General features: G+C 42.3%; 59 protein-coding genes (2 of these 59 only partly in view). 35 read left to right on the forward strand and 24 right to left on the reverse strand.

Going from position 1 to position 57,671, the window contains the following annotated elements; genetic code table 11:
- From PR683_RS12545 to PR683_RS12610, 14 genes are all read right to left on the reverse strand, one after another.
- On the reverse strand, nt 1-895 hold the 5' portion of the coding sequence (locus tag PR683_RS12545; RefSeq protein ID WP_272581806.1) for an aldehyde dehydrogenase. It extends 575 nt beyond the left edge of the window; 895 of the gene's 1,470 nt are visible here — the first part of the coding sequence; the start codon lies at nt 893-895; its stop codon lies off the left edge, out of view.
- 13 nt (nt 896-908) lie between these two features.
- The gene (locus tag PR683_RS12550; protein ID WP_004908411.1) at nt 909-1,700 is read right to left on the reverse strand and encodes an aspartate dehydrogenase; all 792 of its coding nucleotides are present in this window, start codon (nt 1,698-1,700) and stop codon (nt 909-911) included.
- 11 nt (nt 1,701-1,711) lie between these two features.
- Nucleotides 1,712-2,506 carry an SDR family oxidoreductase gene (locus tag PR683_RS12555; protein ID WP_004908414.1) on the reverse strand — a complete coding sequence of 265 codons (795 nt, stop codon included), beginning with the start codon at nt 2,504-2,506 and terminating at the stop codon, nt 1,712-1,714.
- Between the two features lie 10 nt (nt 2,507-2,516).
- On the reverse strand, nt 2,517-3,356 hold the full coding sequence (locus tag PR683_RS12560) for an alpha/beta fold hydrolase (protein ID WP_004908415.1): 840 nt from the start codon (nt 3,354-3,356) through the stop codon (nt 2,517-2,519).
- A gap of 15 nt (nt 3,357-3,371) precedes the next feature.
- Complete coding sequence (locus PR683_RS12565; RefSeq protein WP_004908416.1) at nt 3,372-3,884, reverse strand: cupin domain-containing protein; 513 nt, start codon at nt 3,882-3,884, stop codon at nt 3,372-3,374.
- Between the two features lie 25 nt (nt 3,885-3,909).
- Nucleotides 3,910-5,190 carry an MFS transporter gene (locus tag PR683_RS12570; protein WP_196719670.1) on the reverse strand — a complete coding sequence of 427 codons (1,281 nt, stop codon included), beginning with the start codon at nt 5,188-5,190 and terminating at the stop codon, nt 3,910-3,912.
- A gap of 20 nt (nt 5,191-5,210) precedes the next feature.
- The gene (locus PR683_RS12575) at nt 5,211-6,428 is read right to left on the reverse strand and encodes an NAD(P)/FAD-dependent oxidoreductase (protein WP_109911736.1); all 1,218 of its coding nucleotides are present in this window, start codon (nt 6,426-6,428) and stop codon (nt 5,211-5,213) included.
- Nucleotides 6,429-6,432: 4 nt separating this feature from the next.
- On the reverse strand, nt 6,433-7,350 hold the full coding sequence (locus PR683_RS12580) for a VOC family protein (RefSeq protein WP_109911737.1): 918 nt from the start codon (nt 7,348-7,350) through the stop codon (nt 6,433-6,435).
- Nucleotides 7,351-7,459: 109 nt separating this feature from the next.
- On the reverse strand, nt 7,460-8,236 hold the full coding sequence (locus tag PR683_RS12585; RefSeq protein WP_004908423.1) for an IclR family transcriptional regulator: 777 nt from the start codon (nt 8,234-8,236) through the stop codon (nt 7,460-7,462).
- A gap of 33 nt (nt 8,237-8,269) precedes the next feature.
- Nucleotides 8,270-9,025 (reverse strand): SDR family oxidoreductase, encoded by a 756-nt coding sequence (locus tag PR683_RS12590; RefSeq protein WP_272578766.1) that lies wholly within the window; start codon nt 9,023-9,025, stop codon nt 8,270-8,272.
- A complete protein-coding gene (locus PR683_RS12595; protein ID WP_004908426.1) occupies nt 9,018-10,058 on the reverse strand; it encodes an aromatic ring-hydroxylating oxygenase subunit alpha in 1,041 nt (346 codons plus the stop codon). The genes PR683_RS12590 and PR683_RS12595 overlap by 8 nt, the downstream gene beginning before the upstream one ends.
- A 57-nt stretch (nt 10,059-10,115) precedes the next feature.
- Nucleotides 10,116-10,424, reverse strand: a complete 309-nt coding sequence (locus PR683_RS12600) for a recombinase-like helix-turn-helix domain-containing protein (RefSeq protein WP_004908428.1) — start codon at nt 10,422-10,424, stop codon at nt 10,116-10,118.
- Between the two features lie 2 nt (nt 10,425-10,426).
- A complete protein-coding gene (gene nirD, locus PR683_RS12605; RefSeq protein ID WP_004908430.1) occupies nt 10,427-10,741 on the reverse strand; it encodes a nitrite reductase small subunit NirD in 315 nt (104 codons plus the stop codon).
- 354 nt (nt 10,742-11,095) lie between these two features.
- Entirely contained in the window at nt 11,096-12,025 is a 930-nt protein-coding gene (locus tag PR683_RS12610) for an MBL fold metallo-hydrolase (protein ID WP_164529127.1), read from the reverse strand.
- A gap of 485 nt (nt 12,026-12,510) precedes the next feature.
- Here PR683_RS12610 and hypF point away from each other — a divergent pair, with 485 nt between their 5' ends.
- From hypF to hypE, 12 genes are all read left to right on the forward strand, one after another.
- On the forward strand, nt 12,511-14,805 hold the full coding sequence (gene hypF / locus PR683_RS12615; protein WP_228367221.1) for a carbamoyltransferase HypF: 2,295 nt from the start codon (nt 12,511-12,513) through the stop codon (nt 14,803-14,805).
- A gap of 592 nt (nt 14,806-15,397) precedes the next feature.
- Nucleotides 15,398-16,516, forward strand: a complete 1,119-nt coding sequence (gene hybO / locus PR683_RS12620; RefSeq protein ID WP_004908437.1) for a hydrogenase 2 small subunit — start codon at nt 15,398-15,400, stop codon at nt 16,514-16,516.
- 2 nt (nt 16,517-16,518) lie between these two features.
- Nucleotides 16,519-17,505 (forward strand): hydrogenase 2 operon protein HybA, encoded by a 987-nt coding sequence (gene hybA / locus PR683_RS12625; protein WP_110731714.1) that lies wholly within the window; start codon nt 16,519-16,521, stop codon nt 17,503-17,505.
- The gene (gene hybB / locus PR683_RS12630) at nt 17,489-18,676 is read left to right on the forward strand and encodes a Ni/Fe-hydrogenase cytochrome b subunit (protein WP_109911742.1); all 1,188 of its coding nucleotides are present in this window, start codon (nt 17,489-17,491) and stop codon (nt 18,674-18,676) included. Before hybA ends, hybB begins: the two co-directional genes overlap by 17 nt.
- Nucleotides 18,673-20,376: a hydrogenase 2 large subunit gene (gene hybC, locus PR683_RS12635; RefSeq protein ID WP_109911743.1), complete on the forward strand. Its 1,704-nt coding sequence runs from the start codon at nt 18,673-18,675 to the stop codon at nt 20,374-20,376. The genes hybB and hybC overlap by 4 nt, the downstream gene beginning before the upstream one ends.
- Complete coding sequence (locus PR683_RS12640) at nt 20,376-20,873, forward strand: HyaD/HybD family hydrogenase maturation endopeptidase (protein WP_004908450.1); 498 nt, start codon at nt 20,376-20,378, stop codon at nt 20,871-20,873. Before hybC ends, PR683_RS12640 begins: the two co-directional genes overlap by 1 nt.
- Entirely contained in the window at nt 20,863-21,354 is a 492-nt protein-coding gene (gene hybE / locus PR683_RS12645) for a hydrogenase-2 assembly chaperone (RefSeq protein ID WP_004908451.1), read from the forward strand. The genes PR683_RS12640 and hybE overlap by 11 nt, the downstream gene beginning before the upstream one ends.
- Nucleotides 21,347-21,688 carry a hydrogenase maturation nickel metallochaperone HypA gene (gene hypA / locus PR683_RS12650; RefSeq protein WP_004908455.1) on the forward strand — a complete coding sequence of 114 codons (342 nt, stop codon included), beginning with the start codon at nt 21,347-21,349 and terminating at the stop codon, nt 21,686-21,688. Before hybE ends, hypA begins: the two co-directional genes overlap by 8 nt.
- A 90-nt stretch (nt 21,689-21,778) precedes the next feature.
- Nucleotides 21,779-22,819 carry a hydrogenase nickel incorporation protein HypB gene (hypB, locus tag PR683_RS12655; protein ID WP_272581807.1) on the forward strand — a complete coding sequence of 347 codons (1,041 nt, stop codon included), beginning with the start codon at nt 21,779-21,781 and terminating at the stop codon, nt 22,817-22,819.
- Entirely contained in the window at nt 22,810-23,106 is a 297-nt protein-coding gene (gene hybG, locus PR683_RS12660) for a hydrogenase maturation factor HybG (RefSeq protein WP_004908461.1), read from the forward strand. The genes hypB and hybG overlap by 10 nt, the downstream gene beginning before the upstream one ends.
- Nucleotides 23,090-24,202, forward strand: coding sequence for a hydrogenase formation protein HypD (hypD, locus tag PR683_RS12665; RefSeq protein WP_004908463.1), 1,113 nt, complete (start codon nt 23,090-23,092; stop codon nt 24,200-24,202). Before hybG ends, hypD begins: the two co-directional genes overlap by 17 nt.
- On the forward strand, nt 24,203-25,228 hold the full coding sequence (gene hypE, locus PR683_RS12670) for a hydrogenase expression/formation protein HypE (protein WP_071524532.1): 1,026 nt from the start codon (nt 24,203-24,205) through the stop codon (nt 25,226-25,228).
- Between the two features lie 44 nt (nt 25,229-25,272).
- Here hypE and ureG read toward each other — a convergent pair whose 3' ends face one another.
- The 7 genes from ureG to PR683_RS12705 are packed head-to-tail and all read right to left on the reverse strand — an operon-like array spanning nt 25,273 to nt 30,285.
- On the reverse strand, nt 25,273-25,890 hold the full coding sequence (gene ureG, locus PR683_RS12675) for an urease accessory protein UreG (RefSeq protein WP_004908472.1): 618 nt from the start codon (nt 25,888-25,890) through the stop codon (nt 25,273-25,275).
- 10 nt (nt 25,891-25,900) lie between these two features.
- A complete protein-coding gene (locus PR683_RS12680) occupies nt 25,901-26,566 on the reverse strand; it encodes an urease accessory protein UreF (protein WP_109911747.1) in 666 nt (221 codons plus the stop codon).
- A gap of 21 nt (nt 26,567-26,587) precedes the next feature.
- Nucleotides 26,588-27,064: an urease accessory protein UreE gene (gene ureE, locus PR683_RS12685; protein WP_109911748.1), complete on the reverse strand. Its 477-nt coding sequence runs from the start codon at nt 27,062-27,064 to the stop codon at nt 26,588-26,590.
- 23 nt (nt 27,065-27,087) lie between these two features.
- On the reverse strand, nt 27,088-28,791 hold the full coding sequence (ureC, locus tag PR683_RS12690; RefSeq protein WP_117162539.1) for an urease subunit alpha: 1,704 nt from the start codon (nt 28,789-28,791) through the stop codon (nt 27,088-27,090).
- A gap of 2 nt (nt 28,792-28,793) precedes the next feature.
- Nucleotides 28,794-29,117 carry an urease subunit beta gene (locus PR683_RS12695; protein ID WP_004908481.1) on the reverse strand — a complete coding sequence of 108 codons (324 nt, stop codon included), beginning with the start codon at nt 29,115-29,117 and terminating at the stop codon, nt 28,794-28,796.
- 8 nt (nt 29,118-29,125) lie between these two features.
- Entirely contained in the window at nt 29,126-29,428 is a 303-nt protein-coding gene (locus PR683_RS12700; RefSeq protein ID WP_004908484.1) for an urease subunit gamma, read from the reverse strand.
- Between the two features lie 20 nt (nt 29,429-29,448).
- Complete coding sequence (locus PR683_RS12705) at nt 29,449-30,285, reverse strand: urease accessory protein UreD (protein WP_117162538.1); 837 nt, start codon at nt 30,283-30,285, stop codon at nt 29,449-29,451.
- A 447-nt stretch (nt 30,286-30,732) separates the two neighbouring features.
- On the opposite strand from PR683_RS12705, the gene PR683_RS12710 reads away from it, so the two are divergent.
- The 6 genes from PR683_RS12710 (at nt 30,733) to PR683_RS12735 (ending at nt 36,539) form a co-directional block, all read left to right on the forward strand.
- Nucleotides 30,733-31,590, forward strand: a complete 858-nt coding sequence (locus PR683_RS12710; protein WP_004908486.1) for an AraC family transcriptional regulator — start codon at nt 30,733-30,735, stop codon at nt 31,588-31,590.
- Between the two features lie 240 nt (nt 31,591-31,830).
- Nucleotides 31,831-33,384, forward strand: coding sequence for an ABC transporter substrate-binding protein (locus PR683_RS12715; RefSeq protein WP_272581818.1), 1,554 nt, complete (start codon nt 31,831-31,833; stop codon nt 33,382-33,384).
- Nucleotides 33,384-34,352 (forward strand): ABC transporter permease, encoded by a 969-nt coding sequence (locus PR683_RS12720; protein WP_123382280.1) that lies wholly within the window; start codon nt 33,384-33,386, stop codon nt 34,350-34,352. The genes PR683_RS12715 and PR683_RS12720 overlap by 1 nt, the downstream gene beginning before the upstream one ends.
- Nucleotides 34,349-35,161 (forward strand): ABC transporter permease, encoded by an 813-nt coding sequence (locus tag PR683_RS12725; RefSeq protein WP_210850331.1) that lies wholly within the window; start codon nt 34,349-34,351, stop codon nt 35,159-35,161. The genes PR683_RS12720 and PR683_RS12725 overlap by 4 nt, the downstream gene beginning before the upstream one ends.
- Nucleotides 35,155-35,931, forward strand: a complete 777-nt coding sequence (locus PR683_RS12730) for an ATP-binding cassette domain-containing protein (protein ID WP_004908500.1) — start codon at nt 35,155-35,157, stop codon at nt 35,929-35,931. Before PR683_RS12725 ends, PR683_RS12730 begins: the two co-directional genes overlap by 7 nt.
- Nucleotides 35,932-35,945: 14 nt before the next feature.
- A complete protein-coding gene (locus tag PR683_RS12735; protein ID WP_272520417.1) occupies nt 35,946-36,539 on the forward strand; it encodes an ATP-binding cassette domain-containing protein in 594 nt (197 codons plus the stop codon).
- A 46-nt stretch (nt 36,540-36,585) separates the two neighbouring features.
- Here PR683_RS12735 and PR683_RS12740 read toward each other — a convergent pair whose 3' ends face one another.
- Nucleotides 36,586-38,130 carry a S8 family serine peptidase gene (locus PR683_RS12740; protein WP_272571405.1) on the reverse strand — a complete coding sequence of 515 codons (1,545 nt, stop codon included), beginning with the start codon at nt 38,128-38,130 and terminating at the stop codon, nt 36,586-36,588.
- Nucleotides 38,131-38,388: 258 nt separating this feature from the next.
- Between PR683_RS12740 and PR683_RS12745 the strand changes: the two genes are divergently transcribed.
- Nucleotides 38,389-40,446, forward strand: a complete 2,058-nt coding sequence (locus PR683_RS12745) for a TonB-dependent receptor family protein (RefSeq protein WP_109911755.1) — start codon at nt 38,389-38,391, stop codon at nt 40,444-40,446.
- A gap of 39 nt (nt 40,447-40,485) precedes the next feature.
- On the opposite strand, the gene PR683_RS12750 is transcribed toward PR683_RS12745, so the two are convergent.
- Nucleotides 40,486-41,202, reverse strand: coding sequence for a Crp/Fnr family transcriptional regulator (locus PR683_RS12750; protein WP_109911756.1), 717 nt, complete (start codon nt 41,200-41,202; stop codon nt 40,486-40,488).
- A 95-nt stretch (nt 41,203-41,297) separates the two neighbouring features.
- Here PR683_RS12750 and PR683_RS12755 point away from each other — a divergent pair, with 95 nt between their 5' ends.
- The 13 genes from PR683_RS12755 (at nt 41,298) to PR683_RS12815 (ending at nt 54,500) form a co-directional block, all read left to right on the forward strand.
- On the forward strand, nt 41,298-42,386 hold the full coding sequence (locus tag PR683_RS12755; RefSeq protein ID WP_109911757.1) for an ABC transporter substrate-binding protein: 1,089 nt from the start codon (nt 41,298-41,300) through the stop codon (nt 42,384-42,386).
- Entirely contained in the window at nt 42,379-43,398 is a 1,020-nt protein-coding gene (locus PR683_RS12760; RefSeq protein WP_109911758.1) for a FecCD family ABC transporter permease, read from the forward strand. The genes PR683_RS12755 and PR683_RS12760 overlap by 8 nt, the downstream gene beginning before the upstream one ends.
- On the forward strand, nt 43,395-44,135 hold the full coding sequence (locus PR683_RS12765) for an ABC transporter ATP-binding protein (protein ID WP_109911759.1): 741 nt from the start codon (nt 43,395-43,397) through the stop codon (nt 44,133-44,135). The genes PR683_RS12760 and PR683_RS12765 overlap by 4 nt, the downstream gene beginning before the upstream one ends.
- A 35-nt stretch (nt 44,136-44,170) precedes the next feature.
- The gene (locus PR683_RS12770) at nt 44,171-44,521 is read left to right on the forward strand and encodes a cupin domain-containing protein (protein WP_004908515.1); all 351 of its coding nucleotides are present in this window, start codon (nt 44,171-44,173) and stop codon (nt 44,519-44,521) included.
- Nucleotides 44,522-44,534: 13 nt separating this feature from the next.
- Complete coding sequence (locus tag PR683_RS12775; protein WP_109911760.1) at nt 44,535-45,305, forward strand: class I SAM-dependent methyltransferase; 771 nt, start codon at nt 44,535-44,537, stop codon at nt 45,303-45,305.
- A gap of 222 nt (nt 45,306-45,527) precedes the next feature.
- The gene (locus PR683_RS12780; protein WP_109911761.1) at nt 45,528-47,729 is read left to right on the forward strand and encodes a TonB-dependent siderophore receptor; all 2,202 of its coding nucleotides are present in this window, start codon (nt 45,528-45,530) and stop codon (nt 47,727-47,729) included.
- A 78-nt stretch (nt 47,730-47,807) separates the two neighbouring features.
- Nucleotides 47,808-48,908 (forward strand): ABC transporter substrate-binding protein, encoded by a 1,101-nt coding sequence (locus PR683_RS12785; protein WP_004908526.1) that lies wholly within the window; start codon nt 47,808-47,810, stop codon nt 48,906-48,908.
- A 284-nt stretch (nt 48,909-49,192) separates the two neighbouring features.
- Nucleotides 49,193-49,852: a helix-turn-helix transcriptional regulator gene (locus PR683_RS12790; protein ID WP_164529114.1), complete on the forward strand. Its 660-nt coding sequence runs from the start codon at nt 49,193-49,195 to the stop codon at nt 49,850-49,852.
- Nucleotides 49,853-49,863: 11 nt separating this feature from the next.
- Nucleotides 49,864-50,931, forward strand: a complete 1,068-nt coding sequence (locus tag PR683_RS12795; protein ID WP_117162533.1) for an alanine racemase — start codon at nt 49,864-49,866, stop codon at nt 50,929-50,931.
- A 15-nt stretch (nt 50,932-50,946) separates the two neighbouring features.
- Nucleotides 50,947-52,107: a M20 family metallopeptidase gene (locus tag PR683_RS12800; protein WP_272513208.1), complete on the forward strand. Its 1,161-nt coding sequence runs from the start codon at nt 50,947-50,949 to the stop codon at nt 52,105-52,107.
- A gap of 9 nt (nt 52,108-52,116) precedes the next feature.
- Nucleotides 52,117-52,578 carry a RidA family protein gene (locus tag PR683_RS12805; protein WP_110731723.1) on the forward strand — a complete coding sequence of 154 codons (462 nt, stop codon included), beginning with the start codon at nt 52,117-52,119 and terminating at the stop codon, nt 52,576-52,578.
- A gap of 93 nt (nt 52,579-52,671) precedes the next feature.
- The gene (locus PR683_RS12810) at nt 52,672-53,967 is read left to right on the forward strand and encodes an MFS transporter (protein ID WP_004908541.1); all 1,296 of its coding nucleotides are present in this window, start codon (nt 52,672-52,674) and stop codon (nt 53,965-53,967) included.
- A gap of 233 nt (nt 53,968-54,200) precedes the next feature.
- Nucleotides 54,201-54,500, forward strand: a complete 300-nt coding sequence (locus tag PR683_RS12815) for an HdeA/HdeB family chaperone (RefSeq protein ID WP_004908543.1) — start codon at nt 54,201-54,203, stop codon at nt 54,498-54,500.
- Nucleotides 54,501-54,612: 112 nt separating this feature from the next.
- Here PR683_RS12815 and PR683_RS12820 read toward each other — a convergent pair whose 3' ends face one another.
- Nucleotides 54,613-55,512, reverse strand: a complete 900-nt coding sequence (locus tag PR683_RS12820; RefSeq protein WP_004908546.1) for a LysR family transcriptional regulator — start codon at nt 55,510-55,512, stop codon at nt 54,613-54,615.
- A gap of 99 nt (nt 55,513-55,611) precedes the next feature.
- On the opposite strand from PR683_RS12820, the gene PR683_RS12825 reads away from it, so the two are divergent.
- The 3 genes from PR683_RS12825 to PR683_RS12835 form a co-directional block, all read left to right on the forward strand.
- Entirely contained in the window at nt 55,612-56,943 is a 1,332-nt protein-coding gene (locus PR683_RS12825) for an MFS transporter (protein WP_164529112.1), read from the forward strand.
- Nucleotides 56,944-57,351, forward strand: a complete 408-nt coding sequence (locus tag PR683_RS12830; RefSeq protein WP_109911767.1) for a hypothetical protein — start codon at nt 56,944-56,946, stop codon at nt 57,349-57,351.
- Nucleotides 57,352-57,491: 140 nt separating this feature from the next.
- Nucleotides 57,492-57,671 carry the 5' end (the start) of an MFS transporter gene (locus tag PR683_RS12835; protein WP_109911768.1) on the forward strand. Its footprint extends 1,281 nt past the window's final position, so 180 of the gene's 1,461 nt are visible here — the first part of the coding sequence; it begins with the start codon at nt 57,492-57,494; the stop codon falls past the right edge of the window.

A 57,671-nucleotide genomic window follows, 5' to 3' on the forward strand; every position in this document is an offset into this window, starting at 1 on the left:
AGGATGAGTAGATATCTTTAGCCACAAATAGGCGCGAACCGGCGATGCATGCTTGCCCCATCGAACTAAAGATACCGTAACAAACACCATGTGCAGCGATATCAAGGTCAGCGTCTGACAACACGATAGTTGTGGATTTTCCCCCAAGTTCAAGTGACGTGGTGATAAGTTTATCCGCTGCAATATGAGCCAGTTGTCGTCCGGTATTGGTGCCACCTGTAAAGGAGATTTTTTTCACCAGAGGGTGGCGAACCAGTGCATCACCGACAATCGAACCTTTACCCGGTAGCACACTCAACAGGCCGCTGGGTAAACCTGCTTGCTCAAATAACTCAGCCAATTTTAATGAAATTAGAGGTGTGGCTTCCGCGGGTTTTAAGATGACCGCGTTACCGGCCGCAATCGCTGGGGCAATTTTTTGCATATCACTGGCAATCGGGGAGTTCCATGGCGTGATTGCAGCGATCACGCCAATAGGTTGGTAGGTACTTATGGTCATCAGCTCTGGCTGGCGACGAGGAGGAAGTTCACCACCTGAAACTTCACAAACCGCCGCAAAGTAGCGAGCGGTTGCTGCTGCGCTCATCACTAAGCCACGTGCTTCTGCCCAAGGCTTGCCGTTATCCAAAGTTTGTAATTGAGTTAATGTTTCGCAGTTTTCATCAATTAAGCGACTCACGTTGTACAAGATAGTTGCCCGCTGGTGAGCGGGAAGATTACGCCAAGAAGGCGATCTCCATGCCTTATCTGCCGTAATTACGGCATCTTCGACATCTTCCAAACTTGCACTGTTAAGGATTGCAATCACCTGGTTATCCCCCGGAAAACGCGATTGCATTTCAGGCCCGCGACCTAGCTGCCATTTACCGCCAACAAAAATATCCATTTTGTTCATAATAGGGCTCCTATTAAATAGCTCGGTGTTCAGCGACTCGACGACAAATTTCAACAGCACTTAAAGCAGCTAACATCGATGTTTTCGGATTTGAAGGTAGTGGATTTCCATTGAGTTCAATGCAGAAATGGCCAAAATCGCCCGTAACATCAATGCGGTGTGAGTTTTGTGTGGTAGTCGGGTCAACAACCAATTGTACTTGGGTGGCATCCATCCCTATGCCATACAGTGCAACAGTGGCAGCCACATTGGCATTCGCTGGAAAATTCAGTGCCGCTTCACGGGCACTGCCACTAAAGAACACCGTGGGCTGTGTCACTTGTGATAAATCGACATAACGCTCAGCCGCGCCATTGCGCCAACTTGCAGGGCTTTTACGTGACAGGTAGGTCACATGGGTGATATTCGCCTCTTTTGCGGCACGTAGGCCATCAAGACCAGCAACAGCGCCAGTCAGTGGAATTAACTGGCTGTGGTGGCGTTGGGTTAAGGCGACCAAGTGTTGTTCAAAGTCCGTGTCAGCAAGGGCTCCCGTTGAGATAATGGCCAGTGTCCAGCCTCTTTCTAGTACCGTTGGTGCATATTGTTTAACGGCTTGGTGACCCGCACATTCCAACACTAAATCCGGTGGAATGATATTATTGTCAAGGTTATCGATGGGGGTGACTGCCCCTTTAAAGCGTTCCAAAATGGCTTGATGGTGATGGGGCCGGGCAACAATGTAACGCAGGGCTATCTCATTAGGTAAGCGAGTAATCACTTCTTGAGCCATTGCACCATAACCAATCAACATGAGTGTTTTCATCGTTAAATCCTTTAAATATGGTGGCTAAAGCCACCAGAAACATCTAAAGCGGCACCCGAGGTAAACGACGCCATGGGGGAGGCTAAAAAGACTAAGGCACGTGCGGGCTCTTCGGGTTTTCCTAAACGTTGCATTGGAATGCCGCGTTTTTTAGCGATATCACCAATCCATTGTTCCCAATCGAGATTTTTATCACTGCGATTGTCGAAGCGGCGTCGCCATTGGTCGGACTCCACCATGCCAAGTAAAATAGAGTTCACACGGATCCCTTTGGGTAACAGTGTTTTCGACAAGTTTAGCGTCATGTTTAATAATGCTGCCCGAGCCGCCGAGGTGGCGACCATATGTGGTTCAGGCTGTAAGGCCAGCAGTGAATTGACACAGGTGATAGAAGCAATATTTGATTGCTCTAAGAGTGGCAAGAAAGCATTCACCGGGTTAATTACACCAAATAGTTTTAATTGGGCTTCGTGTAACCATGCTTCTTCGGGGGTATCGCTATAGCTTGCGACATAGCCTTGTCCTGCGTTGTTTATCAATATATCGACGTGTCCATATTGTTGATGAACCTGTTTTGCGAAAGCTTCGGTTTGTGTTTTATCAAGAACATCACAAGGTTGTGCGATAAAATGCCCTTGAGGGTAATGTTCTCGTAATGTTGTAAGCGCTTGCTGGAGTTTGTCTTGATCACGACCGCAGAATGCCACTTTACAGCCTTCATCCAGTAAGAGTTTGACGGTTGCAAAGCCGATGCCGGAGCTTCCTCCTGTCACAACAGCAACACGGTTATTTAACTGTAAATTCATGAGTCTTCCTTTATTCTGCTTGGCAATAGAGCGTCTCTAAAAATTGTTGTAAATGGTTGTTAAAGGCATCTGGCGCATCTAAATAACTGGCGTGCCCCGCTTGGTTTATCAGGAAATAGGGGCAGTTTTTTTGGCGTGCGAGTTGCTCTACTTGTGCTGGTGGCGTAATGGTATCTTCTGTGCCAACCAGTATTTCCAATGGGCCATCATAGCGATTTAAATATTGGCTGATATCGTCATGGGCTAGCATCCACGCCGCGGCTAAGAAGCCTTTAGGGTTGAGCTTCTTCATGTTCTGTTGAACCCAATTGACTTTCTCAGTGGTTGCGTTGGCGGATAACAAAGCAGCAGCACGATTTTGCGCATATACCTCAATACCAGAACTCAAAACAATATCTTGCCGCTGTTGGTAAACTTGTTTTTGTTGGTCAGGGCTTTTTGTTGCATAACCTTGCGCGGGGTTCGCTAAGATTAAGCCTTTAACTTTATTGGGATATTGCGAGGCAAAAGCACTTGCCATTATGGCGCCAAGAGAGTGTCCCACTAACACGATGTTTGATAAGGCTAATTTGTCAATAAAAGCATTCAATGCATTTGCGTAATCAATAGCGGTAGGCGTTGTCGTCTCTAGCTCACGGCTTTCTAAATAGCCGGGCGCATCCCAGCTATAGAGATGATAGTGTTTTGTCAGTGATGGACTGGTCAGTTGGCTTACCCATGAAGCAGATCCAGAGCTGATACCATGCAACAATACCACTGGGTGCCCTTGGCCTGCTTCTCGCCAATTGAGACGATATTGGCCAAAGTCTGCTATCAGTGGTTCCGGGAGTTTTTTATTGAGCAAATTCATCACTGACGACTCCTGTTAGTTACGTTTAACTTTTGATAAAGGGTGATCTTCGGGATATGTTGGGATCGCAGGTTTTGGTGTCCCGATCATGACGCACATTAAGGCTTCTTCTTCCCCATGGTTAAATAAACCACGATAAATGCCCGCAGGGACTGAAATTAGGTCACGCTCTTTCAGTACGGTTTCATACTCTTCATCGCCATCTTTTACAAACAACGTGATGGTGCCTTTCAACATAAAGAACACTTCTTCAACATCGGGGTGGAGGTGTAATGGCCCTTCACACTTGGCAGGGAGAACCATGGTGGAGAAGGTAAAGTTCTCTGCGGGAACGGTGTTGACATCATTAGCAACGCCAGTCGCACCCGTGCCGATATAGCGCATTTGTGCGCGGCGATATTTAGGGTCGTAATCCGCTTGGAATTTCAGGGCATTCCAGTCATATTTACGCCCTTCAAGGCGAGCAATGCGCGACTCAATCCATTGTGCCATTGGAATATCTTGTGGTTTGATTTGCGGTTGTGACATGGTGTTATCTCCAATAAAAAATGAATTAATATTTTTTCAGTAAAGGCACTAGTAACAAGCTGCCGAATAAACCTATGACGACGATAAATAACAGCCCGCTATCCATAGTGTGAGTGACGGTAATAAGAACTCCCATTGCCAGCGGTGCAGCGGCGCCAGCAAGGTTTCCTAACCCATTGAAAATACCGCCTGCTAATGCACTGACTTGCTTTTGTGTGGCTTTTGCGAGTAGAGCAAAGATATTTGGTGCGCCCGCTCCCCACATGAACATGCTAAATGCCATCATAAGAATGATGCTGTAGGTGCCAGTGAGAAATAACACACCAGCAAGGCCTAACACGGCACCAAGTAGTGAAATAAAACAAACGAGTGCGCGGCGATCGTAGCGATCTGATAACCACGCTCCGATGGCTTCACCAAATAACATGGCGATAAAGGGAAGGGATGACAGAATTCCCGCATGTTCTAAGTGAATGGATTTACCTTTAATTAAATAGCTGGGTAACCAACCATTCATTCCCCAAAGGTAGACAAGAAAAGCGATATTAAACATGCAGATAATCCAAAAATGGCTATTTTGGAATAAGCGTTTTTTATGGGCTCGCATCACAGCCAATTGCTCCGCTGGAAGTGTTTCACCTGCTGTGTTTTTAGTCTGAGCTTGACGATTGACTAAGTTGGGATGGCGAATACCAATCACCACAAGCCACCAAACAGGAACAGTAAAGGCGGCCATGACAAAAAATGTACTTTGCCAACCATAGTTATTTAGTAAATACAATGAGATAGGAAAGCCTAATGCTGCGCCTAACGGTGTACCTAATAACCACATCATGGTGGCACGAGCTTGCATTTTTGGCGGAAAGGTACGGCGTACAATGGCGTAAGCGATTGCCAGCAAAGGCCCTTCGGCAATTCCTAGCAATACACGCAGAAAAACCATCGTGCCATAGTGGTGTGTGAATCCCATAAAAATCATGAGAAAACACCAGCTACTGATCATAAATAGCAGCATTTTGGTGGGATGAAATTTATCGCCAATACCGCTTAGTAGCATGGAAGAAACACCATAAGCGAATAAAAATGCGCTCATCAGTAACCCCAAACGGGTTGGGTCAAAATCAATTCCCAGAGCTTGCTGAAATTTTTCGTCAGAAAATAGAGCTGCAATACTGATTTTATCGAAGAAAGCCAGTAGTACACAGGAAAACAGCCCGATAGGGATCAACCAATTGATCTTTTCAGGAACATCTTGCTCGACTTGATCATGCTCTGAATTTTGTAAGGTTATAGTCTGATTAGCCATGAGATTTCTCCTGCTGGGCACTATTTCAGTGACATTAATGAAAATGTGGGATCAGCAAGTTGTGAAGGGTCCAATTTGCGGTGGCCTTGTATCCAACGTTTACCTAGCTTGATGGCTCGTGCATCATTAAATGCAATCATTTGCACCAATTCATTGCTTTCATTTAAAGCAAAATGAACCTCTGAATTAGGGGTATACCGTTGAATATGTTTTAATTTTTGTGAGGTTGGGACACCTAAAATTTGGATGTTGTCTTGGTATTGATCTGACCATAACCAAGCGAGTTCATTGAACCCTTCAGACTGCGGGTTTAGCATGGCTTTTGCTGTGGTGATGGCTTGGTTTTGCGCATAAGCCCATGACTGTAAACATAAGGACAGTGTTGGATGGCAAGCGACGTCGCCCGCAGCGTAAATATTTGGGTGAGAAGTCTGCCCATGGTGATTAATCACAATACCGTGGGTAACATCAAGACCCGCTTCTTTGGCAAGTTCGAGATTTAATTCAACACCAATCCCCATAACAGCGAGATCGAAATTTTGCGAAGGCTGTTTTTGGCAACTAATTTGTAATCCACTTGTTGTCGGCTCGCCAAGTTCGATATCTCCACAATCGGTTATGACATGAACACCTGCTTGTGTGTGGCGTAATGCAAGAGCCTCTGAAACATTCTGCGGTACACTTCGTTCGCATAAGCGGCTTTGCCGCTCAAAAATCGTGACATCAATCCCCATTTTTCGAGCGGAAGCGGCAACTTCTAAGCCAATCCAACCACCACCAATAATGGCAATTTTTTGTGCAGAGAGCAGCGCACTACGTAATTTCTGCGCGTCATCCCATGAACGTAAGGCAAATACTTGTGGATGTTGCTGCCAACGATTCGACAGGTAGCGAGGCCGACCGCCTGTCGCGAGCAGTAATTTGTCAAACGTAATGGCACGACCATCACTTAAATAAATACATTGGGTTTGGCTATCAATTTTGGTGGCACGTAGTGGGCGAAACCACTGTAAATTTAAGGCATTAGTTTCTTGTTCGCTGAATAAGCGCGATAATGAAAAACTCTCCTGTGTCAATGCGGCTTTAGACAGCGGTGGGCGCTCATAAAAATCATGGTTTTCATCGCTGATCACCGAAATAATACCTTGATAACCTTCATCGCGTAGGGTTTTTGCTGCCCAACCACCTGCCTGACCCCCACCGATAATGACAATACCGCCTTGGATTAATGAGCTCATGGCGTTACTCCTTAACTTGGCGGCGAGTTTCATAATCGAGACCACCTTCCACAGCCCATTCCGTAAATGAAACTAAGGAATGTTCCAGTTCGCGTGGCTGCCATTTATCGGTTAGGTAATCGTCATTGGTGTAATATTCGAAAGCCCCACCTGTTGGGCTGTTGACATACCAAAAGTAAGCGGATGAGATAGGGTGCCGGCCTGGACCAATAAAGGTGCTCCATTGATGGCGGTTCATTGCCAGACCGCCGCCAATCACTTCATGGATATCACGAACCGTAAAAGCGACATGGTTGAGGCCGCTGCCACGATGAGGAAGCTTCAGCAAAAACAGGTTATGGTGGCAACCGTTTATTTGTGTCCGTAAAAAGACGGCACGGTCGATATAACGGTCTGAAACTTGAAAACCCAGTTTTTGGCAATAGAACGCTTCTGTAGAAGGTAAGTCATCAACAAAAAATACTACGTGACCGACGTTAATTGGCGTGGCTTTTTCGTAAACTGGGCTGGGTTTATCAATGCGGCGAATATCTCCCCATTGGTTGATAGCGGTGACCTCTAATTCAACCGTTTTTTGTTTACTAATAGTGAAAGCGACCGTCATGCCATTTGGGTCACGGCACTGTGCGCCATTTGACGTCAGTTGAAAACCATCACAAGGCCTAATTTTCTCAATGATCTCCTTGAGTTTATCTGGGCTTTCAACTCCCCACGTAATGCGACGCAGTGTTGAACCTGCTTCAAAAGGTACGGGTAAATTTGGATCTTGGTAGGAAAATAACTGTATTTCAGCACCCGATAACGTGGTGAATAACGAGGCGTTATCAGAGGCTGCTTGAAGGCCAAAATCATGTAAAAATTTCTGGCAGCTAGGGATATCTTCAACACCAAATTCTAATTTTTCTATTCCAATCACTGACATTGTAAAGTCCTCTATCGATTGGTGTTATTGCCAAAGGTTTTTTTGGGCAAAAAGAACCTGAGGCTTATGGCAATAAACCTAAAAATGTGTGGATGATATTCGGTTAACGCTAAACGGCTTTTGCTTGGCTCATGCCACCTATAAATTCAGTGAGTTTTTGGGCTGCATAGCTCACTTCATTTTGTAATCGCCGGCACTCTTGTGCAGGGATGCTATTCATTGGCACCATGATGCTAATCACCGCTTCTACGCCATTCGCTTGGTTATAAACAGGGTAAACAATGGATGAAATTCCTCGACGATAAAATGATTCACCAATCACATAGCCTCGCAGTTTGTCAGCTTGGATCATTTGCCAAAATTCCTGCTTGCTGCCTGCGTTGTCGGGTAGCTCATCGTCTGGGTAAAGTGCATCGAATTCAGCGCGAGTTAACCCACTGAGTAGCATACGACCGAGTGAGGTTCGATGGGCTAATAAACGCGTGCCTACGCTAACATGGTTAATTTTTGATTCTGCGCCACTGACTCTGGCGATGTAAATAATGTCTCGGCCATCTCGAATGACTAAATGGCTGTTACATTGGCTTCGGTCTCTGAGTTGCTCGATAATGGGCTGGCCTAACTGGGTTAAATCGAGCGATGCAATATAGCCAAGACCAAGGCTGAGTACTTTGCGGCCTAATGAAAATGCCCCAGTACGCGGGTGTTGGACGAGGAAATCCAAGTGCACTAAGGTTTGGATCGCACGGTAAGCCGTTGCTTTGGGCATATCGACTAAGCGAAGGATCTCGGCAAATGTGAGCTCACGGTGCTGTTCTGCAAGTAGCAAAAGAAGCTGTAGCCCTTTTTCCAAACCGGGTACCAGATATTTACATGTTGAATTCATGGTCCTCACCTCTTTACCGACAAAATGGCGAAATTAGTTAAAAATAAAGCCACCATTAACTGGGATTAGCTGTCCTGTAACAAAATCAGCCATAGGCGAAAGCAAGTACAAAGCGGTTCCTGTAACGTCTTCGGGCATCTGCTCCCCTTGTAATGCTCTGCCATTTTCATATAGCTGGTGGCGCTCGGCTGGGACGTATTGGGTCGCTTCGACTTTTGTGAGTCCCGGAGCAATCGCGTTGACGCAAATACGGTGAACTCCGAGTTCACGTGCCATTGAGCGTGTCATACTGATGATAGCCCCTTTACTGGCGACATAGGCCATCAGCTTGGGAGCTCCCCAAAGTGCGGTGTCAGAAGCAATATTGATAATTTTCCCGCGGGAGCTCTGCTTTAAAAAAGGAAGAGCAGCTTTGGTGACTAGCCACGTTCCTCTGATATTGACGGACATAACCTTATCCCATAGCGCCAAGTCATATTCATCGAGCAGTTTTCCACCCACTCCTGTTGCCAGAGCCGCATTATTAATCAGCCCATCAATTGCACCTTGTTGGCCAATACTGTCGAATGCATGAGTGATTGAGTCAGGATCTGCTAAGTCGAGAGAAACACCTTGGGCTTCAAAACCTTGTTGTTGTAAGGACTCGACACTTTCTTGTAATCGCTGTTCGAGGATGTCACACAAGATAACTTGAGCGCCTTGCTCTGCAGCGGCTTGTGCAAAGCTAAAGCCAAGCCCTCTTGCAGCGCCTGTGATTACGATGCGTTTTCCTGACAAGACATCATGCATTTTCAGTTTCCTTATTGTTTATTAAGTCAAACTGTTTCTTCGCTTCACGTTGCATAATGCGGCGTAGGCGAGATAACCCCACATCGTGTTGATAAAGAAACTCTTTATCCCGTGCATTTGGTGTGAGGTTTTCCAAAATAATGCGATCTTGTTCTAGGACATCCCAATGTAGCCCTTCTAGGCGGTTGCGGTACATAAAGCGCCATAAATCACGTTGCCAGTCTTTCACTTTGCGAATACGCCAAAAGAAAACTCGAGTGTGATGACGGTCTTCAGGTACGACCATGCCGATAATCCAAAAGTGCCCGCCAGGGCCGAAGCGTTTTTGATATGGGATAGATAAACGTAGCCAATTTGCTCCTGTACTCGCAAATTCCACCCAGTCGAAGTTGACACCAATTTGGTCATTTTTACGGAAAATAAACCCATTTTTTGTTGCTTCTAGGATCATTTCTGATTGTTTATCACCTTCTGCCATTGAGTGTGATGATGAATGGAGATAGGTGCCATGCATTGGGTCCATCACGTTTTCTAATGCATATTGGTAATTGCATTTCCACGATGCAGTGCAGAGGAAATTGCTATGGTTTTCGTCATCAGCTAACTCTTCAGGAAACTCAAGGGCTGGAGGTGTTTCACCGTCAACTACCGCAAAATAGAGGAAGATAGCGCCATGAATTTCTTGAACGGGATAGGTTTTTAAACATTTTTGACCTTCAAGAGGGCATTGACTGACCGCTGGAACATCTTTAACGACGCCATCACCACCGACTTCGACGCCGTGGTACCAACAGGCAATACGTTCACCTAGGTTCCAACCCATTGATAAACGGGCTCCGCGGTGTGGGCATCTGTCTTCTAGTGCGTGAATTTGGCCTTTATCATCACGCCAAAGGACAATTTGTTCTTCTAAACGGGTAATACCGATGGGGTCGCTGCTCACTTCCCAACTGGATAATACGGGGTACCATTGCCCTCGTAATCCGACATCGAGGTAATCTTGATAGTTTTGAAGTTGTGTATTCGTTGTCATCATTTGCTTCCGTTTATCAAAAGTGTTTTTGTTTTATTTTCTTTTTATGACAATGTATTAGTAACCATTGACAAGAAGAAATTCGCGGAAACTGCTGGTAGACCAAGGGTGCCCTTGTCGGTCATATAATTGTTGTTGATTTAATGCGCTAACTAATTCTTCAAGTGATTCAGTGCCTGCGGCGAATAGCGTTTCCAGTGCAAAAATAAGTTTATTTTCATATTCATCTGGGAGACGTGAACGTGTTTGCCAAACGATATTCGGTGCACTTCCTGGTGCCTGAATACTGCCTTTACCGCCTTCTCGCGCTGGGATGATTTGGTTATTCGCCGGCAAATACGGGTTAAAATTTTGAATGGGTTCCATTTCTACTCCTCAATCAAACTGATTTCGATTTGGTTGTCGTGAACGCGTGTTTGGTAGGTTTTGAGATCTCGCCCACCGGGTTCGCGTAAACATTTACCTGTTTTAATATCAAAAACGGCTTCATGTAATGGGCATTCCACTTTGCCATCTTCAACAAAACCTTGGCTTAACAGAGCGTAGGCATGTGGGCAAACATCTTCTAAGGCATAATATTGGTCTTCAACTAAGAAGATCCCAATTTCGGCATTATCAACTTTGGCGGAAAAAGGAAATTCTTCTTGAACTTGTGAGATATCGCAGACTGCAACCCAGCTCATGGTTTTCTCCTTTTGAATGTGCTGTAACATTTTGTTTCATAGGTGAAACATTGTTTTTTATTTAAAACCAGATTAATTGTATGGATGATTATTAGTCAATCAAATGTTGGCTATATGTAAAATATTCGTTTCAAAATGTGGGGCGTGTCGAGGTTATGATGGAGTTTGGTTTCATATGAGAAACTTGTGAAAGATTTATTCAAATAGGACTACTCATTTACGGTGTTTGGGGGGATGAGTTATGGAGAAAAGTGAAAAATAAGCTATAGGATAATAGGCTCAGTATATAAGTTAATATCAATAGGATATTAAGAGATTACATGCAATATCCTATTGATGATATATTCAAATAAACTATTTCACCTCAAAACGTTGTAAGTCCTTACTGACCGTTACTGGACCTGAGTATTGTTTTCTCACTTCATTAATCCACACATCGTCGGTAATGGATGGGTCATCTGCAGGAACTAAGTGGGTAAGTACAAGGTGTTTTACATTGGCTTGTTGGGCTATTTTGCCGACATCTTCTGCGGTCGTATGGTGGGAAATAATCGCTTTTGCCAGCGTTGAACCGTTGCCGATACGATTTGCTAAATTTTCCACCCCAGAAACTAAGACGACTTCACTGATTAAATAGTCAGCATCTTTAGCAAATTCAATGATTTGGCTATTATCAATCATATCACCAGTAATAACGATAGTTTTTCCGCCAGATTGTATTTTATAAGCGAGGGCTTCGTCTGAGTTAAAAGGTGGGTGTGGAACAAATAAGGCACTAATTTCGACATCATCATTCTTGAGTACAGACCCTTCTTGAATATCTTTTGCTGTAACCATTTGGCGCAAATCAGGTTTACCTTCATCTTTAACGCGTAAATCAATATCGCGACTAAATGTATCCCAAACACCTTTTGTCATACTTTCCGTTCCAACAGGGCCATAAACAGCGATATTATGGTTTAAACCACTGTTCCAGGCATTTAACAGTAGGGCTGGGTAATCGGCAACATGGTCACTGTGAAGGTGGGTAATAAAGATAGAATCAAGGTTTTTTAATGGGGCTTTTGATTGAACTAATCGCAAACTTGCTCCGTATCCCGCATCAAATAGGTATATTTTATCGTTCTTGATAAATGCTGTAGATTGCGGCAAACGTTTTTCATTTAATAAGGAAGGACCGCCTTTTGTTCCAAGCGTAATAATTTCATCTGCACTAGCTAGATGGCTAGCACCAAATAGCGCAGCACCGATAGAAAGAGAAACGAAAAGTTGTTTTAATTTCAAAGTATCACCTCTTTATATTATTAATAGATTGAGTTTTTTTATGAATAATATTCATTTATCCCAAGATGTTGCTATATTGTTAATATGTGAATGAGTCTACGTTTATGTATGACGGGATACTATCGTTCTTATGGACTAGGTGAATGATTTAGAAAGGTTATTTATGTTGATTTATAGAGAATAATTCTGAAAATAATTAATCAAATTAGCTATAATTCTAATATTATTTAATAGAGAAAGTTATATTGTTTACGCATTCAAGTTAAATTGGATTTTAAGTTTATATTTAAGACTGTTTAGAATTCTTAATGAATAAATGATAGGCTCTATTTTTTAATGCAATCATTATTGTATTGCTAATTAATGAATCGGTTTTTGAAAAATGAATCGGTCAATTGTACTTCCACGACTTTTCTTGATCTCAAGTGAAGCTTTTTTTATGTTTTAGCGCGAAAATATCCTTACAGTGGTAAGAGGATATCTCAGTGAAAAGTGGTATACAGTTACGCATTAAAGGGAAAGTTCAGGGGGTCGGGTTTCGCCCTTATGTTTGGCAATTAGCCCACCAATGCAAACTATTAGGTGATGTCTGTAATGATGGCGAAGGGGTGCTAGTGCGCTTATGTATTGATTCGGATATCACTGAATTTACCCAGTTATTGTACCAAAACTGCCCACCGTTAGCCCATATAGAAAGTATTGAACCGCAATCTTTTCAATGGGATAAATTACCCAACGCATTTACTATTCGCCGTAGTGGTGAAGGCAAAATGGATACCCAAGTGATCCCTGATGCCGCCACTTGCGATGCATGCCAACAAGAGCTTTTCACTCCATCAAATAGGCGCTTTCATTACCCATTCATAAATTGCACGCATTGCGGCCCGCGTTTCACGATAATTCGCCATATGCCTTATGACAGACCCAATACCGCAATGGCTGATTTTCCCTTGTGCCCTAATTGTTTAGAGGAATATCAATCCCCAGTAGATAGACGATTTCATGCACAACCCAATGCGTGCGCGGTGTGTGGCCCTGAAATTAAATTATGCGACTCATCAGGAAAAACGATTGCAAATAAAGAGAACGCATTACTCTTGGCTGCTCAACAGCTATTGGCAGGGAAAATTGTTGCTATTAAAGGGATCGGGGGCTTTCACCTTGCTTGTGATGCGAGTCATGATGAGACGGTAGAGGCTTTGCGCGTTCGTAAATGCCGCCCAACTAAGCCACTGGCGGTAATGATCCCATCACTGAATTGGTTAGAGTTGCACAATATGCCGCCTAGTGATGGGCTATGTGCATTATTAAAAAGCCCAGCAGCCCCGATTGTATTGATCAAAAATTGGAAAAATCATGTATTAAGCCAATATATTGCGCCAAACCTAGCGGAAGTCGGTGTCATGTTGCCGTCTAATCCGTTGCAACACCTATTAATGGCACAAGTTAATCGCCCATTAGTGATGACGTCAGGAAATGTATCTGGAAAGCCCCCTGTGTTGAGTGAGCAAGCTGCGCTGGCAGATTTAGCCAATATCGCTGACTTTTACCTCACTCATAATCGCGATATCGTCCAACGTGCAGATGACTCATTGGTGCGTTATCATGATGGGAAAGCGGAAATGCTCCGCCGTGCGCGGGGCTATGTTCCTGATGCCATTGACTTACCTGAAGGGTTTGAAAATTCGCCATCAATACTGGCCTTAGGGGCGGATCTTAAAAATACCTTTTGTTTATTGCGAGACAAAAGTGCGGTAATGAGCCAACATTTTGGCGATCTTGATGACATGGATATTTTCGAACAATATCAGTCTGCGATTGCATTATTTGAATCTATTTATCGTTTCACGCCAGCAGCGATAGTCAGTGATAGGCATCCTAGTTATGTGAGTACGCGCTATGGGGAGGCGTTATCACAGCAATTACAAATTCCATTACTAAAAGTGCAGCATCATCATGCGCATATTGCTGCGGTAATGGCCGAGCATGGCTTACCGTTAAATAGTAATAAAGTTATTGGGTTAGCTCTCGATGGGTTGGGGTATGGCGATGACGACCGCTTATGGGGAGGTGAATGCTTACTGGTGGATTATAAGTCCAGTCAATATCTAGGGGGGTTACCTCCAGTTGCACTACCGGGAGGGGAATTAGCTTCTCGCCAGCCATGGCGTAATTTCCTTGCTCATTGTTTACAGTTTGTTCCCCAGTGGCAAAAGCAAGAAAGTGCCGCTTATTTAATGTCATTTCCTTGGCAAGGCTTACAAAAAGCAATTGAAAAAGGAATTAATAGCCCAATGGCTTCATCCACTGGGCGGCTTTTTGATGCGGTTGCTGCAGCGTTAGGTATATGTACGGCGCATACCAGTTGGGAAGGGGAAGCCGCTTGCCAACTTGAGGCGGTTGCAATGAAGTCACCTGTGACTACGCATCCGGTCACTATGCCGTTAGTTGGTCAACAATTGGATTTACACACATTTTGGCAACAATGGATGACGTACTATGCGCCTAAACCACAACGGGCGCATGCATTTCATGTGGCATTAGCGCAAGGTTTTGCCGAGCTTGCAAGGAAATCAGCGAACCAATATGGTACTAAGCAAATTGTTTTGTCAGGTGGTGTGATTCATAACCAACTATTGCGAGAGCTATTAGTGAATAATCTATCTGAGTTCGATGTGTTATATGCAAAACAATTTCCCATGGGCGATGGGGGGCTATCACTTGGGCAGGTAGCTATCGCTTCTGCAATATTGAAACATGAATCTATTATTGATGAATAGTATTATATTTATAAGATTGTATATCCACTTATAACTTTGCAGTTTATTATATTTAATGGATTATATTGTTTTTTTTGATATTGATTCTTATTTAGCATGTTCATGTTTATATTAATGGATTGTTTATTATTAATACACACATTCCGCTTAATTAATTAAGTTGCAATAATGAATTTCAATATAGCAATGAAAATAAAAGAATTTTATATTTTAAATGATGTGATATATAACGCATTATTGAAAATTAAATCCATTTATTTATATTTCTTTTCTTTTTTCAATACGGTTTACTGAATCGATTTTTCTAGCAAATATATAAAAAAATTAAAATTTCTTATTGCCTCTTGATGAAGATCAAATGATTTGGACGCGGTAGGAATAGGATCTTATTTTATATTTATGCATCAGGTTACTTAAATAAGAATTTATTTCATTAGACTTAGTTTTGTTAACTTTTTAAATAGAAAAATACAAGCCAAAGGTGTGTGCCTCATTTGTACACAGGGCTTTGTGGTATCTATAACCTTAAGATAATAAACAAAAATTGCCTAATGAATAGGTTCTAAGCCACCCATAATAATAGGAAAAAAGAATGATAGGAGATAACTCTATTATTTCTTCGCATGGCATTAACCGCCGTGATTTTATGAAGTTATGTACAGCACTGGCCGCGACAATGGGATTAAGCGGGAAGGCTGCAGCCCAAATAGCGGAATCTATTAGTGACCCAGCACGGCCACCGGTCATTTGGATTGGTGCCCAAGAGTGTACGGGATGTACAGAATCTTTGTTGTGTTCCACTCATCCTACGTTAGAAAATTTAATTCTCGATACCATTTCATTGGAATACCACGAGGTGTTGTCTGCTGCCTTTGGTGAGCAAGTTGAGCAAAACAAACATAACGCAATTGAAAAGTACAAAGGAAAATATGTTTTAGTTGTCGATGGTTCTATCCCACTAAAAGATAACGGTATTTATTGCATGGTAGCGGGTAAGCCGATTGTTGAGCATATTCGTGAAGTGGCTGAACACGCCGCAGCTGTGATTGCGATTGGTTCTTGCGCTTCGTGGGGCGGTGTTGCTGCAGCAGGCGATAACCCAACAGGAGCTGTGGGTTTAAACCAAGTGATTAAAGATAAAACAGTTATCAATATTCCAGGTTGCCCGCCTAATCCACATAATTTCCTTGCGACAGTCGCGCACTTAATTACGTTTAATCGCCCACCAAAATTGGATAGTAAAAATCGTCCAATGTTCGCGTACGGTCGTTTAATTCATGAACACTGTGAGCGTCGCCCTCATTTTGATGCGGGCCGCTTCGCAAAAGAGTTCGGTGATGATGGTCATCGTGAAGGTTGGTGTTTATACCATTTAGGCTGTAAGGGGCCTGAAACTTACGGGAACTGTTCCACATTACAATTCTGTGATGTTGGCGGTGTCTGGCCTGTGGCAATTGGTCACCCTTGTTATGGCTGTAATGAGGAAAATGTAGGCTTTCACAAAGCGATCCATCAGTTGGCGAGCGTGGAAAACCCAACACCACGGGTGGATAAACCGGATGTCAATAATCGTGAAGGTGGCCAAATTTCATCTACTGCTGTGGGATTAATCGGTGGTGTTGTCGGGTTAGTGGCTGGCGTCAGCGTGATGGCGGTACGTGAATTAGGCCGTCAAAAACGCCAACAAGATACTGACTCACGGGGAGAATAACCGTGAATAGACGAAATTTTCTGAAACTCTCCGCGGGGGGAGCATTACTTGCGGGAAGTTCACCCAGTTTGGCGGGGCCTGAAAACCGTCCGCCGATTCCCAATTCTTTGGGAATGCTATATGACTCGACCCTGTGTATTGGGTGTCAGGCATGCGTGACAAAATGCCAAGATATTAACCATCCGGAACGTAACCCGGTCGGGGAACAAACTTGGTCAAATAATGACAAACTAACCCCTTATACCAACAATATTATTCAGGTTTGGAGTAGCGGAACAGGCGTTAATAAAGACCAAGAAAAAGACGGTTACGCCTACATTAAAAAACAATGTATGCATTGTGTTGACCCTAACTGTGTGTCGGTTTGCCCTGTTCAAGCCCTGAAGAAAGACCCAAAAACTGGCATTGTTCATTACGATGCCAGCGTATGTACCGGCTGCCGTTATTGCATGGTGGCGTGTCCTTTTAATATTCCGAAATATGCCTACGATGACAAATTTGGCGCAATTCATAAATGCGAGTTATGTAACCAAAAAGGTGTCGAACGTTTAGATAAAGGCGGCTTACCCGGTTGTGTTGAAGTTTGTCCAACGGGCGCGGTGATTTTCGGAACGCGAGAAGAATTGCTCGCGGAAGCCAAAAAACGCTTAACACTCAAAGTGGGTGATGAGTACGGTTACCCACGACAAACCTTACATAGCAATGACCCGAATGTCATTAAAGTACCGAAATATGAGGCTCATGTTTATGGCGAGCTCGAAGGCGGTGGCACGCAAGTTATTGTTCTTTCAGGTGTACCCTATCAAAACCTTGGGCTGCCTGAGTTAGAACAGTTGTCCACAGGAGCCCGTTCTGAGTATGTGCAGCACACGCTTTATAAAGGCATGGTACTGCCATTGGCCGCGTTGGCTGGGTTGAGTTTCTTGGTGTATCGCAATACCAAGAATGACAAACACGAAGGAGATGACTCAAATGACGACGCATCATAAAGAACAGCCGCTAGGCGGGCGTTTAGTCAGTTGGCCAATCATGGTATTTGGGCCCTTAGTGCTGATTTGTGTCATCTTGATAGTTAAACGTTTAGTCTTCGGCCTAGGTTCAGTTTCTGACCTAAATGGTGGCTATCCTTGGGGAATTTGGATTGCTTTTGACTTACTGATTGGAACCGGTTTTGCTTGTGGTGGTTGGGCGCTGGCTTGGGCAGTATATGTATTTAACCGCGGTGAATATCATCCGTTAGTGCGTCCCGCACTATTAGCCAGTTTGTTTGGTTACTCTCTCGGTGGGTTGTCCATCACCATTGACGTAGGTCGCTACTGGAACTTGCCTTACTTTTACATTCCTGGTTTCTTTAACACCAATTCGGTGCTGTTTGAAACTGCGGTTTGTATGACGATTTATATTGGTGTGATGGCATTGGAATTTGCCCCCGCACTGTGTGAACGTTTTGGTTGGAAAGTTTCGTTAAAACGCTTAAATAAAGTGATGTTTTTCATTATTGCGCTAGGAGCGTTATTGCCGATGATGCACCAATCATCAATGGGTTCATTGATGATTTCGGCAGGGTATAAAGTTCATCCTATTTGGCAAAGTTATGAAATGCTGCCATTACTCTCATTACTAACCGCATTCATTATGGGCTTTTCGATTGTCATTTTTGAAGGGTCATTACTCCAAGCCGCATTACGTGGGCAGGGCGCAGATGAACGACCACTGTTTGTTCGTATCACTCGTATCTTGCAGGTACTGTTAGTACTGTTTTTGGTCTGTCGTTTTGGGGAGCTGATTTATCGAGATAAATTGCACCATATCTTCAATACCGATTTCTACGCCATGATGTTCTGGATAGAAACCGCATTAATGGTTTTCCCATTGATTATTTTCCGCATGCCATCACTAAGAAATGATTCACGGTGGTTATATGCAAGCGGTTTAAGCATGTTGATTGGCGCTGCCATGTGGCGGATGAGCTATTCCCTCGTTGCATTCAACCCCGGAGGCGGATACGACTACTTCCCAACAACAGAAGAACTTTTAATTTCAATAGGTTTCGTGGCAATAGAGGTATGCGCTTATATCTTATTGATCCGCTTATTACCTGTTATTCCAGCATTGAAAAAAACAACGATGAGCCATTCAGAGGCCCGAGGTAAAGCATGAGCCAACGTATAACAATAGACCCAGTCACTCGTATCGAAGGTCACTTACGCATTGATTGTGAAATTGAAGATGGAAAAGTCACCAAGGCTTGGGCTTCAGGCACGATGTGGCGCGGTATGGAAGAGATAGTCAAAGGGAAAGACCCCCGTGATGCTTGGATGATTATGCAGCGTATCTGTGGGGTTTGTACTACAGTGCACGGTATTGTATCGGTACGCACCATTGAAAGTGCCTTAAATATTGATGTCCCTGTTAATGCGCAGTATATCCGTAATATGATTCTAGCCGCGCATACCATTCAAGACCATATTGTTCATTTCTATCAATTATCTGCGTTAGATTGGGTGGATATCACCTCTGCGCTGAATGCAGACCCCAATAAAGCGGCCGAAATCCTAAGAGGCGTTTCGACGTGGCCACTGAATAGCCCAGAAGAGTTCACACGAGTTCAAGACAAAATTAAAAAACTGGTTGCCAGTGGGCAATTGGGTATTTTTGCTAATGGGTATTGGGGGCACCCAGCGATGAAGCTGTCGCCTGAGGTAAACTTAATTGCCGTGGCCCACTATTTACAAGCCCTTGAATGTCAGCGAGATGCTAACCGTATTGTGGCGTTATTAGGCGGGAAAACACCGCATATTCAAAACCTTGCAGTTGGTGGTGTGGCAAACCCTATTAACCTTGATGGTGTCGGGGTTCTGAACCTTGAACGTTTGATGTATGTGAAATCCTTTATTGACCGTTTAGGGGATTTTATTGAGCAAGTGTATAAGATTGACGCAGCAGTGATTGCCGCGGGCTACCCTGAATGGCTCGAAGTCGGTCAAGGCGCGAAACATTACATGTGCATGCCTGAAATGCCAATGGATGGTAAAAACGGGAGCTTCCTATTACCGGGCGGTTATCTTGAAAACAGCGATTTTAGTACTTATCGCCCCATTACTAGCCATACAGACGAGTATTTGATCAACGGTATCAAAGAAAGTAGCAAACATGCATGGTACAAAGAAAATGAACCTCAAGCACCGTGGGAAGGTACCACGAACCCAGATTACACCGGTTGGGATGATGACGGTAAATATTCATGGGTAAAAGCACCGACTTTCTATGATAAAACCGTCGAAGTGGGGCCATTAGCAGACTTACTGTGCAAACTAGCGGCAAAACATGAACCGACAGAAAAACACTTTAATGATGTGGTAAACCTGTATCAAACATTGACAGGTAACAGTATTAGTGTGGATCAACTGCATTCAACATTGGGGCGGATTATCGGACGTAGTGTTCGTTGCTGTGTATTGAATGAAACCTTGTCAATTCAATGGCAAGCGCTGGTGGACAACATCGCAAAAGGGGATCACACCACCTTTGTAAAACCAATTTTCCCAGAAAATGTCACTATTAAAGGTGTTGGTTTTGGTGAAGTACCTCGAGGTTTGTTATCCCACTGGGTGGTTATCAAAGACGGTAAAATTGAAAATTACCAAGCGGTAGTACCTTCTACTTGGAACTCCGGCCCTCGTAATTTCAATGATGAGCCGGGCCCTTATGAGCAAGCATTGGTAGGAACTCCCGTTGCTGACCCATCTAAACCCCTTGAGGTGGTGCGAACCATTCACTCATTTGACCCTTGTATGTCTTGTGCGGTGCACATTGTTGACCCTGAAGGTGGCGAAGTCACTAAGGTTAAGGTGCTGTAATGCGTATTTTAGTCTTAGGTGTTGGCAATATACTGCTCAGCGATGAAGGTATTGGGGTACGCATCGTTGAGGCTTTAGAACAGCGCTATCATCTACCTGAATGCGTAGAAGTACTTGATGGCGGAACGGCAGGAATGGAGCTAATTGGCCCAATGGCGGATAGAGACCATTTAATTATTGCTGACGTCGTGTTATCGAGCCAGCAGGCTGGCTCGATTTTAGTCTTGCGCGATGACGAAGTTCCTGCGTTATTTACGCGTAAAATCTCCCCGCATCAACTCGGTTTATCAGATGTGCTATCGGCTTTGCATTTAACCGATGAATTCCCACAGAAGCTAACATTAGTGGGTGTCGTGCCTGAATCCCTCGAACCGCATATTGGTTTGACAGCAACTGGGCAGGCCGCTTTAGAGCCTGCTTTACAAAAGGTCATTGAGGTTTTGCGAAGCGAAGGCTTGGAAATCATAGCAAAAGAAGAGAGTTTGCATGCCGGATGAAATCTTAGGTTATGACACTAACCCTCGGCCTCTGGTGGAGGCCGCATTTACGCGCGTTGCTGAACAATCAATGCATGATTTGTCATTTTTGCATCCAACGATGCCAGTGCATGCCAGTGAATTCTCACTGTTTGACGGGCAATGGGTGGGCGTGGTGATCACGCCATGGATGCTCAGTGCGATTATTCTACCGGGGCCTGAACAATATTGGCCTCACCGCGTGGTCGGTGACAAGGTTGGGTTAATTCTTCCCTATGGTGAAATGACGTATACCGTGGGTGAATTAGACGGTTTAACTCAATATGTTGCTTGCTCATTAATGTCACCATTAGAAAAGAAAATGACACCGGAACAAGGTATTCACCTAGTGGATGATTGCCAGCGAATATTGCTATCGCTCCCAGTGAGTGACCCAAATATTCCTCAAGCACCTGAACGCAGGGCATTGTTTACCCGTCACTTAAGGGGGCAGGATGCATGAGATTTCGTTATGCCAAAGTACGATAGAAATTATTGAACAGCAGGCGAAAAAAAATGCAGTTAGCCGAGTCACTGGTGTTTGGCTTGAAATTGGTGCGCTCTCTTGTGTTGAAGAGAGTGCATTTCGCTTCAGCTTTGATGTCGTTTGCCGTGGTACGGTTGCAGAAGGCTGCCAGCTCCACATCATTTACTCGCCCGCACAAGCATGGTGTTGGGATTGCAGTGAAACGGTGGAGGTAGACAGCCACCAATCGGTTTGTCCACGCTGTCAGGGGCTGAACCTGAAAGTTGAGAGTGGAGAGAGTTTGCGCATCAAAGAGTTGGAAGTGGAATAGCTTTTGGAACTGACTTTGAGGTGTATCAACCAGGCTCAATAGATTATGTATTAATCTAATTTAACAATTTAGCGGTTGGGAGTGAAACTTATGTGTAGTACTTGTGGATGTGCATCGGGAGAGCGAAAAATTGAGGGGGATGACCATCATCACGGTCACGATCATCATCACGACCATGACCAGAATCATGGTCACGACCACCACCACGATCACGACCATCATGACCACCACCATGATCATGAATCTCACGGGCAAACAGTGATTATTCATCACCATTACTATCATCAAGGTGATGTGCATAACCATTATCACCAATATGAACCCGCACCTGCTGAAAATAAATCTAAAAAGCATAAACACAAACATAAGCATAAACATATTTATCAAACGGCAGAGGCGAGTTTTAAACCAGCTGGGGAACACCATGACCTTGATTATGGTCACGGTGAAGCGGGTACCCATGCACCGGGGATCAGCCAAAAGCGCATGCTACAAATTGAGATGGATGTATTAGATAAAAATAACCATCTGGCAGAACATAACCGCGAGGATTTTAACCAGAAAAATATTTTGGTATTGAACCTCGTTTCTAGCCCAGGTTCTGGTAAAACGACCTTACTCACAGAAACCTTATTAAGACTACGTGACAAAATCAATTGTGCAGTGATTGAAGGTGACCAACAAACCACTAATGATGCACAACGGATCCGCGAAACGGGTGTGCCTGCGATTCAAGTGAATACAGGAAAAGGCTGTCACTTAGATGCACAAATGGTACACGATGCAACGGCACGTTTAGATTTAGCAGATAACAGCCTGTTATTTATCGAAAATGTTGGGAACCTCGTGTGCCCTGCCAGTTTTGACTTAGGGGAGCGCCATAAAGTGGCGGTGCTGTCGGTCACGGAAGGGGAAGATAAACCTCTCAAATATCCACATATGTTTGCGGCAGCAGATATTATGTTATTGAATAAAATTGATTTATTGCCATACCTGAATTTTGATGTCGATGCGTGTATTGCCAATGCCAAACAGGTGAACCCCAATATCCAAGTTATTCAAGTGTCTGCGACACGTGGCGAAGGGATGGATGCATGGCTGGCATGGTTGGAGACACAGCTATGTGCTTAGGTATTCCGGGCAAGATAGTTGCAGTTGGTGAAGATATTCACCAACTCGCTCAAGTGGATGTTTGTGGTGTAAAACGCGATGTTAATATTGGCCTAATTTGTGAAGGCGAAACCACTGATTTATTAGGCCAATGGGTATTGGTGCACGTCGGGTTTGCCATGAGTATCATCAATGAAGAAGAAGCACAATCTACCTTGGATGCCTTAACCGCGATGAGTCAATTAGACCATGAAGTTGGTGATTTTAGCGGTTTAAATGCAGGAGCAACAGATGCAGTACGTCGATGAATTTCGCGACCCTGTTCTTGCAAAAGCGCTATTGGCGCATATTCATCAACGGGTGAATGAAATACCTCAAGCGAAACGACGTCCATTGCAGCTCATGGAAGTCTGTGGAGGCCATACCCACGCGATTTTTAAGTTTGGTATTGACCAGTTATTACCCGCTGAAATTGAATTTGTTCATGGGCCAGGTTGCCCTGTGTGCGTTTTACCAATGGGACGAATTGATGGCTGTATTGAAATTGCACAGCACCCAGAGGTTATCTTTTGTACTTATGGTGATGCAATGCGAGTGCCGGGCGAAAAGGGCTCTTTACTTGACGCCAAGCGTAATGGGGCGGATGTCCGCATCGTTTATTCACCGCTAGATGCTTTGGCATTAGCAGAGCAGCATCCCCATCGCCAAGTGGTTTTCTTTGGCTTAGGCTTTGAAACCACCATGCCGAGCACCGCAATCACCTTGCAGCAAGCAAAACGCCGCCAACTAGCCAATTTTAGTGTGTTCTGCCAGCATATTACGATTATTCCCACCTTGCGTAGCTTACTTGAACAACCGGATGTGCGTATTGACGGTTTTTTAGCGCCAGGGCACGTGAGCATGGTGATTGGCGCGCATCCCTACCAGTTTATTACCGAAGACTTCCATAAGCCTTTGGTTGTCACAGGGTTTGAACCCCTAGATATTTTGCAGTCATTAGCCATGTTAATTGACCAAATCGCCGATGGCCGTTGTGAGGTAGAAAACCAATATAAACGCATTGTGGCTAATGAAGGCAACCTGTTAGCACTTAAGGCGCTAGAGGAAGTTTTTGAACTCAAACAAACCAGTGAGTGGCGCGGATTGGGGGAAATTGCAGGTTCAGGGGTTCAATTAACCCAAGCTTATCAATTTTTTGATGCCGAGAGGCGTTTTCAGGTACAGCCCCATAAAGTGGCGGATGACCCGCAAGCGCGCTGTGGTGAGGTTTTAACAGGGCGCTGTAAGCCCAGCGAATGTACGTTATTTGGGCGTCGTTGTACGCCACAAACTGCTTTTGGTGCATTAATGGTTTCTTCTGAAGGTGCCTGTGCAGCTTATTATCAATATCGTCGGGAGGCATAAATGAGTCGTAATGCTAACAATGTAGTGACGATGGCTCACGGAAGTGGTGGGCAGGCGATGCAGCAATTAATTGAACAACTGTTCTTGCAGGCATTTGCTAACCAAGCGTTGAATGAGCGGGAAGACCAAGCTCGGCTAGCACTGGCGGAAATGACCGTATTAGGCGACCGTTTGGCATTCAGTACTGATAGCTATGTCGTCGACCCGATTTTCTTTCCCGGGGGCAATATTGGTAAACTAGCCGTTTGCGGCACAGTGAATGACGTCGCAGTCAGTGGTGCTATTCCCAAATACCTTTCTTGCGGTTTTATTTTGGAAGAAGGCTTTCCACTTTCTGAACTTACCTCAATTGTGGAATCCATGGCGGCAACGGCAGCGGCTGCGGGTGTGGATATTGTGACCGGCGATACCAAAGTCGTGCAGCGCGGGGCGGCAGACAAAATTTTTATCAATACGGCCGGTATTGGTGTGATCCCGAGCAATATCCAGTGGGGAGCTCAGCATATTCAAGCGGGGGATAAAGTGATTGTTAGTGGTACGTTGGGTGACCATGGCGCCACTATCTTAAACCTACGCGAACAACTTGGGTTAGAAGCGGAGCTTTGCAGTGATTGTGCAGTATTAACGCCATTGATAGCACCGCTACGTGAAATTGACGGCGTTCGGGCATTACGAGACGCAACTCGTGGTGGTGTAACGGCAATCCTACATGAATTTGCCCAAGCTAGCGGCTGTGGAATTGCTGTTAATGAAGGCGATTTACCTGTCTCTTCTGTGGTTAGGGGGGTGTGTGAGCTATTGGGCTTAGAGCCGTTAAACTTTGCGAATGAAGGCAAATTAGTGATTGTGGTGAAACCTGAAGCGGAAAGTGCGGTGATTGCTGCACTACACCAACACCCATTAGGGAAAGATGCAGCCACGATTGGTTGTGTGACTGAGCAAAAACAAGTCAAATTGGTTGGGATCTTCGGTACATCAAGGTTATTAGATTTACCCCACAGTGAGCCTTTACCCCGTATTTGTTAATTGAAAATGCCCTATAGATAAAACCTATAGGGCGTTCAAATCTATTAACGTCTTAACATACCTTTATCGATAATAAACTCGATAATGGTTTCTAAGCCGACTTTTTTCTTTAAGTTAGTAAACACATAGGGCTTTACTGGGCGCATTCTTGCGGTATCGGCTTCCATCACTTCTAATGAGGCGCCGACATAGGGGGCAAGGTCAATTTTGTTAATCACCAATAAATCGGAATGGGTGATCCCCGGGCCGCCTTTACGTGGGATTTTTTCGCCTTCTGCAACATCGATAACATAAATAGTTAAGTCTGCCAGCTCTGGGCTAAATGTCGCGCTGAGGTTATCACCGCCGCTTTCCACAAACACGATATCAAGGTTTTTATGGCGCATGGCTAACTCTTCAACTGCCGCTAAATTCATTGATGCATCTTCACGAATAGCGGTATGAGGGCAGCCACCAGTTTCAACACCAATAATGCGATCTGCATCTAATGCTTCGGCACGGGTTAAAATTTTGGCATCTTCTTGGGTGTAAATATCATTAGTGACAACGGCAATTTGGTAAGTGTCGCGCATGGCTTTACATAACACTTCTAATAATGCGGTTTTTCCTGAGCCGACTGGCCCACCGACACCAATTCTTAAGGGTTGATTATATTCTTGCATAGCATTTTTCTCATGAACGAAAAAGTCGTGTGTATTGGGTTTCATGCCGACTACTGGCAATAATTTGTGCAGGTGTAAAACTGCCAATATCGTCTATTGGCCAGATTGCCGATTGCGTAACCACTTCGGGTATGCGCTCAGCAAGGGTAAATAAAATATTTTGCCCTGCGCTTTGCCCTAAAGGGATAAGCTTAACACCGGACATCACCGTGTTTTCTAGCCAACCCCATGCATACGCGGTGCACAATTTTTCAACGTCAATCTGCCAATTTACTGCGGCGAGAGCGAAAGCCATTAGCTGGGTTTGTTTCACGCAGGTTTGCAGGTTAGCATCCAGTTCAATACCTAGCTGAGGAAGTAGTCGGGCAAAAGCAATTCCTCGTTGCCGTTCTTCTTGACGCAATTCTTTGGTTTCACGGCTGGCAATCATAAATTCACACCAATATTTCACCGCTTCAATATCACCAAGGGAAAGGGAAGTATGAATTTGCCGTAAAACAGGGAGTTCCAATGTCGCAATCGCATGGGTCATTTGTGCGGTTAGCCAGCCAGCAAGGGTATCAGGTGTCGTTACCCAGCCTTTTTCAATCGCCCATTCTAGGCCTTGTGAATAGGTAAATGACCCAACAGGTAAAGAAGGGCTAACTAACTGGTATAAGCGTAGATCTGCTAACATAGGCAAACTCCCTGAACCCGATTAGTGGTGGTGATCATCGTGGCCGTGATGGTGGTGATGACCACCTGATGAGCCGCCATAGGCCCCTGGTTCTGGTTGGTATTTTTCTAAACCAACACTGACGGTAGCGCCTAATCCACGGGCCATATCATCTAGCACATGGTCATGAAAATAACGGCACCAGCCCGCTTCAATTTGCAATGGAACATGGCGGTTACCTAAGTGATAGCAAACGCGAGCAAGCAACAGAGCGTCATCACTGTAAACCGTAGAAACTTGCTCTTTCGCGGCTTCGATGGTGACTAACTCGCCGTCTTCAGTGGATAAAACATCGCCTTCCTTCAGGATGGTTCCGCGCGGCAAAAATAGCCCCGCTTCTTGCCCATCGCTTAAAGTGACTTTTAAACGGCTTTTGGTGCGCTCATCCATGGTTAAGCACAGGGTTAACGCGGTTGGTGAATGCGGTTGTGGAGCAACCACTTTAATAAATTTTTTCATTCTCAGGCTCTTTTAATTAGGGGTCAGAATAAAAAGTAACGTTGTGCCATCGGTAACTCAGTCGCTGGTTCACACACTAGTGGGATGCCATCGGCTTTGACAATATAAGTTTGTGGGTCAAGTTCGATGTGCGGCACATAACTGTTGTGAACCATTGAGGTTTTGCTAATGTTTCGACAGCCTTCAACCCGGCCAATTTTGCTCTGTAGGCCTAATTTTTCAGGAACACCTGCTTCAATACCGGCTTTTGACATAAAAATCATCGAGGTATGGTATTTTGCTTTACCTAACGCCCCAAACATCGGGCGGTAATGTACTGGCTGTGGCGTCGGGATTGCCGCGTTAATATCGCCCATTGGCGCATAGGCGACCATTCCCCCTTTCATGATAAGGGCGGGTTTGATACCAAAAAATGCAGGGTCCCATAACACGATATCAGCTAATTTGCCGATTTCTACCGAACCGACTTCATGGGCGATACCGTGGGCGATAGCGGGGTTAATGGTATATTTCGCCACATAGCGTTTGATACGGTTATTGTCGCTATCGAGAGTGTCGCCTTCTAACGTCCCACGCTGTAATTTCATTTTATGAGCGCATTGCCAAGTACGAGTAATCACTTCGCCAACGCGTCCCATGGCTTGTGAGTCTGAAGACATCACAGAAATTGCACCCATATCGTGCAAAATATCCTCCGCAGCAATGGTTTCACGGCGAATTCGAGACTCAGCAAAAGCCACATCTTCTGGAATCGATGGGTCTAAGTGGTGGCAAACCATTAGCATATCCAAGTGCTCATCAACGGTATTGATGGTGTATGGCATCGTTGGATTGGTCGACGCTGGCAGAATATTCGGTTCCCCAACGGATTTGATGACGTCAGGGGCATGGCCACCGCCAGCACCTTCAGTATGGAATACGTGGATCACTCGCCCTGCAATAGCTTTCACGGTTTCTTCATAAAAACCACCTTCATTTAGCGTATCTGAATGGATAGCCACTTGCACATCCATTTCATCGGCCACATTCAAGCAGTTGTGAATAGCCATTGGGGTAGCGCCCCAGTCTTCGTGAATTTTTAAGCCTATTGCGCCCGCTTCGATCTGTTCGCGAATCGCTTCGGGCTGACTGACACAGCCTTTACCAAATAGCCCGACGTTGATCGGCAGTTCATCAACGGCTTCTAACATGCGGTACATATTCCAAATACCGGGGGTGACGGTCGTGGCATTAGTACCCGCCACAGGGCCAGTTCCACCGCCTATAAAGGTGGTAACACCGGAAACCAGACCTTCTTCTGCCTGTTGTGGGCAAATAAAATGAATGTGAGTATCAACGCCACCCGCGGTGATAATTTTACCTTCACCAGCAACCACTTCTGTGCCGGGGCCGATAACGATATCAACATTGGGTTGAACATCGGGGTTGCCTGCTTTACCAATCCCCGCAATACGGCCGTTTTTAATTCCGATATCCGCTTTAACAATGCCCCAGTGGTCTAAAATAATGGCATTAGTGATTAACACATCGACACACTGGTCACTGGTGACTTGGCTTTGACCCATGCCGTCACGAATAACTTTACCGCCACCAAATTTGACCTCTTCACCATAGGTGGTGAAATCTTTTTCGATCTCTAGAAATAATTCTGTATCAGCTAAGCGCAAGCGGTCACCGGTTGTGGGACCAAACATATCCGCATACGCTTGACGAGAGATTGTTTTCATTATTAATTCTCACTCTCTAACTTGCCCATGACTTTGCCATGGAAACCATAAATTTCTCGTTTGCCACTAAAAGCGACGAGCTCAACAGTACGACTTTGTCCAGGTTCAAAACGCACCGCCATACCCGCTGGGATATTCAAACGAAAACCCAGTGTGCCTACGCGCTCAAATTTTAGGGCGTCGTTGACTTCATAAAAATGATAGTGAGAGCCAATTTGAATCGGGCGGTCACCATGGTTGGCAACTTGTATTGTTTGGGTTTCTCGACCTGCATTGAGTTCGATATCGCCTAAAGCGTGGTTGACTTTAATTTCACCGGGGATCATGTTGTTACCTATACAATCGGGTCGTGAATAGAAACCAGTTTTGTACCATCAGGAAATGTACATTCCACTTGAATGTCTTTGATCATTTCTGGCACGCCTTCCATTACCTGCTCTGCGGTTAACACGGTTCGGCCTTCGCTCATTAATTGGGCAACCGTCTTGCCATCACGGGCGCCTTCCATAATCGCACAACTGATCAATGCGACCGCCTCAGGGTAATTGAGCTTTAATCCACGGGCTAAACGCCTTTCAGCAACGAGGCCTGCCGTAAAAAGCAATAATTTATCTTTTTCTCTGGGGGTTAATTCCATTTTTTGCTCCTAAAAAACGTTTAAGTTGCCCAAATACGCGGCGGATCAGGGTAATAACCTAACCAGTATTGTCTTGTTGCCTGCCAAATATGGGCGAAGCAAGCCATCATGGGCTCGGTTTGAGAACCTAATAACCGCAATACTAAAATACCGTCTACATCAGTCAGTCCATACTCAAGCGGCCTCACTTCCGTAGAGAAAAACACGGCCAAACTCTCGTGAAGTTCAGCTTTTAATTCATCGCTGGCGGGGTAGATATACAAGGAACCTACCATAGGAAATTCACGCATGACGGCTGACTGTTTTTGTGAACCCTCGATAAATATGGATTCTGCCAAGGTGAGTTTGTCATCAATATAAAACTGCAAGCGGCCCCGAATATCACCGTTGTCGAATTGCTCGTTTAATACGGGTCGGCCTAAACATTGGATTTCCCAGCCGATAAATTTTGATGAACTTGCGATTCGAACATGAGTCTCTAAGCGAACTTGAGCCTCAGGGAAAAAAATATTTTCTTGAGGTAACCATTCTAAGAACCCATTGGGCGCGACGGTTAAGCTTTGTAGTTGTCGTGCAACGCCGCCCGCACTACGATAAAATTTTGTTGCACCAGGCGTGGTCAATAACGCATGGGCATGTGGTTGAACATCAATATTGATAAGGAGTTTATCCCCCCCGACAACGCCACCGGGTGGATGAAGTAAATACGTGTGTGCAATTCCTTGCTCGGGGTAGAATGGCCGCTGAACCATTAAAGGGCCGATATGTTGTTTGTCCGTTAAGCGGGTGACGCCACGTTTTAGTTCATATCGTAAAAAAATTTCAGCTAACCAGCCTGATCCTGAAAAATCAGACATACTTTCTCCTGCAACTCAGTCAACTAAAAATACGCGAACATGTTTAGCTATACCCCAGCAAAAATTGGGTATTTATGATGTAAAAGCTAATGCAAGTAGGGTAGGGTGTGAGTGAATACCAAAATCATTATTATTATGCAGTGTTGTTGGCTGCATGTGTCTGCCGCGCGATTCTACACCTTATATCGAAAATTGCCTTTCAATTAAACAGCATTTTATTTAGAAAATATAACAACCATCAAAATAACAGTAAAAAATGAGCGTATATCTATATTGCGATTTCAGCGTAACGGGACTATATTCTCATCCGCACTGATATGGGGTTGATATGCTTTTGCTACGTGGCTTTATATCTATTCAACAATCCCTTTTCTTGGGAAGTCATTCTGACATTAACTGCAGTTTATAGAGATTATGGAATATAAATTCTTTCTTTCGGAAAGCCAAATGGTGTTAAAAGCGTTTTATATTGAAAACGCGATGATAGCCATGTTAACTGGCGCGAAAGGAAATGTCGTGATCAACGGTCAATCCATTGAAATTGAAACCGATGTCACCTTAATTATTCCTAAATATAGCCAAGTTTCTTGCAATATTGTGTGTAACACCGTGAATCAGCCGCTTGAATTACACACCTTGTCGATGTCAGAAGAAGAATTACAATCGGTATTTTTATTACTAAAAACATTGATGAAGTCGGGTGCGCCACTGACTAGCCACCAACCCATTTACCATGTTTCTCCCCCTGAAACGGTGAGAGATAACTTTAGTTTATTAAAACAATGCTTACCATTAAAAAAACAGAGTGAATCCCAAGAAGCATTGTTAATGAAACAGAGCCTATATTTTATTTTAATGGCGGTATATCAAGAGGGTATCGATATTCTTAACCTGTTTCGTTTTAATTATGATGAACCGAAAAACCAAGCAATTACCCATTTGATAACCCAAGAACCGCAAAAAAAATGGCATTTAGACGATGTCGCGAAAGCGTTATTTACGACACCTTCAACTTTGCGTCGCCATTTGAACCGTGAAGGGGTGTCATTTCGTCAATTACTGCTAGATGTTCGAATGGGAATGGCGTTGAATTATTTAACATTTTCGAATTATTCTGTTTTTCAAATTAGTCATCGTTGCGGTTTTGGCAGTAATGCCTATTTTTGCGATGTCTTTAAGCGAAAATACAATATGACGCCTTCTCAATTTCGGTTGCAATCAAGGCAGTCGAACGACCCGAATTTTATTACCAATTTGTCCTTGCACTCTAACCCAATTGAATTTGACAAAGAAATTGATGAGTAGTTGTTAAGGTAAGTCAAATAACGGCTTAATTTTGACGGTTTCTCGAATAAATTCGCTGTTCTATTGATGTAGCGCCTAGCAATCAGGGCGTTAAATTTAATATAACTCATATTGGTTACTCTACACATAGTGAATATCTCACCAATAGCGACATTAATGAAAATAACGTCATTAATTATATGAAATAAAAAATAAAATCTGTCTATAGAGGGATGTATGATTAAAAATATCGTTGCCGCAATGTGCTTTATGGGGCTCACACTGCAAGCACAGGCGGCAGAACCGGCTCAATCACAAACTTTACGTTTAGCGATTGGCTCAGAGCCAACTGAGGGTTTTGACCCCATGCTCGGGTGGAGCCACGGCAGCTACCTACTGTTGCATAGCCCATTACTGAAACAAAAAGCTGACCTTTCATGGCATAGCTATATGCTTGAAAGTTATCAACATAATGCAGATGGTAAACAGTGGACACTCAAGCTAAAAAAAGGCTTAAAATTTTCCGATGGCTCACCGTTAACGGCAAAAGATGTCGTATTTACCTATAACAATGCTGCGGCAAGTGGCGGTAAGGTGGACATGGGGAATTTTGCCAAAGCAGAGGAAATTGACCCACTCACCGTAAAAATCACGTTATCTTCCCCACAAAGTACCTTTATTAATGTACTTGGTTCGTTAGGGATTGTTTGTGCTGATAAATATGATGCGAAAACCTATGCACATAACCCAATTGGCGCAGGCCCTTATCGTTTAGTTGCATTCCAGCCGGGGCAGCAACTGATTGTCGAGCAAAATCCGTATTATGCAGGGCCAAAAAATGACTTTGGTAAAATGGTCTTTGTTTTCCTTGATGAAGATGCGGCCTTTGCGGCGGCACAAAGCAATCAACTGGAAATTGTTCGTATCCCTGCTGCGGTAGCGGCGAATGCTAATGATGTGAAAAACATGAAATTGGTTGAGCGCTATAGCGTGGAAAACCGCGGCATTTCTTTCCCAATTCCACCTGCCGGTGAGAAAGATGCTCAAGGTAACCCTATCGGTAACGACATCACTTCAGATGTTGCTGTCCGTAAAGCCATTAACTATGCTCTTGACCGTAAACTATTGGCGGAATCTGTGTTGGAAGGCTTTGCCGTACCGGCTTATACCGGCGTTGCAGGGCTGCCATGGAATAGCCCAGACTCCGCTTTTAAAGATGGTGATCTTGAAAAAGCGAAATCCATTTTAGAAGATGCGGGATGGAAGCTGAATAAAGAGGGCTTACGTGAGAAAAATGGCAAAGTGGCAAAACTGACATTATGGTATGCCAGTGGTGATACCACACGTCGTGACCTTGCGCAGGCAATCCGTTCAAGCTTAAAACCGATTGGTATCGAGATGGATTTAAAATCGGGGAGCTGGGAAACCGTTGAGCTACACATGCATGCTAACCCAACACTTTTTGGTTGGGGAAGCTTAGACCCGATGGAAATTGTCCATAATTACAGTAGCAAAGCAGCAGGTGTTGGCTTTTATAACCCTGGTTATTATAAAAATGCAGCCGTTGATGAGCTAATCGAAAAAGCGTTAGCACAAGCTGACCAAGACGCGGCGATTCCGTTATGGCAGCAAGTAGATTGGAACGGTAGCACGGGTGTTGGTATTAAAGGTGATGCTCCATGGGCTTGGTTGATGAACCTACAACATATTTATTTACTGAATAATTGTGTTGATTTAGGTACCAGTGCTCCTGAAATTCACGGATCTTGGTCGGTGTTAAATAATGTCGATGAATGGGCGTGGACCTGTCAGTAATGCGAACCGCACTTGGGCTTTTATTGCGATTTTTTGGTTTATTAACCGTAACGGCAGCGGGGATTTTTATCCTGCTGAGTTACTCGCCTATCGACCCAATAAAAGCCTATATTGGCAATGACTTACTGCACGTGCCTCCTGAGCAATATGCGCTAATTGCTGCGCGATGGGGGCTTGATCAGCCTTTATGGGTACAGTTCTGGCGTTGGTTTTCACAAGTATTACAGGGGGATTTGGGCTATTCCATGCTCTATAATACCCCTGTAATTCAAGTGATTGCAGACCGCCTTGTGCCTTCTTTAGCATTGCTTATTTGTGCTTGGTTGTTTTCTGGTATTGTGGGTTTTGCGCTAGGGTTAGTCGCTGGGCGTTATTTAAACCGCTGGCCAGACAAACTTATCTCAACATTATGCTATTTACTTGCTTCAATTCCTGTTTTTTGGGTCGGTTTGCTGTTGCTGTCTTTGTTCGCGGTGACATTACAATGGGCTCCAATATGCTGCGCTTGGCCGATAGGCTTGGATGAGCAAACGGCAACTTTTTCACAGAAACTTCATCACCTAATTTTGCCTGTAATTGCGTTGGGTATGCTAGGCGTGGGTAATATCGCATTGCATACACGAGCCAAAGTTGTTGAGGTGATGAGCAGTGAATTTATTCATTACGCACGGGCTCAAGGGGATAATGGCTGGTCAATGATGGGTTTCCACGTGTTGAAACATGCCATCACCCCCGCAATTTGTTTGCAGTTTGCTTCTGTAGGTGAATTATTGAGTGGGGCATTGCTAGCTGAAAAAGTATTTGCCTATCCAGGCTTAGGTCAGGCAACGATAGATGCGGGGCTACGTGGAGATATTCCCTTGTTGATGGGGATCGTCATGTTATGCGCTGCGCTAATATTTTTAAGCAATACGGTAGCAGACAGCCTGCTAAAAAAAGTGAATAAGGGAGTGATGAGAGGATCATGACCTATAACCCTAATCGCGCCTTATTTAAGTTAGTTTTCTCATTACTTTTATTGGTCATCGTTAGTATTTATGCGTTTGGCCTCCCCCTTAATGATATTGAAATGAATTTACTCGATAGGCGCTTGCCACCTTCGTGGGCGCATCTATTTGGTACAGATAATTTAGGGCGTGATTTATTTGCCAGAACCTTTCAAGGTGTGGCAACAAGTTTGCAAATTGGCCTTATGGCTGCCATTACCAGTGGTTTCATTGCTCTTGTCATGGCGGGGTTATCTTCAATAAGCAAAGTTATGGACTACGTGGTGCGTGGCATTATTGATGCTATGTTGGCATTGCCGCATCTTTTATTACTGGTATTGATTTGTTTTACGCTGGGTGGTGGAAAAATGGGGGTGATTTGGGCCGTTGCACTGACACATTGGCCAAAATTAGCCTTAATTTTACGTTCGGAGTTACAACGAGTTAGTCAGTCAGATTACATTATGTTATCTCAACGTATTGGTAACAGTGCGTTTTATCGTTGGCGTTATCATTATTTACCCATGATTTTGCCGCAATGGATGGTAGGAACGTTGTTAATGTTTCCCCATGCGGTTTTACACAGTGCGGCATTAAGTTTCTTAGGTTTTGGTTTGTCGCCCCATGAACCCTCACTGGGTATTTTATTATCTGATGCATTGCGCTACCTCAGCACAGGTGCTTGGTGGCTGGTGGTTTTCCCAGGCGTTGCATTAGTCGGATTAGTGTTATTATTTGACCAATTTGCTAAGGCCTTGCAGCAGCTATGGTTGAAGGGGGGCGTATGTTGAGTCTTGATAATCTCACCGTAGATGTCGCGCAGTTTCGTTGGTTAGGGCGTAAACGTTGGGCTCCGTTACTACAAGGAATTTCCTTAGATATTCAGCCCGGTGAGATGGTTGCACTCGTAGGTGGGAGCGGGGAAGGTAAGAGCTTGTTATTACAGAGTGTTTTGGGGTTACTTCCCCATAATATGCGCTGTCGTGGCGGTATTCACCTTAATGGTAAAAGGCTGACGGAACAAAACAAAGCTCAGCACCGTGGTAATGCATTATGCTATATTCCTCAAGGGGTTAGCGCGCTTAATCCGCTAATTCGTATCGGCCCACAATTAGAACGTGCCGCAGTGTTAAGTGGGCAGCATATTAAAATGCACGATGTTGCACGGCACTTACAGCAATATAATTTGCAAAGCTCACTAGTGGATAGCTACCCAAACCAGTTATCCGGTGGAATGGCAAAACGGGTACTCGCCAGCAGTGCGACACTTTCCCGCGCACAATATATTTTAGCGGATGAAATTTCATCATGGTTGGATGACGACCATGCGATGCAACTGCTCGAAAATATAAAATCACTGTGTCACGTTGGCCGAGGTGTTTTATGGGTCACCCATGATTTATCCATGGCTGTGCGTTTTGCTGACCGCATCGCCTTATTACGTAACGGAGAGTTGGAAGAAGTGCTAAGCAGCCAACAACTGCAACAAGGCGGTGGTGGAAAATGGCTACAATCGTTGTGGAATGCGTTACCTGAACATCAATTTATGGCAAGTAAATGAGTATTACTGAACCTATTTTACAAGTAAATAATTTATGTATTGATCAAGGTGGGCAACGGCTGTGGGATGACTTTAGTTTGTCACTGGCTAGAGGTGAACGCCTTGGAATATCTGCGCCCAGTGGTTTTGGTAAAACTACGTTAGGCCGAGTGTTAGCTCAGTGGCAAAAAGCATCCCAAGGAACCATTCTATTTGACGGCCAACCATTGCCTCGACATGGTTATTGTCCGGTTCAATTAGTCCCTCAGCATCCAGAGAAAAGTTTTAACCCATACCGTAAGGTCGGTGCGAGTGTATTTGATGCTTGGCAGCCAGACTCTCACTGGTTAGCGTATTTTTCGATTAAACCTGCATGGCTAGAAAGGCTTCCCAGTGAGTTATCCGGTGGTGAGCTTGCTCGTATCGCCTTATTGCGAGCACTTGACCCGCGAACGAAAATTTTGATTGCTGATGAAATCACCGCACAGTTAGACGCCAATTTGCAAAAAGAGATTTGGCAGTTGTTAGTGAGATTATCGGAAGAGCGGCCACTGGCGATGATTATTTTTAGCCATAACAAAGCGTTATTAGAAAAAGTGTGTAGCCGCGTTTTTAGCCCAGATAAATAAAAGGTTATGTTATGCCATCGGTTATGACGGCATAACTATAATTCAATTATTCAGTAATTTGGGCCAGTTTATCAATTTCTTTTAATAAATCATTGACATTCGGGCGATAGCCAATCCCATCGTTAACACCTTCCGTATAGGTCGATTTTCTTATCAGTTCGCGCATTCCCCAAGCAGATAAAATAATTTGATGTTGTTTAGCATAGCCTTGAAGTAATGCTAATGCGCCTGCACACAAAGGAGTCGCACTAGATGTACCTGAGTAATCTTTTGTGTAATTGCGTTCATTACCGGGGTATTTTTGTAGTGAGCCATACCCTGTGGTTGTAACACTCCAATCTCCCCATGAATTAATTAATGAACTTTTTTGATTGTAATTAGAAAAATAAGCACGACTTCCAGTCTGATTATTACACGCGCCAACTAACATACTGCCATTATCACCGAAATCAGTCATAACTCCGGGTTCACTTAAATCTAACCCACCATTACCGGCTGCCAATATAACCGTTGCACCTTTGTCGACCATAATTTTGATTCTTTCCCACCAATTACGCACAGCTGTGGCAGGAAGTAATTTTTCGCCAAAAGAAAATTGAATGTCTAAGCTTACAATATCACCAGGCTGGGCATCATTAGTAAGTTGATCGAGATCATCAGTATCATAGAAATAAAATTGACAATTGTGTGCAATGCCAGTTACACCAAATGCATTTTTAGTGGCAATAATACAGCCTGTTGATGCGGTACCATGATTACAATCTTGGGTTTCAGGGCGGCTACTAACGACGATCAGATTTGAATTTTTGAGATCTTCATGGTTTTTGTAAACACCAAAGTCTAAATGGCGTACTACGGCTTGCGAACCATCAATGTTTTTTTCCCATGCGTTTCTCACATTCATACCCATTGGTGCATCTAAATATTTTTGTAAATAAGTGAAATTAGGGGTTATCTCATTGCTACTGGTGTCTTCTTCTAGAACTTGACTATTTAAAGGGAGTTTTGGCGGAAGATAGCCGGTCGTGTCAGGACAAATACAGCAATAGCTGACATAATCTAATTGTTCAATCTTTTGTGATAGTTCAAGTAAACGATCAAAATTATCTTCTCCATAAAGGTTTAGGTATTCATATTGTTTAACAGAGGATTCAATATTTGATTTGATTAATATTAATTTTGAATTCATTAGTTCATTTGGTAATATATCCATAATCAAATGCGAACTTTTTATTTCAGATTTAATTTCTAAAAAATATTTATTAATTCCATCTATTTTATGATTTATTGTTTTTGATTTGGATTCTTTTTTAATATTTTGCTTGGTTTTCTGTTGGGTGAAGTAATAGCTAGCAGGGCTATCAATTAGGTGGTGAATGTTTTTATTGCTATCTATAAATGAAATGGTTACGTGGTAGTTCCCCGATTTACCTACCTTGAAAAGATAATGGTCATTATTAGTTGATATGGTTTCTATATTTTCATTATCTAAAAATAAGCTAATGGTGACTGTTTTTTTGTTTCTATTATCAAAGTTAACGACAATGCCATTTGAATATTTATCGATAAATTTAAAGGTTTTTATATTCATATATTCTCTTTTTATATAACATATATTGATATGCTTTTAATTATTTAAGCATTAAGTTGGGTATGTTATTTAAAAGGGAAATTGTATTTACGACAAGATTGATAATTTAATAGAATTTAATGGAAACTATAATTTTAATATAAATAATAAATTAATTTATTTTGGTTTTGACAAATGTCATAGGGATATCTATACCCATCCTCTATTTTAAATGCCTCAAATGAAAATGATAACCATTACTATTATTGGGGTGAATATATGTCTTATCGTTTAAAACGGCACCAATTGGCGCATTGTATTGCACTCACTTTAGGCATAGGTACTTTGGCGACACCAATTGGGTTCGCTGCACCAGCAGGCACACCAGACAAACTGATCGTCACGTCTTCAACAGGCCAAAGCCGTTTGTCACCGAGTGAACAGCAAGAAAAAGATAAACTTGAAAAAGTAGCTGGTGGAACCAATTTAGTTGTTATCGAAAAAGAAACTCGCCTTGCTACCTTACAAGACGCCTTGGATTACCAGCCTGGGTTGGTTATCCAAAATTTCTTTGGGGGGATTGACCAGCCGCGTTTAAATATTCGCGGCTCTGGCGTGCAAAGTGCACCGCTTGCTCGTGGTGTATTGCTGCTGCAAGATGGCTTACCCGCAACGGATGCAGACGGCAGTTTTCACATCAGTACCTTAGAAATGCGTGATGCGCGGATGGTGAGCGTACGCCGCGGCGCAAATAGCCTTAACCCACAAAGTAACAGCTTGGGCGGTGAATTGGATGTGCTCTCTTACACTGGCCGAAGTGAGCAAGGGCGCCTACGTTATGAGTACGGCTCCCATGGGCGCGAAGGGCTACAAACTGCCTTCGGTGGTGTTTCTGATGATGGGTTATTTGATGGGCGTATTAATTTCACTTATGACCATTTTGATGGTTATCGCAAACACTCTGCTTCCCAACGTAAAACGTTACGCAGCAACTTTGGTTATGTGACTGATAACTTTGAAAACCGAACTTGGCTGAGTTGGACAGATTTGCGCTTTGACGTTGCGGGGCCAGTTTCTGAAGAGGTATTAAATAATAACCCAACAGAGGTGTACCCAATGGTTTGGTTGCGTGATCCTCACCGTAATGTTGAGCAATTCCGAGTGGCTAACCGCTCTGACTGGCAAGTGGATAACCAAGCAATTGGTGCAGGAGTTTGGCACATTCGTACTCATGATAATTTTACTACTCCCGCTTACTACCGGTTTAGCCGCAGCCACAGTGAAGGGCTGCAATTTACCTATAATATTGAAACTGAGCCCGTGACATATCGTACAGCTCTTGCATGGGACCAAATGACCTTGCAGACTGAATTAATGCAAAATCGTAAAGGGACACCCGCAGATAAAACAAAAATAGGTAAATATGATGGCCGAGCTGAAAACCTCTACGGCAGTGTTGGGGTAGACTTACATATTACGCCAACAGTGACCGTTAATTTAGATGTGAAAGGCACACATGCGCGCCGTGATGTAGAAAAACGACAGAGTCATTTGTCGTTAGACCAAAGTTGGACATTTTGGACACCAAAAGCGGGAGTGATTTGGCGACCAACGGAAAGCCAGCGTTACTTTGCTAATATCAGTGCGAGTGAAGAACCTGCAACATTTTGGGAAATTATTAACTCCAGCAATGGAAAATTGACGAAACTCTCACCACAAAAAGCCATTACTTATGAAATTGGGGGAGAAGGCGATGTCACCGATGGGTTGAAATGGAGCCTTGCGCTGTACCGTAGCCAAATTAAAGATGAGTATATTACCACTTATGACAGTGCAGGAACTGTCGTTGGTGTGTTTAATTATGCCGCGAAAACTCGCCATCAAGGCTTAGAAGCTGGGCTTACAGGACGTGTTGGCGCAGGTCCGGGGGATATCAATTACCGAGTTTCTTGGACTTATAATGATTTCCGTTTCATGGGCGGTGAATATAATGGCAACTATATCGCGGGTATTCCACGTAATATTGTTGCTGCCGAGGTGTTATATGAAATTGGGGATTGGAGTGTTGGGCCTAATATTCATTGGGCACCTACGGATATGGCAGTTGACCACCAAAACAACCTTGATATTCAAAAACGTAAACATTATGCCGTACTGGGGCTGAAAGGCAGTTATAAGCCAACAGAGCAGTGGTCTGTGTATTTATCGATGGATAATTTAACCGATGAGCGCTATGCAACAACATCGGTTGCCAACCAAACCGTCACAGCAAAAGACAGCACTTTATTCCCCGGTATGGGGTTTAATGTGAATGGTGGCGTAACCTATAATTTCTAATAATAAATAAACGCATTAATATTGGTTAATGCGTGGTTGTTAAAATGGGCGCTGTGCAGAAATAGATAATTGCGTTAAGTAGTTTTCATTATGGATATGCACAGTGTCTTTCTCGATATCAATAAACCCTTTTTGCCGCCACCCTGAAACCAACCGGCTGAGTGTTTCGTAGCGTATGCCTAATTTAGCGGCGAGCTGGCCCCGAGATAAAGGTAAAACAATATCTGAAGTTAGTTGTTTATGTTTTAAATCAAGAATATAAGCAGCCAAGCGTTGTTCAGCAGAACTTGAAGTTAGCCAATCAATATGGTTAATGTTTTCATACAGTTTGCTACTAAAACGCATGAGTAGCTTTTCCATAATTTGTGGGCAGGCATGGCAAAGCCGTAAAATATCACGTTTATCGAGTAGCAAGGCTTCACCGTCGGTTTTTGCCCGTAAACTCATAGGATAGCGGTTATGTGGCATAAAAACGGCTGCGATGGCAACAATTTCCCCTGTGCAAAATAAACCAAAAATTTTTTCCTCGCCCAAATAAGTGTGGCGATACACCTCGATTTGCCCGCTTATCATCAAAGGGCAATGCTTAAATGGTTCTCCTTCATGGTTCAGGATTTCACCACTTTTAAAGCGAATATGGCCACAATTTTCCAGCAGTAATGCCAGTTTTTCATCTTCTATCCCATTAAACAGTAAGCACGATTTTATGGCATTGAGTGATTGTGTATGGGGGAAAACGTTTTTGACAAATGTCATAGGTCATCCTCTTACGCCGTCTTAGAATGGCATAAGTATAAATGATAATCATACACATTATCAATTGAGATCTTAGCAGAGAGCTGAATAACCCTATGATAAATAATGCTTTTAGACTCATCGCCGTTTTTCTGACCTTGTGGGGGATGGGCAACGTATATGCATCACAAGCCGTTGATTTCACAGATATGTCAGGGGATAAAATTCATTTGTCAGCCCCTGCAAAACGTATTGTCGTGATCCCAATCCCTGCCGCTTCGATGTTAGTTGGTATGGATGAAAGCAGTGAAAAATTAGTTGGAATGCATCCTTTTGCAAAGGTTGCTGCGCGAGATGGCATGTTAAGCCAAATGTTTTCTTCTGTTTTACAGGTGAATTCAAATGTCGTAGGTAACAACTTTACACCAAATATTGAAGCATTGCTTAATGTGGAGCCCGATCTGGTATGGCAATGGGGTCATCGAGGGGATGATATTATTTCCCCTATGCGTGATGCAGGGCTGACTGTTGCTACGTTAGATTATGGGCAAGAACGCTATACGCAAGAGTGGGTTCGCCTAATGGGACAAACACTTGGCCACAATGATAAAGCACAGAAGATGATCCAGTGGCGCCAAGAAGTTGTCGATACACTCTCAGCAACTACCGCTGAAATACCAGAAGCGCAGCAGCCTCGTGTTCTGTATCTCTCCCATTTTAACCAGAGTATTCAAACATTTGGCTCAACATCACACAACAACGCGGATTTTGCATTGGCGGGTGGAGTGAGTTTAAACCGCGACCTCACTGGGCCAAGAACGCTCAATATTGAGCAAATTCTTGTTTGGGACCCTGACATTATTCTATTGGGTAATTTCGAAGAGGGGTTATCGCCAGCTGACGTTTATCGCAATCCCATGTTAAGCGAAGTCACTGCAGTGAAAAACCAGCGCGTATATAAGCTTCCTATTGGTGGTTTTATCTGGGATGCACCAAACCAAGAAACACCGCTGTATTGGCAATGGTTATCAATGATTTTTCATCCAGAAACGATGAAAATGCCATTGCGTGAGGAAATTCGCCTGAGATATCAGCAACTTTATGGCTATGACGTGTCTGATGAGCAAATTGACGGCATTTTGCAAATGGAGATGAACAAAAATAGCCAGCACTACATCTCTTTAATGGGGAAACCGCATGCGTAAGCCCCAATATCTTTGGCTCGTTTTCGCCATTTGCCTATTGTTGACGTTTGTTTTGGCACTAAGTTGTGGCCGCTACCCGGTTTCGTTTTCTGCGGTTTGGCATATTCTCTATGACACCATTTTGGGTAACGAGATGATGGGGAACTATAGTCGTACGGAACAAAATGTCGTGTTAAATGTGCGCTTACCACGAGTTCTGATAGCAGGTACAGCAGGGGCTGGGTTGGCGGTTGCGGGGGCGGCTTTGCAAGGCATTTTCCGTAACCCATTAGTTGGGCCGCAAATTATTGGCGTCTCATCTGGAGCCGCATTGGGTGGCGCGCTAGCTATTTTGTTATTTTCTTCTTTGTTGATCACCATTTCATTGGCTTTTGTCGGTGGGTTGTTAGCTATCGTGCTAGTTTTTTTACTCGGCTTGAATCGCCAAGGCAGCCAGCTATTAATGTTAATCCTTGCGGGGGTGATTATTAATGCTTTTTTTGCTGCATTAATTTCGTTAATTACCTATTTTGCAGACCCTAATAATACTTTGCAAACCATTGTTTTTTGGCTTATGGGCAGCTTTGCCAGTGCGTCTTATCTTAAACTTAATATTGTTTTTCCTGTTGTTATGGTCTGTGTTTTAGTCATTTTTGCACTGCGTTTTCGTATCAATGTGCTCTCCTTAGGGGAAGAAAATGCACAAGCCTTAGGGATGAAAATTAATAGAACCCGTTGGGCCGTGTTACTCAGCGTGACTTTGATCACTAGTGCGACAGTGGCGGTATCCGGCACCATCGGCTGGGTAGGGCTGATTGTTCCGCATATTGCACGGCTAGTGGTAGGACATGATCACCGGATATTACTGCCCGCTAGTGCAGTTATTGGTGGGATTTATATGGTAGCTGTCGACACCTTTGCCCGCAGTATGACGAATGCGGAAATTCCATTAAGTGTGATCACCGCACTAATCGGTGCCCCCATTTTTGCACTACTGATCCATACATTAAATAAAAAGGTGGCCGATTTATGATCCAAGTTGAACACCTTAATTTCAAAATTGCACAGCGCCAGTTATTTACGAATTTAACTTTTCAGCAGCCCAAAGGCAGCATTGGCGCGATTTTAGGGCCGAATGGCCGTGGAAAAACCACCTTATTAAAACTCTTGCTCGGTTTACAAAAAGGATCAACAGGCAATATTTCACTAAATGCCCCCGTCGCTTATGTTCCACAGCTTAGTGGTTCACTATTTCATTATTCTGTTCGCACCATGGTGAGTCTCGGGCGTATTCGTCACTTGCCGTGGTATGCCTCACCCAATGAAAAAGATAACCAAATTGTAGAGCGGTGTTTAGCGTACTTAGGCATAAGTAATTTTGCGGACCAACCCTTTAACTGTCTCAGTGGAGGGGAAAAACAAATGGTTATGATTGCGAGAGCATTAGCCAGTGAACCAAAAATTTTGATTCTGGATGAACCGACATCCGCGTTGGATCTTGCCAACCAAGACAGTGTGCTCAGCGTTTTACGTGATTTAGCCATACATCGCGGAATGACCATCTTATTTACGAGTCATTATCCACAGCATGCGCTGCATATCGCTGACTATTCATTATTGCTGTTTAACAGTAGCGGCTGTTTATTTGGTGAAACTGAACAAATTTTAACGGAAGAAAACCTGACACAACTGTACCAATTACCTGTTGCAATTATGCCAATGGACTATCAAGGCCGGCAGACCCAAGGGGTCATTCCGCTATTTAGATAACTGAATGAAAATGATTAAATTAAGGAATATAAACGATGAGCAATAACACAATAACACCCGCAGAAGCGCTGATTATCAATCAGTTAATTAATTATACCGAACAAGGTATTGCAAGCCGTGTATTAGCGAAAAATGGTGGGGGGAATATCACCTTATTTGCTTTTGATAAAGGCCAAGCGCTCTCTGAACACAGCGCCCCTTTTGACGCCATTGTGATGGTTGTTGAAGGGAGTTTACAACTCACCATCGAAGGTAAGCCAGTGACGGCTAAACCTGGGGAAATTGTCAGAATGCCGGCTAATATCCCTCATGCGGTAGATGCACTTGAACCCGCAAAAATGCTGTTAGTTATGTTACGTGAGCCTGAAATGGCTTGTACACACTAACTTGGAGGTGCAAATGGACCAATCATTTACTGCCCATGAAGCAGGGCACAAATTTCTAGCTCGTTTGGGGAAAAAACGCCTACGCCCAGGAGGGAAAGAAGCAACCGAGTGGTTACTTAGCCAATCAGGATTACATAAGAACAGCCAAGTTCTTGAAGTTGCGTGTAATATGGGAACCACAGCTATTGAAATTGCCTCTCAATTTCATTGCCATATTACAGGTATTGATATGGACAAACAGGCGCTTGCACAAGCACAAAAAAACGTTGCGAATAAAGGGTTAACAGAATTAGTGACAATTCAAATGGCAGATGCATCGAAATTACCGTTTGAGGATAACAGTTTTGATGTGGTCATTAATGAAGCCATGCTAACCATGTACGCTGATAAAGCGAAAGCAAAGCTATTGCAGGAGTACTATCGAGTACTAAAGCCAGGCGGATGTTTATTAACCCATGATATTGCATTTAAGGATGCCCAAGCTGTCCAAAATGTCGTTTCTCAAATGCAACAAGCGATTAATGTCAAAGCGCAACCATTACCGGAAACACAGTGGGTGGAATTATTCCAACAAGTGGGCTTTCAGCAAGTGGTATCCCATACTGGCCCAATGACGCTATTATCGCCAAAAGGGTTAATTTACGATGAAGGTGTATTCGGTGCGCTAAAGATTATCCGCAATGCATTGAAGAAAGAAAACCGTCCTCAATTTTTGCGTATGTTCCGTCATTTTCGGCAAAATCGTGGAAAATTGAATTATATTGCAGTCGTTAGCGTGAAGTAACCTATAGGAAGATCTTACGCAGGGATGCGTGATTTGTATTTTTATGTTGAATAACCTTATATTTTATATTGCTAATAATAATAATTCTTATATTTATCTTGATTCTTAGTTACTGTTGATAATAATTATTTGATAAAATAATAAATAGTAATTTAATCATGCATTGTGATTTATTTTTTAGATTCAATAACAGCAATTCTAATAATGTAAAGGTTTAATTTAATGAAAATAAAGCATTTTTTTATTATCTCTCCTTGCTTTTTCCCTTTTATTTCCCCCTCCGTATTTGCCGCTGATAAAAAAGAAGAATCCATAACCGTATCCGCTACACGTGGTTATAAAACCGTTTCAGAAATGGCGCAAACCACATGGGTGATTGATAATGCTGAAATTGAACAGCAAGCTGAAGGTGGAAAAGAGTTAAAAGATATTTTAGCGCAGCTTATTCCAGGAATGAGTGTCAGTGGCCAAGGGCGGACAAACTATGGCATGAATATGCGTGGCCGTTCAATGATTGTGATGGTGGACGGGGTACGCCTTAACTCTTCTCGTAGTGATAGTCGCCAATTAGATTCCATCGATCCTTTTAATATCAATCATATCGAGGTTATTTCAGGTGCAACGGCGATGTACGGCGGTGGCAGTAGTGGTGGCTTGATTAATATCGTGACGAAAAAAGGCCAAGAAGAAAAACAGGTTTCTCTGCAATTAGGTGGAAAAACAGGCTTTAACAATGGTAAAGATCACGATGAAAATGTTGCCGCAGCAGTAAGTGGTGGTAATGAGAACGCTCACGGACGAATTTCTGTTGCTTATCAACGCTATGGCGGTTGGTATGATGGCAAAGGTAATGCGATTAATATTGATAATACCCAAACAGGGCTGCAATTTTCTGATCGTCTTGACGTGATGGCATCAGGTACTATCAAAATCGATGAAAAACAACAGCTTCAAGCCGTTTATCAGCATTATAAAAGTGAGTCTGATGGTAAACACGGCCTCTATTTAGGAAAAGACTTTTCCGCGGTTAAAGGACAAGGTGAAGCTTATAACAGCAGTAAATTAAGCTCTGATCGTTTGCCAGGAACTGAGCGCAATTTGCTCAATTTACAGTATTCAAATGCAGATGTGTTTGGGCAAGATTTTGTTGCTCAAGTTTATTATCGTGATGAATCACAAAAGTTTTATCCCTTCCCAACCTTGACTGGCAAGGATGTTACAAGTATCAGCTCATCGGATCAAAAAACCAATTTTTATGGAACCAAGCTGACATTCAATAGCCAACCTATCGATGAATTAACGTTAACTTATGGTGTGGATGCAGAGCATGAGCAATTTCGTGCGAATCAAATGTTTTTTGATTTAGATAAAGCGAAAGAATCAGGAGGAATGGATTTAACTAAAGCTTTCCAAATCGGCCGCTATCCAAGTTATACCACCACCAATATGGCGACATTTTTACAAAGCAGTTATGACATTACGCCGATGTTCACGTTAAGCGGTGGTGTGCGTTACCAATATACTGAAAATAAAGTGGATGATTTTATTGGTTATGCGCAGCAAGAAGCGATTGCTAATGGTAAAGGTAAATCAGCGGATGCAGTACCGGGTGGGAAAACGGATTACAACAACTTACTGTTTAATGCAGGGCTGCTGGTTAACCTAACTGAAGAGCAACAAACATGGTTTAATTTCTCTCAAGGCTTTGAAATTCCTGATATTGCTAAGTATTACGGAACAGGTGACTATGCGAAGACCCCAGATGCCAATGGCCACTACCATCTCAATAAAAGTGTTAACATTAATGATACCAAGGTAAAAGGAATTAAGGTTAACTCGTTTGAGTTAGGATGGCGTTACACAGGGGAAAACCTGCGCACACAAGTTGCCACCTATTATTCGTTGTCTGATAGAAGTTATGGTATTAATAAAGATGATATGACCATCTATATGAAAACCGATAAACGCCGTATTTATGGGGTTGAAGGCGCGGTGGATTACTTCTTTGCTGATTCAGATTGGAGTGTAGGAAGTAATTTCAATCTACAAAAATCAGAAACTAAAGTGGATGGTAGCTGGGAAAAATGGAGTGTTGACTTCGCGAGCCCGTCAAAAGTGAATGCTTATATTGGTTGGGAACCGAATGATTGGGCACTACGCTTACAAAGCCAACAAACATTCAATTTAACGGATGCGGCAGGTAAGAAACTTGATGGTTATAATACCGTTGATTTATTAGGAAGTTATATGCTGCCAGTGGGTAAAGTCAGCTTTGCAGTGGAAAACCTACTAGATAAAAATTACTCCACAATTTGGGGGCAGCGGGCACAAAGTTTATATAGCCCGAAATACGGAGCTGCAAACCTGTACGATTATAAAGGCCGTGGCCGAACCTTTGCCCTTAATTACAGTGTGACATTTTAATTAATTGAAAATAAGTCACTATGTATTAGTGGCTTATTTCTAGCAGATTATTAGCAATAAAAAGTAATGAGATATTCCATGAAATCATTTCTTATAGGGTTATTTTGCTTGCTCAGTTTTTGGTCGCAGGCAAAAACATCAACGGTGATCACTGACTTACAAGGTCGTGAAGTTACTGTTAATCTTCCCGTCGAAAAATTATTTTTGGTGGATAGCCGTGATATTTTGCCAGTGGATATTGCTGCTGGTAAAGAAGGGATATCACGCATTGCGGGTTGGAGTGATTCGCTTACGCAATACGCACCAGATTTAAAACAAGCTTATTTCAGTGTGTTGCCTGAATTAGGCAAAATACCCACGTTAAAGAAAACACGTGAAGCCGGTCTCCAAGTTGAAAAATTGATCGAGTTAATGCCTGATGTGGTAGTTATGCATAAGGCTAATTATGGTGCGATGCGTGATAGTCAAATTTTACCGCAACTCGAAGCTGCAGGTATCCAAGTCATTTTTATTGATTTTCGAATGGATATTGCGAAAAATACGCCGAAAAGCATTTTATTATTAGGAGAATTATTAGGAACACAAGAAAGAGCGGGGCAGTTTGCAACGCTGTATCAAGAGAAATTAGAGGCCATTGAAAGCCAACTATCTCAGCCATTTCCAACTGTTTTGATTGAAGCAAATGCCGGGCTATTTGCGGATAGTTGCTGTCAGCTTTATGGGCGTTCAGGTTATGGTGTTTTAGCATCCTTGGCAGGTGGAAATAATCTTGTTGCAGATAGCTTTCCTGCAAAAGGGGCTGAAAGCTCCATTGAGAATATTATTACATTAAACCCAGAATTCTATTTACTGACTGGCGCTGATTGGCACAATTTTAATCGTCGCTCGCTCGCAGTAAGCTTAGGATATAATGCAGATAAAGCTAACGTGCAGAAGCAGTTATCGGTATTAATGGATAGGCAAGGGATTTCATCATTAACGGCAGTTAAAGAAAAGCGCGTTATGGCGATTTACCATAATTTTTACAACAATCCGATGAACATATTTGCCATTGAAGCTATGGCTAAATTTATGCATCCAGAGCGATTTAGCGCATTAAATCCAGAACAAAACTTAATTGACTTTCAAAAGCAGTTTACAGAGATCCGAGAAACGGGGGTGTTCTGGGTGAATCTATAAAAATAGGATCGCTAACTTTTTGTCGGGAATAGAAACTAACAAAAAGTTAGGCGGCTAGTTTATCTCTATATAGCTTTCCATTCATTAACAAACTCTCTGAAATCCCTTGTTCTATCTTATCTCCCAGTTTTTTTATAAACTGGGATTATTGCTATGTTAGTCATGGCAACTAAAAATTTGTTAGCTAGAATCAAGATATAGATCACAAATTGCTCAAATCTTGATTGAGTCTCCATTATGATCTAACTAATATTTAGTTAGGCTTAAAATAAGTTTGGTAGAAAATGAAAATTATCCAAGACAACTTTGAAATGTTATTGGCAGTTATGAAAGGGATTGCGGGCCAATTTGGCGACACTTGTGAAGTGGTATTACATGACCATAGTAAAGGGCTAGAAAGCAGTATTGTTGCAATTATTAATGGTCATGTAACGAGGCGAAAGGTGGGAGACCCAAGTAGTAATTTAGGGCTTGAGGTATTGCGCGGCACTGATGTTGATGGCGACAAATACAATTATTTTACCCAAACCAAAGATGGGAAAATGTTGCGTTCAACTTCAATCTATTTACGTGATGAAACTGGCAAAGTTTCTGGGGCACTTTGTATTAATCAAGATATTTCAGAATTTATTGCTGCAGAAAAAGCTATTCAAGGCATTACACAGCGCAATAGCATTGAGCAGGATACGGTTAAGGAAGTTTTTGTCACGGACGTTAATGAAATATTAGATCACCTTATTCAAGAATGTATGCAGGTTATTAAAGTCCCCGTCATCAATATGGGAAAAAAAGAAAAAATGGATGCAATTAAATTCTTTGATGATAGAGGTGCGTTCTTAATCAAAAAAGCAGGTGAGAAAATCTGTGAATTTTTAAATATTTCCAAATATACCCTTTATACCTATTTAGCGGAATTAAAAGGGGAAGACAATAATGAAGAATAAGAGAGGTTTTTATGCCAATAACGCCTTATGTTGCTTTAGATTTACAGCAACTTGAAAAAAATGTCAGAGGCATGACAGGCAAGCTAACACAGCAAGATATTGAACACTGGCCACATATAAAAACGCATAAATCAGTAGAATTAGCAAAATTTGAGATTGCCTGTGGTGCAAAAGGAATTACGTGTGCCACATTGCAAGAAGCGACAGTTATGGCGGAAGGCGGAATTGATCATATTCTACTTGCTTACCCAATGATCGGTGAACAAAAGTGCAAGCAATTTATTGAGTTAGCTAAAAAAATCAGATTAAGAACAATTATTGATAGCCTACAAGGTGCTGAACAATTATCAGCAGCAGCAAAGCAAGAAAACCAAATTATTGAGGTCTATATTGCTGTTGATTATGGTGCTCACCGAGAAGGAATTCAATTAGATGACTTAGAGCCATTTGCACTGGCAATACAAAAATTACCTAATTTGAAAATTATTGGTGTATTTACTTATGCAGGAACAATATATCAATACCGTACAGAGCCTGAAATACGTAAAGCGGCAAAAGCAGAAGCAGAGCTTTTATTATCTTGCCAAAAACGGTTAGAGAAATTGGGTATCGAAGCGCCTCGGACATCTGGCGGCTCAACATTATCTTCATTCTATGCTGATGAATTAAAAGGGATTACAGAGTCACGGGCTGGGAACTTTATTTTTGGCGATATGAATGCTATCTATGGTGGTATTTATACGCCTGAAGATTGCGCTTTAACAATAAGAACAACGGTTGTGAGTATTCCTATTGAGGGGTATGCAACAGTAGATGCAGGGACAAAAACATTAACTTCTGATCAATCCGCAGAACCAGGGTTTGGTTATATAGTGGAAGACCCAAATATAAAACTAGTTAAATTAAATGAAGAGCATGGCTATCTTCGCTATGACCCAAAACAAATTAAATTAAATATTGGTGATGTATTAAATATTATACCGAATCACAGTTGTGTTATTCCTAACTTAACAAACAAAATATATGCATTAAATAATAATGAAATAGACCATATTATTATACCAGACGCACGATATTAAATATCGGAGAATAAAATGTATAAATTAAATGAACAGCAACAACATGAGTTGCTAGAGCTTCTTTGTGCCTTAATTCGGCATAAATCTGAAAACCCACCAGGGGAAGAACAACAAGTTGCTGAATTTATATATCACTACTTTAAACAAGAAAATATTGATGTTGAAATGCAAGAGGTTGCTCCTGGACGTCCAAATGTTATTGCACATTTAAAAGGTTCAGGAAAAGGTAAACATTTATTATTCAACGGTCATATAGATGTTGTGCCTTGTGGTTGTGGTTGGAGCACCGAGCCATTCGACCCAGTGATTAAAGATGGCAAAGTTTTTGGGCGAGGAGCCGCAGATATGAAGTCTGGTGTTGCTGCAATGATGTATGCGGCAACATTATTAAAGCGTAATCAAGATGCATTTTCAGGTAATTTAACATTAGTATTTAATGTGGATGAGGAGAGAATCAATCTTGGCATGCTGCATTACATTAAAGATGGAATTTCTGCAGATTATGCCATTATTGGTGAACCAACGTCTCTTGGTGTTTGTATCGCACATAAAGGCGTTAGCCGTTATAACTTAAGTACTAAAGGCACCGGGGGTCATGCAGCAAAAACTCGTTATCCTGATAGTGCCATTTCTAAGATGGCCAAAATACTACCTGCGATAGAGCAACATCGCACTTCTGTTGAGGAAATTAGTCACCCACTATTAGGAAATGCTTCAATGATTATTACCACCATAAATGGTGGTACAGCTCCGAATATCGTTCCGCAGCATTGTGATATTGAAATAGATAGAAGACTCGTTCCAGGGGAAGAAAAGCAAGAAATAGAGGCGAGATTGCATCAAGCTATTGCGCAATATAATAAAGGTGAAGAGATAGATTATCACTTAGATAATTACTTATTTATTCCCGCTTCAGATATCCCAGCAGATCACGAATTAACTAAAGTTGCATTAGATACAGTGAGCCGTTTTACAGAAAAAACAGCGCAACCAGAAATATTTGAAGCGACATGTGAGGCGCCTTTTTTCTCAGTTACCAGTGAGATCCCTACACTTATTATGGGGCCAGGGGGATTAGCTCAAGCTCATGTTAAAGATGAGTTTGTTGAAATAAAAGAATTATACCTTGCTGCGGAAATTTATTATGACATGGCTAATATCTTGCTCAATAAATAGGAAAATTGAATGAATATTGAAAAAAAATTAGAAGATAAAGGGATTAAACTTGCCACACCAGGGACGCCAAAATTTTCATATGTATCCATTAAGCAGTATGGGGATTTATTATATACATCAGGCCATGATTGCCAAAAAGATGGCGTTTTAATTTATAGTGGTACATTAGGTAAAGAATTAACAGTCGAGCAAGGTCAAGAAGCAGCAAAACAGTGCATTGTTAATATATTTTCCTCGTTGAAAGCATATTTAGGAGATTTAGATAGAATTGATGAATGTATAAAATTATTAGGTTTTGTACAAAGTGCTAATGATTTTAAAAACCAACCACAAGTCATGAATGGAGCTTCAGATTTTTTAATTGAAATACTCGGTGATAAAGGTAAGCATGCACGTTCAGCAATCGGTACGAATACATTACCTTTTGATACGCCAGTGGAAATAGAATTAATATTAAAGTTAAAGTCGTAAATAATAGATAAAAAATAAAGATTATTAATAAAATAAATCTGCGGAGTAAATATTATTCCGCAGGGTCCTGTTACGTCTTAAAGGTACTTAATTATGTCACTACATGCGAGTAAAAGGCTAAAGCGCTGGCAGCTTATTGCGCTTACATTTTTGTTGATAGCAGGTATCATTAATTTTTTAGATAGAGCATCACTCTCTATTGCTAACTCTACAATCAGTAAAGAATTAGGATTTAGTGCAACCCAAATGGGATTATTGTTATCGGTATTTTCATTTGGCTATGCGTTATGCCAACTACCTATAGGTATGGTAATGGAACGCTTTGGGGTTAAAAAGATCTATGGCTTCGGTTTGTTCTTATGGTCATTAGCACAAACCGTGACAGGTCTATTATCTTCATTTACCCATTTAATTATTGCACGGGTTATTTTAGGTATTGGTGAAGCACCGCATTTACCGACAGGCGTTAAAGTCGTTAATGATTGGTATAATATCCGTGAGCGTGGTCTGCCAATGGGGATTGTAAATATGTCCTCTACTCTAGCTCAAGCATTAGCGCCACCTTTGCTCATTGCATTAATGTTAGCTTTTGGCTGGCGTACAATGTTTATTATTATCGGTATTAGTGGGATTATTCTGTCTATACTTTGGTTTATTTTCTATCGTAATCGTGAACAATTAGAATTAACAGATGATGAATTAAACTATTTAAATGACGGTGCTCCACCATCTTCAACGAATAAAGTTTCTTTCAAGGAATGGGCGTCATTATTTAAACAACGTTCTTTATGGGGAATGATCATTGGGTTTAATGGTGTGGGTTATATGGTTTGGTTATACCTCACATGGTTGCCTGCTTATCTTGAAAACTCCAGAGGTTTAAGTCTAGAAAAAACCGGCTGGGTTGCAGCAATACCCTTTTTATTTGGTGCGCTGGGAATGCTGGTAAATGGTGTTGTTGCAGACTATGTGGTGAAACGCGGTGCTGACAAAATGAAAAGCCGTAAGTGGATGATTTGCTTAGGCTTGTTATTCGCTGCGATGTTTACATTGCCTGCCGCTTATACTGACAGTACCTTTTCAGCCGTTGCGTGTATTAGTATGGCACTATTTTCTATTCACTTTGCGGGGACTTCTGCTTGGGGATTGATTTTAGTTTCAGTGCCTTCTCGCTTAATCACTTCTGTGAGTGGCATTCAAAATTTCGGTGGTTTTATTGGAGGGTCGTTTGCTCCGATTATTACCGGTATTATTATTGACCAAACACATTCATTTACCTTAGCCCTTGTGGTTTGTGCAACTGTCGCATTCCTAGCATCATTGGTTTATTTCTTCTTTGTTAATGAACCAATTAAAGATCCTGCTGAGATGGAAGTAAAAACAGTCTAATTAAATAATCATAGCCACTTTGTATAAGTGGCTTTTTTATAAAAAAATATATCGTATATTGATGGTCTAATTAAGTAATTGTTCATAGTTATTTGTTTTTATTATTTATTATTCGAATTTTTGACTCGGTATAAATTTAATCATCAAAATTAGAATATGTAAGTTCCATAAATAATATGCTAATAATATTCCGGCACATGATTCTGTGTTTTTAATTTTCAAAGGAGTTCAAAATGAGAAAGGTTATTATATCTAGCGTATTACTTGCTGTATCTACAATTTCATTTAACTCAATGGCGGCAGACAAAAATACGGTTACACCTGAAAATATGACTTGCCAGCAATTTATTAATTTAGACCCTCAGAGCTGGGCACCTATTGCGTTATGGGTAACAAATCAAGAAACGCAATTTAAAGGTGGAGATTATGTTGCGCTAACAGAGCAAAGTGTTGCCGAAGTCCCTCAGATTGTTGAGTTTTGTAAGAAAAAGCCGGAAGGCACTCTACAAGATTATTTAGCATCTAAGAAATAAAGCAAACTATTATGCCATGGAGGGCATAATAGCCATTTCCGATTAGGAAAATAGCTATTATACTGTGGTAGATTAGAAATCTCTATTTTAGAAACATTGAACCGATCTATCTTTATTTCTTTGCCGCTAATTTATCGGTTAAGAAATCGATAAATGCACGTGTCTTAGCCGGTAAAACAAAAGTATTTGGGTAAAGTAATTGAATATTTTGTTTCGGCAAACGGTATTCAGGTAATACATGAACTAAGCGTTCATACCGCAAGTCATCATCAACCATCCAAGCTGGGCATATTGCAATACCTAATGAGGCTAACACCATATGGTGAATAACGGCGGCAGAATTAGACTCATATTGGTTTTTAATTAAAGGTAAGTAATATTTTTCATTTTTTGAATTCTGTAAAAAATATTGAGGATCTTGCCAGTTTAATAGCGCATGGTTAATCCATGGAACATTTGCTAAATCAGTGAGTTGTTTGATTGGGTGTTTTTTTAGAAATTCAGGGGTGGCAACTAAGTAAATTTCATATTCACCCAGTTTTTTCATTTTATGGGATGAATTTTTTAAATTACCTAACCGAATAGATAAATCGAGTTTCTCTGTGATAAGGTCATCTAAGGATGAGTTAAATGAATACTGTAACCTTAGCTTAGGATAAAGGCGGCAAAATTCAGGTAGTAGTGGCAAAATAAAACGTTGGCCAAATTCACTTGTTGATGAAAAGCGCAGCAAACCTACAATATTAGTTCCTAAATTTTGGCTTTTTTCGAAAGCTTCATCTATTTGACTTTGAATACGTTTAAAGTCGTCATAAAAATGTTTTCCCACCTCTGTTAATGCAATATTTCGCGTATTTCGTGTTAGCAAGCTTACATTAAGCTGAGCTTCTAATTGTTTGATATCGACACTCACCATAGAACGGCTTAGCCCTAAAATATCTGCGGCTTTAGTGAATGAGCCCGAATCAACAACTTGTAGAAAACTGATAATCTTTTTGAGATTTTTTTGCATAATAACAATGATTGTTCTTATTTATTAAACAATCATGTTACCTCCCTTGTATCGACAAAGAAAGGACTAAAACTTATTCTTTGCCACCGGAGGAAGTCCATGACTTATCGATACAAAATTGCCACAGTATTTTTACTTGGTTTCTTTATTGATTGTATTAACATTTTTATGTCAGCGATAGCATTACCTGATATTGCATCGTCCTTTTCAGTAAGCCAATCTCAAGTTGCATGGGTTGCCAATGCCTATATTTTAGGTCTAGTTTTAGTGATGCCAATCAGCTTATGGCTAGCAGGTAGGTTAGGCAATCAAAAATTACTGTGTTATTCCATGTTACTTTTTTCTGTTGCTGCTTGGTTTAGTGGAAGCAGTGGTTCAATTTATAGCTTAATTTTTTGGCGCTTTATCCAAGGTGCAGCAGGAGGGTTATTAATTCCGGTAGGTCAGGCGTTAGTTTTCGCATTATTTCCCAATAATGATCGCCAGCGTATATCAACATTGATTATGACTGTAGCGTTAATTGCTCCCGCATTTTCGCCTGCAATTGGCGGCCTAATTATTGATTCTCTGTCTTGGCATTGGGTGTTTTATTCTAATTTGCCTTTCTCATTACTAACAGCAGTACTAGCCTGGAGTTGGATAAAAAATGAAGGAGTAAAAATAAGAGAAAAACCAGATATTTTGGGATTAATAATGGTGAGTTTAAGTTTGTTAAGCCTATTATTATCATTCTCTTTTTATAATGATTATCACAATTTATTATTGGCTTTGGTGAGTTTTTTTACTTCAGCCCTCGTATTTATTGTTTACCTTAAATACGCTAAAAAATGCCGAGAACCTATTTTAAATTTTCAGTTATTAAAGAATTCCAACCTACGCAACGCTTTTATTATTTACTATGCTGTTCCCGGTATTTTTACGGGAGTTAATTTACTCAATATTTTTAATCTACAAGAAAATATGGGGTTCAGTGCTGCACAAACCGGGCTATTTATGGTGCTATATGCATTGGGGGCAGTAATATCAATGCTAACCGGTGGACGCCTTTATTTGCAGATAGGAAAAAAGCGATTATTTATTATTGGTATTACACTGCATAGCTTTGGTATTTTTCTGCTTTATTGGGTTTCATCTTCAAACCAGCTCAGTTTATTAATAATCGCTTATTTATTGATGGGGATGGGGGGGGGATTGAGCGCCAATACTGCACAAATTAGCTCGTTAATGGATTTTAAAGACAAAGATTTACTTCAAGGTAGCGTATTGTGGAATATTAATCGACAAGTCGCATTTAGTGTTGGTGCAGTCGTATTTATTTCTATATTTAGCTTAACGACTTTCTCGAATGATTTAATACGTTATCAATATACGTTTTTTATCGCATCAATACTCGGGTTACTTTCATTAATTTCAGTGATCAAGGAAAAATAAATGAGTGAAACAATGAAAAGAGCGCTGCAAAGCGTAGTGGATTTACATGTTTTAATTGAAGATGTATTTAAGGGACGAAATAGCGATAAAAGCTTATCTCTTTTATTAAGCAGTTTTGATGACAACTTCAAAATGGTCACAATACAAGGCTATTGCATTGGTTTAAATGACGTCACCACGTTATTTAGCCAAAATATTGGGACTCGAGCATCATTTACGACAAGATGTACTAATCTGGTTCCATTAAGAGAGGATAATGGCTATTGCTGGATTCAATATCAAGAGAAACAGCAAATTAGTGATATAGAAACATTACGAACTTCCGTTGTTTGCATTAGAGTGGAAGCGGAGAAATGTTATTGGGTTTATCTACATGAAACTCCGGTACTTTCAACTCAAACGGATTAAAATAAGAATAAAACGGCTAAAGGCCGTTTTTTCAAAGAGTAAAAAAATATAAGTGATAAATGATATCTATTCTCATTTTTATTGACCGTCGGTCGGTCGAATATTATCATATTGCTATGATCGATGATGAGGTATAAAAAATGAGACGGCTTTTTTTGATCCTAGCAGTTTGCTTGGGTACCTTTATGGCAACGTTAGATATCAGTATTGTAAATGTTGCACTACCTGCTATTGGGCGTGACCTCAAGGCTCATATGTCAATGCTACAATGGATTATTGACGCCTATGCGTTATGTCTGTCAGCGTTGATCCTATCTGTT

This window comes from Providencia sp. PROV269, assembly GCF_028477785.1.
In the GTDB taxonomy this organism is placed as follows: domain Bacteria; phylum Pseudomonadota; class Gammaproteobacteria; order Enterobacterales; family Enterobacteriaceae; genus Providencia; species Providencia rettgeri.

Excerpts from the sequence above, each read along its gene's own strand:
- PR683_RS12805 (WP_110731723.1), top strand. The coding sequence starts at position 52,117 with ATGAATATTGAAAAAAAATTAGAAGATAAAGGGATTAAACTTGCCACA.
- PR683_RS12790 (WP_164529114.1), top strand. The coding sequence starts at position 49,193 with ATGAAAATTATCCAAGACAACTTTGAAATGTTATTGGCAGTTATGAAA.
- hybO (WP_004908437.1), top strand. The coding sequence starts at position 15,398 with ATGATAGGAGATAACTCTATTATTTCTTCGCATGGCATTAACCGCCGT.
- PR683_RS12830 (WP_109911767.1), top strand. The coding sequence starts at position 56,944 with ATGAGTGAAACAATGAAAAGAGCGCTGCAAAGCGTAGTGGATTTACAT.
- nirD (WP_004908430.1), bottom strand. The coding sequence starts at position 10,741 with ATGAGCTGGGTTGCAGTCTGCGATATCTCACAAGTTCAAGAAGAATTT.
- PR683_RS12580 (WP_109911737.1), bottom strand. The coding sequence starts at position 7,350 with ATGTCAGTGATTGGAATAGAAAAATTAGAATTTGGTGTTGAAGATATC.
- ureG (WP_004908472.1), bottom strand. The coding sequence starts at position 25,890 with ATGCAAGAATATAATCAACCCTTAAGAATTGGTGTCGGTGGGCCAGTC.
- PR683_RS12600 (WP_004908428.1), bottom strand. The coding sequence starts at position 10,424 with ATGGAACCCATTCAAAATTTTAACCCGTATTTGCCGGCGAATAACCAA.
- hybC (WP_109911743.1), top strand. The coding sequence starts at position 18,673 with ATGAGCCAACGTATAACAATAGACCCAGTCACTCGTATCGAAGGTCAC.
- PR683_RS12755 (WP_109911757.1), top strand. The coding sequence starts at position 41,298 with ATGATAAATAATGCTTTTAGACTCATCGCCGTTTTTCTGACCTTGTGG.
- PR683_RS12770 (WP_004908515.1), top strand. The coding sequence starts at position 44,171 with ATGAGCAATAACACAATAACACCCGCAGAAGCGCTGATTATCAATCAG.
- PR683_RS12815 (WP_004908543.1), top strand. The coding sequence starts at position 54,201 with ATGAGAAAGGTTATTATATCTAGCGTATTACTTGCTGTATCTACAATT.
- PR683_RS12780 (WP_109911761.1), top strand. The coding sequence starts at position 45,528 with ATGAAAATAAAGCATTTTTTTATTATCTCTCCTTGCTTTTTCCCTTTT.
- ureE (WP_109911748.1), bottom strand. The coding sequence starts at position 27,064 with ATGAAAAAATTTATTAAAGTGGTTGCTCCACAACCGCATTCACCAACC.
- PR683_RS12720 (WP_123382280.1), top strand. The coding sequence starts at position 33,384 with ATGCGAACCGCACTTGGGCTTTTATTGCGATTTTTTGGTTTATTAACC.
- PR683_RS12775 (WP_109911760.1), top strand. The coding sequence starts at position 44,535 with ATGGACCAATCATTTACTGCCCATGAAGCAGGGCACAAATTTCTAGCT.
- PR683_RS12750 (WP_109911756.1), bottom strand. The coding sequence starts at position 41,202 with ATGACATTTGTCAAAAACGTTTTCCCCCATACACAATCACTCAATGCC.
- PR683_RS12550 (WP_004908411.1), bottom strand. The coding sequence starts at position 1,700 with ATGAAAACACTCATGTTGATTGGTTATGGTGCAATGGCTCAAGAAGTG.
- hypA (WP_004908455.1), top strand. The coding sequence starts at position 21,347 with ATGCATGAGATTTCGTTATGCCAAAGTACGATAGAAATTATTGAACAG.
- PR683_RS12760 (WP_109911758.1), top strand. The coding sequence starts at position 42,379 with ATGCGTAAGCCCCAATATCTTTGGCTCGTTTTCGCCATTTGCCTATTG.
- PR683_RS12640 (WP_004908450.1), top strand. The coding sequence starts at position 20,376 with ATGCGTATTTTAGTCTTAGGTGTTGGCAATATACTGCTCAGCGATGAA.
- PR683_RS12570 (WP_196719670.1), bottom strand. The coding sequence starts at position 5,190 with ATGGCTAATCAGACTATAACCTTACAAAATTCAGAGCATGATCAAGTC.
- PR683_RS12795 (WP_117162533.1), top strand. The coding sequence starts at position 49,864 with ATGCCAATAACGCCTTATGTTGCTTTAGATTTACAGCAACTTGAAAAA.
- PR683_RS12560 (WP_004908415.1), bottom strand. The coding sequence starts at position 3,356 with ATGAATTTGCTCAATAAAAAACTCCCGGAACCACTGATAGCAGACTTT.
- PR683_RS12585 (WP_004908423.1), bottom strand. The coding sequence starts at position 8,236 with ATGAATTCAACATGTAAATATCTGGTACCCGGTTTGGAAAAAGGGCTA.
- PR683_RS12785 (WP_004908526.1), top strand. The coding sequence starts at position 47,808 with ATGAAATCATTTCTTATAGGGTTATTTTGCTTGCTCAGTTTTTGGTCG.
- PR683_RS12730 (WP_004908500.1), top strand. The coding sequence starts at position 35,155 with ATGTTGAGTCTTGATAATCTCACCGTAGATGTCGCGCAGTTTCGTTGG.
- hypB (WP_272581807.1), top strand. The coding sequence starts at position 21,779 with ATGTGTAGTACTTGTGGATGTGCATCGGGAGAGCGAAAAATTGAGGGG.
- PR683_RS12565 (WP_004908416.1), bottom strand. The coding sequence starts at position 3,884 with ATGTCACAACCGCAAATCAAACCACAAGATATTCCAATGGCACAATGG.
- PR683_RS12765 (WP_109911759.1), top strand. The coding sequence starts at position 43,395 with ATGATCCAAGTTGAACACCTTAATTTCAAAATTGCACAGCGCCAGTTA.
- ureC (WP_117162539.1), bottom strand. The coding sequence starts at position 28,791 with ATGAAAACAATCTCTCGTCAAGCGTATGCGGATATGTTTGGTCCCACA.
- PR683_RS12695 (WP_004908481.1), bottom strand. The coding sequence starts at position 29,117 with ATGATCCCCGGTGAAATTAAAGTCAACCACGCTTTAGGCGATATCGAA.
- hybE (WP_004908451.1), top strand. The coding sequence starts at position 20,863 with ATGCCGGATGAAATCTTAGGTTATGACACTAACCCTCGGCCTCTGGTG.
- PR683_RS12745 (WP_109911755.1), top strand. The coding sequence starts at position 38,389 with ATGTCTTATCGTTTAAAACGGCACCAATTGGCGCATTGTATTGCACTC.
- PR683_RS12705 (WP_117162538.1), bottom strand. The coding sequence starts at position 30,285 with ATGTCTGATTTTTCAGGATCAGGCTGGTTAGCTGAAATTTTTTTACGA.
- PR683_RS12800 (WP_272513208.1), top strand. The coding sequence starts at position 50,947 with ATGTATAAATTAAATGAACAGCAACAACATGAGTTGCTAGAGCTTCTT.
- hypE (WP_071524532.1), top strand. The coding sequence starts at position 24,203 with ATGAGTCGTAATGCTAACAATGTAGTGACGATGGCTCACGGAAGTGGT.
- PR683_RS12575 (WP_109911736.1), bottom strand. The coding sequence starts at position 6,428 with ATGAGCTCATTAATCCAAGGCGGTATTGTCATTATCGGTGGGGGTCAG.
- PR683_RS12595 (WP_004908426.1), bottom strand. The coding sequence starts at position 10,058 with ATGACAACGAATACACAACTTCAAAACTATCAAGATTACCTCGATGTC.
- PR683_RS12740 (WP_272571405.1), bottom strand. The coding sequence starts at position 38,130 with ATGAATATAAAAACCTTTAAATTTATCGATAAATATTCAAATGGCATT.
- hypD (WP_004908463.1), top strand. The coding sequence starts at position 23,090 with ATGCAGTACGTCGATGAATTTCGCGACCCTGTTCTTGCAAAAGCGCTA.
- PR683_RS12715 (WP_272581818.1), top strand. The coding sequence starts at position 31,831 with ATGTGCTTTATGGGGCTCACACTGCAAGCACAGGCGGCAGAACCGGCT.
- PR683_RS12700 (WP_004908484.1), bottom strand. The coding sequence starts at position 29,428 with ATGGAATTAACCCCCAGAGAAAAAGATAAATTATTGCTTTTTACGGCA.
- PR683_RS12725 (WP_210850331.1), top strand. The coding sequence starts at position 34,349 with ATGACCTATAACCCTAATCGCGCCTTATTTAAGTTAGTTTTCTCATTA.
- PR683_RS12680 (WP_109911747.1), bottom strand. The coding sequence starts at position 26,566 with ATGTTAGCAGATCTACGCTTATACCAGTTAGTTAGCCCTTCTTTACCT.
- PR683_RS12590 (WP_272578766.1), bottom strand. The coding sequence starts at position 9,025 with ATGCATGATGTCTTGTCAGGAAAACGCATCGTAATCACAGGCGCTGCA.
- PR683_RS12555 (WP_004908414.1), bottom strand. The coding sequence starts at position 2,506 with ATGAATTTACAGTTAAATAACCGTGTTGCTGTTGTGACAGGAGGAAGC.
- PR683_RS12820 (WP_004908546.1), bottom strand. The coding sequence starts at position 55,512 with ATGCAAAAAAATCTCAAAAAGATTATCAGTTTTCTACAAGTTGTTGAT.
- PR683_RS12710 (WP_004908486.1), top strand. The coding sequence starts at position 30,733 with ATGGTGTTAAAAGCGTTTTATATTGAAAACGCGATGATAGCCATGTTA.
- PR683_RS12825 (WP_164529112.1), top strand. The coding sequence starts at position 55,612 with ATGACTTATCGATACAAAATTGCCACAGTATTTTTACTTGGTTTCTTT.
- PR683_RS12810 (WP_004908541.1), top strand. The coding sequence starts at position 52,672 with ATGTCACTACATGCGAGTAAAAGGCTAAAGCGCTGGCAGCTTATTGCG.
- hybB (WP_109911742.1), top strand. The coding sequence starts at position 17,489 with ATGACGACGCATCATAAAGAACAGCCGCTAGGCGGGCGTTTAGTCAGT.
- hybG (WP_004908461.1), top strand. The coding sequence starts at position 22,810 with ATGTGCTTAGGTATTCCGGGCAAGATAGTTGCAGTTGGTGAAGATATT.